Source organism: Amycolatopsis azurea DSM 43854 (genome assembly GCF_001995215.1).
GTDB lineage: Bacteria > Actinomycetota > Actinomycetes > Mycobacteriales > Pseudonocardiaceae > Amycolatopsis > Amycolatopsis azurea.
On sequence record NZ_MUXN01000012.1, the window covers coordinates 112,117 to 162,522 of the forward strand.

Here is a 50,406-nt window from a genome sequence, read left to right on the forward strand (position 1 = left end):
CGAGACTGGCCCGTTCGCTCGCCGCGCTGCCCGACGACACCGTCGTCCTCATCGACGGCCTGGTCGCCTGCGGGGTCCCGGAGATCGTGGTCCCGCACGCCCGGCGGCTGCGGCTGGCCGTCCTGGTCCACCGGCCGCTCGCCGACGACCCCGCGCTCGCCCCGGCGCAGGCCGCCGAACTCGACGCGTGCGAACGGGAGACGCTGCGGCTGGCGGGCATGATCGTCGCCACCGGCCCGTGGCTCGCGCGGCAGCTGATCGACCGGCACGACCTCGACCCCACTCGCGTCTACGTCGCGACACCCGGCACGGACGCGGCCCCGCTCGCCGCCGGCGCCGATGGAGTGTCCCGGCTGCTCTGCCTCGCCCCGATGACCGCGCGCCATGGGCAGGACGTGCTCATCCGGGCGCTCTCGACGGTCGACGAACTGGCGTTCAAATGCGTGTTCGCCGGGGCGACGCATCATGATCCCGCGTACGTCGACGAACTGCGCTGGACGGTCGAACGGCTCGGGCTCGGGTCCCGGATCAGCCTCATCCGGCCGCCGGACGACCTCGATCTGGTCTACGACGGCGCGGATCTGCTCGTCCTGCCCGCCCGCGGCGGCACGTCCGGACTGGTCGTCGCCGAGGCACTGGCGCGCGGGATCCCCGTGGTGGCCACCGACACCGCGGGCGCGCACGACGCGCTCGGCACGGCGCCCGGCGGCGGGGTGCCCGGAATGCTGGTGCCGCCGAACAACCCGTCGGCGCTCGCGACGGCGTTGCTGCGCTGGTCGCTCGACGCCGAGCTCCGTCATTCGCTGCGCACGGCGGCGCTCGCGCGGAGCAGCGTCCTCGAGGAATGGGACGTGGCCGCGGGCAGGCTCACCGACGTCCTCTCTCGGTTGCAGACCACGCCGCGTCAGCTGGCTTGATCATCGCCCGGAAGCAGCTATCGCCGGTGATCTCCGGCTCGGTTGACTGGGCGGCATGCGAATCGTCGATCTTGCGTCCCGTCCCGATCTCCTCGATCCCGCGCTGAATCTCGGTGACGTCGGCGGTGAGTTCATCTACGCCGGGTTCAGCGGGAAGATCATCACCCCGGAGCGGTTGCTGCGGCACTGGTCCCGGTATTTCCTGATCGCGCTGGACGACGACGGCGTGCCGATCGCGCGGGCGCTGTCGGTCCCGCTGACCTATCCCGCCGACGATCGCCACGAACTGCCGGCGCACGGCTGGGACGAGGCCATCCAGTGGGCGGCGCAGGATCTCATGGACGGCCGCGCGCCGGACACCCTGTGCGCGCTGGAAGTTGTTGTGGCGCCGAAGATGCGAGGGACCGGGCTGTCGACGCCGATGCTGAAGGCACTCAAGGCGCGGGCGGCCGAAACGGGGCTGAAGCGGCTGATCGTCTCGGTGCGCCCGATCGGCAAGGAGGACGAACCGGACGTCCCGATGGAGGAGTACGCCTTGCGGCGTCGCGAGGACGGGCTGTTCGCCGACCGCTGGCTGCGGACCCACGAACGGCTCGGCGCGCGGATGATCAAGATCTGCCCGTTCGCCGTGACCATCTCGGGCTCGATCGCGGACTGGAAGGAGTGGAGCGGGGTCAACCTCGTCGACGGCGACAACGTGATCCCCGGCGGGATCGCGCCGGTGCACGCGAACGTCGAGCGGGACTGCGGGGTCTACGTGGAGGCGAACGTGTGGATGGAGCACCCGTTCTGATCGGCTCGCGCGGCGGACCGCATTCAGAGGACTAATTGCGTTCGGTCGCAACGCGTTTAGTCCTCTGAATGCGGTTGGTCAGCCGCGTAGGGCGGCCGCGATCCGGCCCGCCGCCGCGAAGGACTCTTCCTCCGGCTCGCCGAGCAAGGGGAGCAGGACGACGGATTCGGTCCCGGCCGCGTACAGCGCGCGGATCCGCTCGACACAGCTGTCGAGCGGGCCGCTGACGCTCAGCCTGTCGATCCACTCCGGACGCAGGCGCCTGGCCAGCTCGGCCCGGTCGTCACCCGTGGCGGCGACCTCGGCCAGCAGTTCGGCGCCGAAGTCCAGCGGCTCCAGTGCCGGGCCGGAGTTCGGGCCGATCGCGGACGCGACGTCGGACCGCGCCCGCTCGCGGGCCCGTTCGGGATCGTCGTCGAGGGCCAGCCAGTTGTAGGCGGCGATCGTGTGGCTCTCGACGCCGATGAGCTCCCGCGTCGCGCGGACGTACTCCGGCGTCGCCGGTTCCGCCAGGAGCGTCCCGTCGGCCACCCGGCCCGCCGCCGCGAGGGACTTCGGGCCGCGGACACCGGCGATCAGCTTCGGCGGCACCGCGGGCGGGAACTCCAGTTCGACCTCGTCGAGCCGGACGTGCTTGCCCTCGAAGGAAACCCGCTCACCGGCCAGCAGCCGCCGCACGACCGTCAGCGTCTCCTCGAACGCGGCCAGCGCGGACTTCGGCCACGCGTCGATCTGCCGCATCCAGCTCGGCACCCCGTGCCCGAACCCGGCGATCAGCCGGCCCGGGTGCAGCTCCGCCAGCGCCGCGATCTCCATCGCGACAATGGCCGGGTTCCTCGCCACGGCGGGCATGATGCCGATGCCGAGGGTGATCTTCTCGGTCGCCGCCAGCACCGTCGCCGCCGTGGCGATGCCGCCCGCGTAGAAGCAGTCCTCGACGATCCAAACCTCGTCCAGGCCTTCCTGTTCCGCGCGACGGGCCAGACCGGCCAGCCGGGCGGCCGGTAGTTCGCGCGGGATCCTGACCCCGAGCCGTGAAACCATGACGTTCTCCACTCTTTCAGACGCGCCGCAGCACGCGCAGCAGGTATTCCTTGCGTTCCAACGGGTTGTTGTCGGTCCTCGACCGTGACGGCACCGCTCCCCGGACGGGCCGGTAGCCGTGGAAGGCGGTCTCCATCGCGCCCTCTCCCCGAGTAGCCGAAGGGAGAAGCTGGTGCACCTCATGGGTTTTCGCCGCCGGTATCTCGCCGTCGAGCTCCGCCGTCCCGCCTTTCGTGACCGTCGCGCGCGGGGTGGCGCGAGCCTGCGCCAGCAGTGCGTTGACCGGGCCGAGCGTGTCGGCCGGGGCCTGGAGGGTGAACCGGTGCATCGGTTCGTGCACGGTCGTCCCGGCCTCGCGCAACGCGGCCATCAGCACCAGCGGCGTCAGATTACGGAAGTCGCCCGCGGTGCTGGACATGCTCTTGTCGAAGGTGCCGTGGGCATGGCTTTGCCTGGCGTAGTACCCGGAATGCGTCATCGTCACCACGCAGTCGAGCACCTCCCAGCCGTGGACGCCCTCGCGCAGCGTCTCCTTCACCGTGTCCTCCACGGCTTTGACGAAGGAGTACGGCATGGAGCCGAGTTCGACCTCCAGCCGGAACACGACCCCGCTCCCCGGTGGACCGGGCTCGACGCGCAGTCCGACCGTCGCGAGGAAGGGATTGGGCGCCTTGCCGATGAGCTCGGCCGCCGATCCGGTACCGGAGACGTGTTCGACGCAGATCGTGGTCGTCTCGCTGAACGTGACGTCGATGCCGTACTCGTCCGCGAGCGTCGCCTGAATGACCTCCTTCTGTACTTCTCCGTACAGTGAAAGGGAAGTCTCCTGCCGGACCTCGTCGTGCCGCAGGCCGATCAGCGGGTCCTGTTCGGTGAGCCAGGTGAGCGCCTGATGCAGCGGACCGCGATCGGCCGGGTGCACCGGGGAGACGACGGTCTCCAGTGTCGGCGGCGAGAACAGGGCCCGTGTCGCGTGCTTTCGCGGGACCCCGAGCATGTCACCGATCCGGACGTCGAGCCCGGACAGCTTCGCGATCCGTCCGGCCTCGGCCGACCCCGACGGCACGGCCGAGCCGTTGTCGAAGACGCTGATCGCGGTGACCTTGCCTTCGCGATCACCGAGCGGGACCTTGTCGCGGACGGCGACACTGCCGGAGAACAGCCGCACGTAGGCGATCTTCTCGCCACCCGGCGCGCGTTCGACCTTGAACACCGTGCCGGACAGCGGTCCGTCGACGTCGTTCTCCTTGGCGGGCAACAGGTTCTCGATGCCGTCGCGGAGGGCGTCGACACCGGCGCCGGTGATCGCCGATCCGAAGTAGACCGGATGAACGAGCCCGTCGGCCACCTTCGCGGTGAGTTCGGCGCGGAGCCGTGACGGCGTGAACGCGTCCGGGTCGGTGAGGTATCCGGTCAGGATGTCCTCGTCGAGCGCCGCCAGCACGTCGATCACCCGGTCGGGTTCCATCGGGTCCATCGCGACGACCGACGGCGTGAGTTTCCCGGCTATCTCCCGGAATACTCGGTCCGGGTCGGCGCCGCGGCGGTCCAGTTTGTTCACGAACAGCAGGGCGGGGATGCCCAGCCGTCGCAGCGTCCGCATCAGGACACGGGTCTGCGCCTGGACGCCTTCGACCGCCGACAGCACCAGGACGGCGCCGTCGAGCACGCCGAGCGCGCGTTCGACCTCGGCGATGAAATCGGGGTGGCCGGGGGTGTCGATCAGGTTGACGGTGACGTCGCCGACGGCGAACGACACCACGGCCGCCTTGATGGTGATCCCGCGGGCGCGTTCCAGGGCCAGCGTGTCGGTCTGCGTGCTGCCGTCGTCGACGCTGCCCAGCTCGCCGATGATCCCGGCGGTGTGCAACAGCCGCTCGGTCAGGCTCGTCTTCCCGGCGTCAACATGCGCCAGAATCCCCAGGTTGAGGGTCTTCACGAGGTGTCTTGTCCTTGAGGTAGGCGGAAATTACCCATGGGAAGGACGTGGACACCGGCAAGACGATCATCTCCTAGGCAGGGAATCGATCTCCCCGACTACAGCACCCCCGCCTCGGTGCCGCAACCGAATTACCCCCGAACGCAATTCGTCCTCTGGCTGCGGTCGTTGCGTGTGCAAGTACCGCATCCAGAGGACGAAATGCGAGGGGGGTCAGGCCAGGTACTCGGCGGCGGCCCGGAGGCTGACGTAGGACCCGCTGAACGTGTCGATCCGCGGACCTTCGGTGGCGGGGCCGGGAGCGCCGGTCTCGACCCGGATGTAGTCCACGCCCGTCTCCCGCAGCCAGCTCAGGAACTCGCGGACCTCGGGGTGCCGGTGCGCCTCACGCGTCACGACGACGAGGTCACGCGCGCCGTGGACGGCTTCGATCGCGGTCGCGATCCCGTCCGCGCCGACCTTGACCGCGCGGGTGCCGGGCACGAGCCCGGTCAGATGCGAGCCGAGCCCCCACGGCATCGGACCGGCCGCGATGATCGGCTCGGTCTCGATGTCGATCACCAGCGGCGGGCCGTCCAGCTTCGGCGTGCCCTGGATCCGCAGCGCCTTGCGCGCCGCCTCCAGGCCGAGCCGGTGGTCCACCGGCGAGATCGGCGTCGACACCGGGGGAGCGCCCAGCGCGGCGACCCGTTCGGACGCCTCGACCAGCCGTTCCAGCGGCAGTTCACCGGATTCGACCGCGGCCGCGATGACCGTCGCGATCCGGTTCAGATCGTCGTCGTCGAACGACACCCCGCCCAGGCAGAGCGCGTCGGCGCCGGCGATCAGCGCCCGCACCGAAGCCCGGCCGACCCCGTCGGTCTTGCCGAGTTCGCCCGCGACGGCGCCCATGTCGAGCGCGTCGGTGATCACCGCGCCGGTGAAGCCGAGTTCACCGCGCAGGACGTCGGTGAGCGCCTTCGGGTTGAGCGTGGCGGGCAGGTCACCCCACGCGGGCACGACGAGGTGCCCGGTCATCACCGCGCGCACGCCCGCCGCGATCGCCGCCTTGAACGGGACGAGTTCGATCTCGTGCAGTTCCGCCTCGGTCCGCGGCAGCACCGGCAACGCGTGGTGCGAATCGTCGGTCGCCGCCCCGTGCCCGGGGAAGTGCTTGGCCGACGCGGCCACGCCGTACTTCTGCATCCCGGTGATGTACGCCGCGACATGCGGCGACGCCTTCACCGGATCCGAACCGAACGCCCGGACCCCGATGGAGGGATCCTCCGCCGCCAGGGTCAGATCCGCGCACGGGGCGAAGTTGATCGTCACCCCGCAGGCGGCCAGCCGTTCGCCGAGCGCCGCGGCGACCGACGCCGTCAGTTCGACGTCGTCCGCGGCGCCGAGTGCGAGTGGTCCCGGGATGAACGAGCCGGTGGCGACGTCGAGCCTGGTGACGTCACCGCCCTCTTCGTCGATGCCGATGAGCACGTCGGGCCGTTCCGCCCGCAGCCGCGTGCTGAGCGCGGCCACCTGCTCGTCGTCGACCACGTTGCGGCCGAACAGGATCACGCCACCGAGGCCGTCCGCCACCTTGCGGCGCAGCCAGTCCGGCGCGGTGGTGCCGTCGAAGCCCGAAACGAGAACGGATGCGGCGAGCTTTTCCGGTGAAGACAAGGATTACCCCTTCACTGCGCCTGCGGTCAGGTTGGACACGAGCTTGCGCTGAACGAGAATGAAGAACACCAGCGCGGGCACGGCGTAGATGACCGACGCCGCCATGATCCCGCCCCAGTCCACGGAGAACGCCGTGCGGAACGAGGAAAGCCACACCGGCAGCGTCTGCTTGTTCTGGTCGCGCATGAACACGAACGCGAACAGGAACTCGTTCCACGCGGTGATGAAGCTGAACACCGAGGTGGTCACCAGGCCCGGCGCGAGCAGCGGCAGCGTCACGCGGCGGAAGGCACCCGCCCGGCTGCAGCCGTCGATCATCGCGGCCTCTTCGAGGTCGTACGGGATGCCGTTGACGAAGCCGTAGAGCATCCAGCACGTGAAGGGCAGCGTCGCCGCGAAGTACACCAGCAGCAGCGAAGGCAGCTGGTTGAGCAGCCCGGCGTCGCGCATGAGCAGGTACATCGGGATCAGCAGCGCCTCGAACGGCGCGAGCTGGGCGACCAGCACCAGGAGCAGGAAGCCCTTGCGCCCGCGGAACCGCATACGGGACAGGGGAACCGCCGCCAGCACACCCGCGACGAGCGAGCACAGCACCGCGCCGATCGTGACGATCAGGCTGTTCATCAGGTACGTGGTGAACCCGGGCTTCGTCAGTGCCGACACGAAGTTGTCGAGGGTCGCCGCGGACGGGATCAGGTCGTAGTCCGGGGACAGGACCTGGCCCGGCGTCTTCAGCGAGGAGGTGATCATCCAGTACGTCGGGAAGACGAACAGGAGGGCCACGACCACGCCGAGCGCGCCGAGGCCGATCCGCTGGGTCAGGGTTTTCCTCATGACAGGTCGGCCTCCTTCGTGCGCACCAGCAGCTGGACGTACCGGGCGGTGAGCAGGATCAGCACGAGCATCATCAGCAGGGCGGCGGTGGCCGCCAGGCCGAAGTGGTTGCCCGCGAGGCCCTTGAGGTACATGTAGACCGGCAGCGTCGTGCTGGCGCCGTCCGGCCCGCCTTGACGGATCGCCCACACCTGGGCGAACAGCTTGAAGTCCCACAGGACCGACAGGAACGTGACCATGGTCAGGATCGGCCGGATCGCCGGCCAGCTGACCGCCCAGAACGCCTGCCAGCCGTTGGCGCCGTCGATGCCCGCGGCCTCGTACTGCTCCTTCGGGACGCCGAGCAGCCCGGCGTACAGCGTGAACGCCACGAACGGCACGGCCTGCCAGACCACCAGCAGCCCGATCACGGTCAGCGTGCTCGCGCCGGTGGAGAACCAGGAATGCCCGATGAAGCTCTCGAAACCGAGTTTCGCGAGCGTCTTGTTCAGGATCCCGTACTGCTGGTCGAAGATCCACTGGAAGACCGTGGTGGTCGCGACCACCGGGGTCGCCCACGCGAGGATCAGCGCGACCTGCAGGATCACCCGGACCACCGGGTTGAGATGCCGCATCAGCAGCGCCATGAACAGCGCGAGCAGCAGCGTGATGATGACGACCGACGCGGTGAACACCAGCGTGCGGACCGTGATCTCCCAGAATTCCGAATCGGAAAGGATCTCGGAGAAGTTTTCGAACCCGACCCAGACCATCTCCCCGGAGACCAGCTCACGCAGGTCGAGCTTCCGGAAACTGATCCCGATCAGCTGCATCGTCGGCCAGCCCAGCAGGACCAGGATCGCGACCAGCGCGGGAAGGATCAGCAGGTACGGCGCCGTCCGTTCGCCGAGACGGAGACGCCGGTTGGACTTCGGGGGTTTGATGCGCGGCGATGCCGGCGGGGTGGCCCCCGCCGGCATCGTCACATCTTTCGTCGTGGTCATCCGCCGATGAGCTTGTCGAGCGCTGCGTTGGCGTCGGCGGTCGCCTGGTCGAGCGTCTTCGTTCCGGTCAGGTAGGCGGTCAGCATGTCCTTGATCGGGTTCTGACCGGACTCGACGTCACCCCACTTGGGGCTGGTCGGGACGGCACGGCCGTTCTTGGAGGCCTCGGCCATGACCTTGCCGAACTCGCTGGCGGCGAGCGCGGACACGTCGGTCGAGGTGCCGGGGACGTAACCGCCCTTGGCCAGCTCGGTCTGGTACTTCGCGGTGGAGAGCAGCTTGACGTAGTCCTTGGCCGCGGCCGCGTTCTTGCTGTTGGCCGGGATGACCAGGTTCGAGCCACCGAGGAAGACCGGGGCGGCCTGGCCGGCGTTCTTGCTCGGGATCGGGAACGCGCCGGACTTCTCCTTGATCGACGGGTCGGCCTTCGCGGCGGTGTCGACGCCACCCGAGACGGCGATCATCATCGCGACCTTGCCCGCGCCGTAGATGCCCTCCTGCTGCGGCGTCGCCTCGTCGGCGTCCTTCGGCGCCTTGGTGCCGGAAGCCTCGACGACCTGCTTGTAGAACTCCAGGCCGGACTTCACCTGCGGGGTGTTCAGCGTGGCCTTGAAGGACTTGCCGTTGGCCTGGGCGATGTCGCCGCCCTCGTCCCAGAGGAACGAAAGCAGGGTGTACCAGTTCTGGCCGGGCATGTAGAGGGCCTGGAACTCGGGGTCGCTGCCGAACTTGGCCTTGAGCTTGGTCATCGCGTCGAGCCACTCCGTGCGGGACTTCGGCGTCGCGGTGATGCCGGCCTGCTCGAACATGTCCTTGCGGTAGATGACCTCACGGTTGGCCGCGTAGAACGGTACGCCGTAAGTCTTGCCGTCGAACTCACCGGAAGCCTTGAGGCCCTGCAGCCACTGCGCGCCGTTGAAGTCGTTCACGCTGGAGGTGAGGTCGGCGAGCACGCCCTGGTTCGCGAACGCGGGGGTCTGGGTGTTGCCCAGCTCGATCACGTCCGGCGGGTTGTCACTGGCCAGCGCGGTGGTCAGCTTCTGCTGGATGCCGTTCCACTGCTGGATCTCGTACTTGACCTTGACGCCGGGGTGTGCGTCTTCGAATTCCTTGTGGAGCGAGTTCGTCAGCGATTCCGGGGCGGACCCCGTCATGAGCCAGACCGTGACCGTGCCGTTCGAGGCCGCAGCGCTCGAATTCGTGCTGTCGCCACTACCGGAACCGGCGCAGCCCGCCGTCGCGAGGGTGATGGCGGCGGCGCCCGTAGCCATCTTGAGCCAGCGCTTCACTCGTGCCGTCCTTTCGATGCCCGGCCACTGTGCCGGGCTCCCACAAAATGGTGTAGACCAATGTGGGCAGCGTGGTACGTACCACTTCGACTGTCAAGCGGGTGGCCGGTTCGTTGTAAACGCGCCGCAATCTTTCACCTTGTGTGAGCGCATCATCACGCTGATGATCGGATTTCGCGCGTGCCGACAAGCGCTCGCGAGGCACGCTGACATGCGGTTTTTCGTTGACCGTCCCGGTGATCGGTGCATTCGGCGGGAGGGTGTTGCGCCGTTCGGCGGAAGGCGGTCTCGCGTTCGCCTAGCGGTAGTCCTCGTCGTCCTCGGGAGGCTCGATGCCGAGGAGCGCGCGGGTCTGATCCTGGAGGAACCACGCCAGCGTCGCGGTGATGATCAACAGGACCAGCGGGAGGACCGGGCCGCCCTTGGCGAGGATGAACAGCTCGGTGACGCTCGCGCCCACCATGATGCCCGCGAGCAGCAGCGCCGACGGCCCGCCGAAGCGGGGGACGAGCAGCCCGATCGCGCCGGCGGCCTCCAGGACGCCGGTGACGTACCGCAGCCACTGCCCGAGGCCGATCTCGGCGAAGGTCTGTTCGGTGTGGCCGCCCGCGAACAGCAGGTACGCGCTGTAGAGGAACTCGGCGGCGAGCGCGACGCGCACGATCCACAGCACGATCGAGCCGATGGGCGGGCTGGGGCGTCCGGGCATGCCGGAAATCTTTCTCCGGGCTGCGGTGGGTGGCAAGGGGGTGCGAAAGTCCGTGAAGGACTCCTTGAGGGACTCAGAGTCCCTCAAGGAGTCCTTCACGGACAGGTGGCTAGGCCGGGATCTGCCAGGACTGGCCCGCCGAACCGGTGCAGGTCGAGATCACCAGCCGCGTGCCCTCGCCGGTGCCACCGCCTTCGACGTCGAGGCATTTACCGGACTGCGGGTTGACCAGCGTCGAGCCGGATCGCTGCCAGGTCTGCGCCCCGGTCTTGTTGCAGTCCCACAGCTGCGTCTTCGTCCCGTCCGCCGTCCCGCTGTTGTCGACGTCCAGGCATTTCCCGAGCGAGCGCAGGGTCCCGTTCTGCACCGCCCACGTCTGCGCGCCGGTGCCGTTGCAGTTCCAGAGCCGCACCGCCGTGCCGTTCGCGATCTGCGAATGGTCGACGTCGACGCATTTGCCGGTCACCCCGGTGATCCGTCCCGCCGGATACGGCGAGCCGCCACGGATCAGGTAATCGCTGTTGGCCACGTTCCAGTGCGTGGCGAGGTAGCCGCCGGGGGCGGGGTTGGTGTGGAAGTAGTCGTCGCCGAGGCAGTCGATCTGGTTCTCCGGCGCGCCGGGGCAGACCTTCTTCAGTCCGCCGGGCGGGAGGCCGCCGTCGTCGTAACACATGATGTCTTCGTCGTCCCGGCAATGGCCGTAGGGCGTCGCGTTCGGCGCGCTGCCCTGGACGGCGCCGAGGTTGTGCAGGAGTTCGTGCCCGCTGGCCTGCCAGCTCCAGCATCCCGTGCCGACGGTCGCGTAGTGCGGGCCGCCGTTGTACGGATTGCTCGCGCCCGGACTGTCGTTGCCGCCGTTGCCGAACGCGAGCCCGCAGCCGCCCGCGTCGTACCAGACGAGGTACTTCCGGTCGGCGCGGTCGTAGCCCTGCGCCTTGATGGCGTTGGTGATCGTGTCCACGTCGGCCATCGCGGACTGGGCGATGACGACGTTCGCGATCGTCGCCTTGCAGCTCGCGTCGTGCACGTACCGGACGTGCCGAACGCCGCCGCCGAGCCGGGACGCGGCCTCGACGAAGATGTCGTCGATCTGGCTCGTGAAGGTCTGGAACTGGCCGACGAGCTGTCCGTACCGGTCCGCTTGCGTGTTCCCGCGGACGTAAAGCGCCTGGACGCGTTTTCCGCTGACGCCGTCACCGTCGCAGACCGCCGAGGCCGGAGCCGCGGTCGCGACGGGAGCCTGAGTCGCCGCCGCGACGGGAGCGGGCAAGGAGATGACGCCGAGCGCCAACGCGGCGCCTGCCACGAGTCCGAGGAATCTTCTGGTCATGCCGAACCGCCTTTTCCTCACGGGGGATGAGGCATCCGGATGCAGCAAAGAGGTCTAGACCGGCTGGAATCATAAGCAGCGGAACGTGGGCATGTCACTGACAGAACAGGACACACGTCACTTTTGTTCACCGAGGAGTATCTGTTCGAGCAGGAGGTCGACGTCGCGGGCGGACTCGGCTTCGCCTATCCGGTGGAACGTTTCGGCGGCGCGGAGCGCGCGGCGCGCGGCTTCCCGGACCCGGCCCGCGGCGCTGAGCACGTGCGCCGCGACGTGGTCCAGCTGCGCGGCGAGATGCTCCCGGGCCGGCGCGGTTTCGGTTTCGACGGCGTGCACCGCGGATTCCGCGGCGTCGAGCGCGGTCAGCGCCGCGTCGAGGTCGCCGGACCGCAGCCGGGAAAGCGTCGCGGCATTGCGGCAGGTGGCGGCCACGTAGCCGCCGCCGATCGCCACCGCCGCGTCGGCGGCCCGCGCGTAGAAGTCGGCGGCGTTCGCGCCGTAGCCGAGCAGGTCCAGTTGTTCGGCGGCGGCCATGCTCACCGAGATGTAGGAGTGCCCGGTGTCGCCCGACTCCTCCAGTATCTCGGCGAGGACGGCGTATTCGTTGAAGGCGCGCGAGGATTCGCCGAGCGCGCGGTAGGTGTCGGCGTACATCCAGCGGCAGCGGTGGCCCCAGTCCGGCAATCCGGCGAGCAGGTCGATGGCGCGGGGCGCGACGTCGAGCACCTCGTCGTAGCGGCCGGCCCCGTGCAGCGCGGTGACGAGGACGTACCAGTGTTCCGCGTTGTCCTTGCCTTTCGACGCGGCGACACCGAGGGACGCGTAGGCGTCGTCGACGGCTTCGGCGAACCGCCCGGTGCCGATCAAGGACAGCGCCCGGAGCTGACGGAGATGTCCGCGCAACCGTTCCGGACCGCCCACCGGCAGCGTCGCCAGCAGGTGTTCCACGAAGACGTCCAGTTCATCGAGCGACCCCGTGCGCTCGTAGGCGATCCGGACCTGTTCGACGGCTTCGACGGCCTTCTCGCCGACGTTCCCGACGATGAAGGCGTCCGTCGCGGCCTGCGCGAGTTCCAGCGTGGTCGACGGATCCTCGCCGTCGCCGTTCCGCAGTGACGCCTCCAGGCACAGAAGAGTGCCGTGCAGCAAGGGATCGCCCGCTTCTCGCGCCCGTTCCGCGCCGCGCCGCAGGGCCTCGTACGCCTCGGGAGTGCGGCCTTGTCCGGAAAGCACGTGCGCGAGCCAGTATTCGCCCCAGCAGGCGGCGCGATCGTCGGTCCCGGCGCGCAACCGCGCGGCGGCCACCGTCGTCAGCGCCACCCCGGTCTCGGCCTGATCGTCGAAAACGAGCCACAGACCGAGCCAGCATTGGTTGAGAAGAAACCGGGTTTCGTCGCCCTGGCGCCGGAATCCGGCCGCCGCGCGGCGCAGCCGTTCCTCGGTGTCACCGCCCTGGAAGAAGATCGCGCGCAATTCGGCCAGCCGCGGGGCGATGCCCTCCGGGACGGTTTCGATCGCGGCGAGGCAGGCGCGCGCCTCCTCCGGTTCGCACCGGTGATTGTGGATTTCGGCGCGGGTGACGAGCTCCTCCGCCGAAAGGCCCGGCGGCGGCAGGATCGGGACCCGCGGCAGCGCGGAAGGCAGGAGCGAGACGAATTCCGCGACCGGTTTCGCGGCCATCTTCCGCTCGGCGTGCGAGGTGAAATAGCCGGTGGGAACGCCCTCGTCGAGTTCCTCGGCTTCGACGAACGCCGCCGCCCGCATCCGCCGGTGCAACAGGCTCAGAGTGAGACCGTCGTACGGACCGTTGAGAACGAACTGGATCTCGCCGTATCCGGTTTCTGACAACCGCCGGGTGAGCAAGGCCGCCGACGCGAAGAACTCCAGCCTGTCGACGGCGTCCGCGTGGTCGCCGACACCGTCCAAAAGTGACAGAAGATCGAGACCGGTGTGCTCATTGCCGGTGAGCGCGCAGAATTCCAGCCGCAAGGCGTGGTCGCCGTACCGGCGCGGGTCCCCGGTGGAGGCCCTGGCCACCCATCGATAAGTCGACGCGGCCTCGGCGTACTTGCCCGCGGCCGCCAGTGGCACCAGGGTCCGGCAGAGCCGGGTGATCTCGGCCCCGTCCCCGTCGGAGCCTTCCGCGCCCGTGCGGCGTGGTTCCACTTCCATGGTCCTGCCCCCAGAACAATGACGTCGACGCCGGATCTTAACTCCCGGAGTCCCGTCATGGCCCCGCTTTCGGGCGGATCAGGGCACGCGGACCGCCGCTATCTGGGTGGCTTGCCCGATCAATCTGTTCTTTTCGTCCCAAAGCTCCGCGACCTCGTCCATCCGGTCGCCGCCGATCTCGCCCGCGCGCATCCGCACCCGCACCGGGCCCGGCGCCGGGATCCCGCGCAGATACGCGGTGAACTGGATGGTCGGCGCCCAGCCGGCGATGCCGAGGTCGTAGGAGATCGGCGGCACCGGGTCGAGCGCCACGAGCAGGCTCACCGGGTCCCAGTCGGTGCCGTCGGCGAGCCGCAGCCAGGACGAGATGACGCCTTTCCGGGACGGCTGTCCCACCGCGAAGCCCGCCGCGGCCGGGTCGATGCGCTGCTCGACGACGTCCATCAGGCCGATCCGGAAGCCGCCACCGCCGTCGGCGGGCACGGGCAGGCAGTCCTGCTCCGGCGGGATCCCGACCGGGTCCACACCGGACCACCACGCGTCGCCATCGGACAGGACGCCCTGGGTGATCAGGGCTTCGGTGCAGGGCGCGCCGTTCTGGCTCAGCCGGGCGCGCAGCTGCGTGAGGCCGCGGCCCTCGCGCAGCACCTCGACCTCGACGACCGCGGGACCGGGCTCCGGCGCCACCGAGAACGAACCGCTGATCGCGGTCAGGTGCGGATGCGAGGAGACCTCGGCGGCGGCCCTGGCGAGCACGGCGAGCAGATAGCCGCCGTGCAGTTTCGCCCCGATCGTCCACTGTGGATCGAGCTCGGTGTCGAACACCGGGTCGTCGCCCCGGCGGACCAGGGCGGTCGCGGTCTGGAAGTGCGCCATGACTCAAGCTGACATCGTCAAGTTGACGGTGTCAAGTCAATGCTGGCAGCATCACGGCATGGGCGCGAAGCGGACGAAAGCGCGGCCGGGCGAGGGGGAGAAGCTGCGGGGCGAGATCCTGAGCGCCGCCGACGCCCTGCTCGGCGAGGAGGGGACCGACGCCGCGCTGACGCTGCGCGCCGTCGCGCGGCGGACGGGTGTTTCCACGCCGTCGGTCTACGCGCACTTCCCGAGCCGTGACGCCGTGCTGGAGGCGGTCTGCCTGCGGGTGTGGGACGAGCTCGAGCGCCGGATGCGCGAGCACGCCGCCGAGGTCGCCGATCCCATGCGCGCGCTCAGCCGCTGCGCCCGGGTGTACGCGCGGTTCGCCCTGGACCATCCGGTGCAGTACCGGGTCCTGCTGATGCGTCCGTCCGGCGGCTCGTCGCCCGGCGCGGTCGCCTGCTTCCGGCATCTGGCCGACGCGACCGCCGCGTGCGTGCGCGCGGGCATCCTGCGCGGCGAACCGGAAGTCCTCGCGGTGGGCCTCTGGTCGGCGATGCACGGCTGCGTGAGCCTGCTGATCGCCCAGCCGGGGTTCGACTGGCCCGAGGAGCCGGAGGCGCTGATCGACACCGTCATCCGGATGGCCGGGCTCGGCACGGCGCTCGCCTGCCGGGTCCCGCGGGAGGCGAATCCGCCGAGCGCCGAACTCGCGGCGGACCTCGACGAAGTGGCGGCGGGCTGGGCACCGTTCAAGGACCGGACTGACTAGGCTTTCGCGCATGTCCGGGACATCGACGGCCGACGAACGGCTCCAGGTGCTCGAAGCCATCACCGACACCACGCTGGGGCACCTCGGCCAGGACCTGGTGATGGCGAAGATCCTCGCCAGGGTGCGCGAGGTGCTCGGGGTCGACACGGCCACCGTGCTGCGGCACGACCCGGACGCGCGGCAGTTGCAGGCCATCGCCGCCTCCGGGATCGAGGAGGAGGTCTACCAGGACGTCCGGATCGCCGTCGGCGCGGGCTTCGCCGGCCGGGTGGCCGCGGACCGGCGTCCGGTGATCCTCGACCACGTCGACGAGACCACCGTGGTCAACGCGCTGCTGCGGGAACGCGGGCTCCGCACCCTGCTGGGCGTGCCGATGGTGGCGGGCGACGAGCTGATCGGCGTGCTGCACGTCGGATCCGTGACCTCGCGCGAATTCCCCGAGGCCGACGTCGAACTGCTGCGGCTGGTCGCCGCGCGGCTCGCGCTGGCGCTGCAGATCGACAACTCCGCCACCGACCGCGCGGCCGCGTCGGCGTTGCAGCGGAGCCTGCTGCCGGGACGGTTGCCCGCCGTCGCCGGGATGGAGTTCTCCGCGCGTTACGTGCCGGGCACCGAACCGGGCGTCGGCGGTGACTGGTACGACCTGTTCCCCCTGCCGGGTGACCGGCTCGGCATCGTGATGGGCGACGTCGCCGGGCACGGCCTCAACGCCGCCGTGATCATGGGACGGCTGCGCAGCGCCCTTCGCGCCTACGCGCTCGAATCGGACGACCCGGCGGAAGTACTGTCCAAACTGGACCGGAAGGTTCAGCATTTCGAGCCGGGGACGCTGGCCACCGTCGTGTACGGCTTGGTGACGCCTTCGCGGGACACGGTGGCGATCTCACTGGCCGGACACCTGCCGCCGGTGCTCGCGGCGCCAGGGCTGCCCTCGGCGTTCGTCGACGTCCCGGTGGATCCGCCCATCGGGGTCACCGGGCCGCGGCGGCGAAGAACGGTCGTCGAACTGCCGCCCGGCGGCGTGCTCGCCTTCTACACCGACGGTCTCGTGGAGCGCCGGGACCACCTGATCGACGTCGGTTTGCGGCGCCTCACCGAGGTGGTCACCCCTGATCAGCCCGGCGTCGTGTGCGCGCGGGTGATGGCCGCGCTCGTCGGCGCGACCCCGGCGCAGGACGACATCGCCCTCCTCGTGGTGCGGCGGGAACCGGCCTGAGTCACCCGGCCGGGTCCCATCGCCCCTCCTCCTTGGCCAGGTCGATCGCCGCCTGACCGCGTTCGGTCATCAGCCCCTCGGCGGTCAGACGGAGAGCCCGCTCGCGGTTGAGCCTGCTCCACGAACTCCGGGGACGGCGCGGGGTGAACCGCAGGCGGGAGCTGGTGGCGTCGTTCTTGCGGTGCAGCCCGTCGATCCAGCCGAAGCAAAGAGCCTGTTCCATCGCCTCGTGGATGCGCACGCTGGGGATTCCGCTGTTCTTGTGCCGGATGACCAGCCAGACCTCCTTCGCGGAGCCTGCGTGCTCGGCCAGCCAGGCACGCCACTCGGCGGGAGTGGTGGCGGTGAAGGTGGGTTCGTCCATGACCGGGTTCCTTCCGTCGTAACGTCTGTGACCATCATCGGAAGCGAAGTGCTCACCGACTGAGCACTTTTCGAAGGAGGTGGCCACAGATGGAGATCTGGGTGAACCCGGCGTGCGCGAAATGCCGGTCCGCGGTGTCGATGCTGGACGAGGCGGGGGCCGAGTACACCGTGCGGAAGTACCTCGAAGAGCCGCCGACCGCGAAGGAACTGAAGGCCGTCCTCAAGCGGCTCGGGCTCGAACCGTGGGACATCACCCGCACCGCCGAGCCGATCGCGAAGGAACTCGAACTGAAGACCTGGGGGCGCACGCCTGCCGACCGCGACCGGTGGATCGAGGCCCTGGCGACGCATCCGAAGCTGATCCAGCGGCCGATCATCACCGCCGACGACGGCACGACCGTCGTGGCGCGGACCCCGGAAGCCGTGCAGTCGGTGCTGCCTGATTGAGGGCGGCGGAGAGCGTCGCGGGTCGTGAGTGGCGGAGTCCCGGAAGCGTTGCGAAAGCCACTTTCGCAACCTTCAACGTTGCGAAAGTGGCTTTCGCAACACCCGAGGTCGGCGTGCGGGCGAGCGACCGAACAGGCCACCTTTGCCTTGCCCCCAATAGAACCCGAATCGCCACTCACGACGCCCACTCGCGAGGCGTGAGCAGCACCAGCGCCAGGATCACCGCCGCGGCTCCCGCGAACACCGGCCGCAGCCCGACGACCTCCGCGAGGAGTCCTGCCGCCATCGCGCCCAATGGTCTGGTGCCCCAGGCGACGAGCCGGTGGCCGCTGGTGGCCCGGCCGAGCAGATGGTCCGGGATGATCCGCTGGCGCAGTGACACGACGATGACGTTCCACACCACGATCCCGGCGCCGCCGAGGAAGAACACGGCGCCGATCACGTACGGATCCGTGGTCACCGCGGGGATTCCGGCGAGCGCGGCGCCGGTGAACAGGCTGAGGACCAAGGCCCGGGTGCGGCCGAGCGCGAGTTCGATCCGTTCTGCCGCGAACGACGCCGCGAAACTGCCGAGGGCGATGGTGGACAGCAGGAAGCCGTAGGTCTGTTCCGTCAATCCCATGGCCGACGACGGGCCCACCGCGTAGAGCACGAAGATCGTGATCACGGCGCTCGTGGCGAAGTTGAACCCGCCGACCATGATCGCCAGAATCCGGAGAATCCTGTTCTCCCAGAGGAAACGCAGCCCTTCGACGAGATCTTCGCGCACACTCGTGGTGCGCGTTCGCCCGGCGCGGAACGAGCCTGGGACGAAGAAGAGCGAGATGACCGCGACGATCCAGAGTGCCGAGGGCGCCGCGAACGCCGCGAAGGCACCCGCGGCGACCAGGAAGCCGCCCAGTGGCGGTCCGGCGAATTCGTTGGCGGTGAGTTCGGCGGCGTAGAGGCGGCTGTTGGCCCGCGTCAGCCGATCGCGGCCGACGATCTGGGGAAGGATCGCCTGCGCGGCCGTGTCGTGGATAGTTTCGGCGATCCCGAGCCCCAGCGCGACCACGTAGAGCAGCCAGATCGATCCGAAGCCCAATGCGATCGACACCGCGAGAGCGCCGAGCAGGGCCGCGCGGAACACATTGGCCGTGAGCATCGCGCGACGGCGGTCGACGCGGTCGGCGAGCACCCCGGCGTGCAGGGCGAACAGCAGCCACGGCAGCGACGACACGAACGCCAGTCCCGCGATGAGCGCCGGTGACCGGGTGAACTGGATCGCCACCAGGCCGAGCGCGACCTTGACGATCCCGTCGGCCAGATTCGACAGGCTCGACGAGCTCCACAGCCGCCAGTAGGCGGTCCCCAGCGAGGTCACCAATCGAGAATCGCACATCGATTGAGAAAACTCCATCGATGTCGAGTTTCTCCATCAGTCGGCTACGCTGCGGTGATGGACGAACAGGTCGCCGCCAGGGTCGCGGACCGGCGGCGTGAGGCGACGGCGCGCGAGGCCAAGGCACTCGGGCACCCCTTGAGGCTGCGCATCCTCCGGCTCTGCGGGCAGCAGGAGCTGACCAACAAGGAACTGGCCGACAGGCTCGACAAGGATCCCGGCACCGTGCTCTACCACGTGCGACAGCTGGCCGAAGCCGGTCTTCTGGAGCCGGCGCCGGTGCGGACCGGGGCGAGCGGCGCGCTCGAGAAGCCCTACCGCAGCGTCGGCAAGTCCTGGTGGCTGAACGGACCGCTCAACGACGAGGACGAGGACACCCGGTTCGGCCCGATCGAGGCGTTCCAGGACGAACTCCGCGAAGCGGGCCCGGGTTCGGTGCGGGTGGTCGAGCGATTCGCGCTGCACCTCTCACCGGAGGAGCTCACCGAACTCGACAACCGCATCCTCGACATCCTCGACGAGTACGTGGCCACCGACCACCAACGGCTCGACCGGCCGCTGCTGAACGGGATCTTCCTGCTGCACCGCCTGGCCGAGTGAGCCTCACGCCCGGCGGCTCAGGGCCCGCGCCCGTTCTTCGGGCAGTCGCCGTCCCCGTTTCGACGCGAGCCGCACCGCCTGGTCGGCCAGTTCCCGCGCCGCCTCCGGCTCGCCGAGGTCCAGCCGGGCGTGGGCGATTTCGGTGAGGGCGTCCGCCTCCAGCAGGAGCTGACCGTTCTCGCGGAGCGTGGCCAACGCCTTTTCGGCGTACTCCAGCGCTTTCGCGGCGTCGCCGAGATGCCGGTGCGCGAACGCGAGGCCGATCCGGGCGGAGCCCTGGCCGTAGCCGAGACCGATCTCCGTGAACACCCGCAACGCCTCGTGCAGGCCCGCGACCGCCTCCGTGTGCTCGCCGCGCCGGTTCCGCACCGTCGCGATGATCTCCCCGGCCGCCGCCTCGCCGCGCCGGTCGCCGATCTGCACGGAGCGGGCGTGGCATTCGGTCGCCAGCGTCATCGCGAGGTCGAGGCGGCCCGCGTCGCAGTGGGTTTCGGCGAGGCAGTTCAGGGTCGCGGTCTCCCCGTAGCCGAGTCCGGCCTCGCGGGTGTAGGCGAGCACTTGCTCGTGGTCCGCGATCGCCTCGTCGAACCTGCCCAACGCCCACAGTGCGATCCCGCGTCCGTTGAGCGCGTGGAAGGCGGCCTCGCGCTGACCGGTTTCCCTGGCCAGCCGCAGTGACCGGTCGTGCCAGCCGACCGCCGTCCTCGGCCTGCCGGAGAAGGTGTGGATGACGCCGATGCAGTTCAGCGCGAGCGTTTCCGCCCCGGTGTTGCCCGCCCGGCGGCTGACCGCCAGCGCCTGGCCGTGGAAGTGCAGTGCCTGCCTGGCCTTGCCCTGCTGACTGGACGCGCGGCCGAGGTTGCGCAGCGCGTCGGTCTCCGCGTCGAGGTCCTTCAGCTCCCGCGCGGCGGCGAGCGCCTGCTGGAAGTGCTCGATCGCCGGGCCGTAGTCGCTGAGGTTGTGCGACATCTGCCCGAGGACGTCGAGCAGGGACAGCCGCGCCCGCAGGTTGCCCGTCTCGGTCGCCGAGCGCAGCGCGGCCGTGCAGGTCGCGACCGCCTCACGGGCGTGCCCGCTCGCCTGGAGGTAGCCGCGCAGGACGTCGATCAGCCGCCACGCGGCGGGCTGGAACGCGGGATCCGTGGTGGCGCAGGCGATCGTGTCGACCAGGTTGTCCCGTTCGGTGTCCAGCCAGCGCAGCGCGGTGTGTTCGTCGAAGACCGGCGACGCGGCACCGGCGTACAGCACGCGGGTGGCCGCGGCCGCGGTGTCCACATAGGACTCGATCAGCCGGGACAACGCCGTCAGCGCGGCGTCCTGCGGGTCTTCGGCGTGCCCGCGTTCGGCGGCGTACTCCCGGATGAGGTCGTGGAACTGGTAGCGGCCGGGCGCGGTCCGCTGCAACAGGTTCGCCGCGGCCAGCCGGTCGAGCGCGCGGCCGGTCTCCGTTCGCGAGGCCCCGGCGACCGCGGCCGCCGCGGGCGCGCCGAAGTCCGGACCCGGCGCGCGGCCGAGCATCCGGAACAACAGCCGGTCCGGTTCGGTCAGCCGGAGATAGGACTGGTCGAAGGCGACCCGCACGGCCGACGACGAGTCGCCGTCGATGGCCAGTTCCTCCAGCCGCCCCGACCGGGTCAGCTCGGCGGCGTACTCCGCGATGCCGCGGCCGGTGTCGGCGGCGAGGTTCGCCCCGGCGATCCGCAGCGCCAGCGGCAGATGCGCGCAGGCGGCGGCGAGGGCGCCGACCGCTTCGGGTTCGGCGGCCGTGCGCGCGGGCCCGAGCAGTTCGGTGAGCACCGCGCGCGATTCGTCCTCGGCGAGCACGCCGAGCGGCAGGTGCACGGCGCCCGGATTGACCGCGAGCCCGCGCAGGTCGTTGCGGCTGGTGATCAGCACGGCGCAGCCGGGCCGCCCCGGCAGCAGCGGCCGGACCTGGTCGACGTGCACGGCGTTGTCCAGCAGCAACAACATCTTCTTGTCCGCCAGCACACTGCGGAACAGGGCCGCCTGGTCGGCGGGTTCGGCCGGGATCCGGTCCCGGTGCACGCCGAGCGCGCCGAGGAACCGGGTCAGCGCGGCAGACGGGTCGAGTGGCGGACCGGCTGCGTAGCCCTGGAGGTTCACATACAGCTGGCCGTCCGGGAAGTACGGCCGGAACCGGTGCGCGGCGTGCACCGCGAACGCGGTCTTCCCGACCCCGGGCGGCCCCGAGATCACGACGTTGCGCCCGGTCGCGGTCAGCCGCAATCCGGCGAGTTCGGCGATCGGATCCGCGCGGCCGACGAACCGGTGGACGTCGGGCGGCAGCTGGTTGATCGTCTCCCTCGGGGGATCGGTGCCCTCGTCGAGGATCGCGGCGTGGACGCGCCGCAGCCGCGGGCCGGGTTCGATCCCCAGTTCGTCGGCGAACATCCGGCGCATCGAGCGGTAGGTCTCCAGCGCGTCGGCGCGGCGGCCGGACCGGTCGAGCGCGGTGATGAGCTGCGCCCAGAACGTCTCCTGCCACGGATGTTCCTTGGTGAGCGTGATCAGCTCGGCGACCAGTTCGCGGTGCCCGCCCGCTTCGAGCCCGGCCTCGATCCAGCGCTCCAGCGTGCGGAGGCGGTCCTCGTCGAGCTGCGCGGCTTCGTCCCGATGGAGGGATTCCGACGGGACGTCGCAGAGGGCCGGGCCTCGCCAGCACTCCAGCGCTTCGGCCAGCAGCGCGAGCTCCTTGGCGGAATCGCCCGCTTTGCCCGCCTCCCGGCCCGCGTCGGCCAGCCGCCGGTAGCGGAGCAGGTCCAGCTGCCCGGGCTCCAGGCTGATCCGGTAGCCGTCCGGACGGGTCTCGATCAGCCCGTCGCCCAGCATCTTGCGCAGCCGCAGCGCGTAGACCTGCGTGCTCTTGCGGGCCGTGGACGGCCGGTCCTCGCCCCAGAGCCGGTCCGCGAGCCGGTCCAGCGAGACCGTCGAGCCCGCCCGCACCAGCAACGCCGCGAGCAGGACCCGCAGTTTGGGCCCGGCGATCGCCACCGGCTTCCCGTCACGGGTCACCTCGAGCGGGCCCAGCACACCGAAACCGAAGCAGGAAATACGCCTTCACCTCCCGGAGCATCAGATTACTGCTGTTGCCCGGTTGAAACCGGCACCTGCCACGATCACCCCCGCGAGGCCTTCCCGGAGGCCTCCGTCAGGACGAGCCCGAGTATCTGGGGGTTACGCGGGCATCGTCGGCTCGTGAGTGGTGAGGACGGTGCCCCCCGTCCTCACCACTCACTGCCTTGTCAGGCCAGCTTGCGGAAGAAGTCCCGGAGATCACCCAGCAGCAGGTCCGGCGCGTCCTGCGTCGCCCAGTGGCTGCCGCGATCGAATTCCTGCCACGACACGATGTTCGTGTGGTCCCGCTCCGCGAACCGGCGCAGCGGACGGAAGTCGTAGGCGAAGCTCGCCAGCCCGGTCGGCGCCGTCGTCGGCTCGGCCGGGTGCTCGGTGTGCTTGTCCTCGTAGTAGAACCGCGCCGCCGACGCCGCCGTGTTCGTCAGCCAGTACAGCGTGGCGTTCGTGAGCACGTGGTCGTCGCTCGTGCCCGACAGCAGTTGCGCGCTCCACGCCAGCTGCCCGGTCGGCGAGTCGGCCAGTGCGTGCGCGAGGTTCTGCGGCGCGCTCTCCTGGAGCTTCGCGTAGCCGGACATGTCGTCGTTGAAGGTCTGGAGGAACTGCATGTACTCCAGCTCCTGCTCGGTCATGCCCTCGAACTCCGCCGGGTCGCCGCTGGGGAACGAGAACAGCTGCGTGACGTGCACGCCGATGACGTGCTCGGCGTCGGCGCGGCCCATTTCGGGAGCGACGAACGAGCCGGCGTCGTTCCCGTGCGTGCCGTAACGCTCGTAGCCCAGCCGCCGCATCAGCTCGGCCCACGCCTTCGCGGTGCGGTACCGGTTCCAGCCCTTCTCGCGGGTGGCGCCGGAGAAACCGAATCCGGGCAGCGACGGGATCACCACGTGGAACGCGTCGGCCGCGTCGCCTCCGTGGGAACGTGGGTCGGTCAGCTGGTCGATGAGGTCGAGGTACTCGAAGACCGAGTTCGGCCAGCCGTGCGTGAGGATCAACGGCGTCGCGTCCGGCTCCGGCGAGCGGACGTGCAGGAAGTGGACGTTCTGCCCGTCGATCTCGGTGGTGAACTGCGGGTACTGGTTGAGCTTCGCCTCCCACTCCCGCCAGTCGTAGCCGTCGCGCCAGTAGGCGACCAGGCGCTGCACGTAGTCCAAGGGCACGCCGTACTCCCAGCCCGGCGTGACCGGTCCACGCTGCACACCGTCGGTCACCTGGTCGGCGGGCAGTTCGTTCGCCCAGCGGACCTTGGCGAGCCGGTCGGCCAGATCGTCCAATTCGGACTGCGGGACGTCGGAGCGGAAGGGTCTGATCTCTGTGTTCTCGTTCATGAGACAAAGGTAAGCTTTCATTAGGAACATGTCGTTCCTAATGGGAAGGCACTCTCGAAAAATGTTGGAAACTTCGGCAAGACTGCTCCGGCTGCTCTCCCTTTTGCAGACTCCCCGTGACTGGACCGGCACTGAACTGGCAGAACGCCTCGAAGTGAGCTCCCGGACGATCCGCAACGACGTCGAGCGCCTGCGCGCGCTCGGGTACCCGGTGAACGCGACCCGCGGGTCCATCGGCGGCTACCGCCTCGGCGCGGGCGCCGATCTGCCACCGTTGCTTTTGGACGACGAGGAGGCCGTCGCCGTCGCGATAGGACTCCGCACCGCCGCCGGCGGCACCATCGCGGGTGTCGAGGAGACATCGCTGCGCGCGCTCGCGAAACTGGAGCAGGTGCTGCCGTCGCGGCTGAGGCGCCGCGTCAACGCGTTGCAGGCGTACACGGTTTCCGTGCCGAGGGACGAACCCGGTCCGCGCGTCGGCGCGAAGACGCTCACCGTGCTGACCGCCTGCTGCCGGGATCACGAGGTGCTGCGGTTCGGCTACCGGAGCCACGACGGTTCGGAGAGCGTCCGCAAGGTCGAGCCGTACCGCCTGGTCAACTGGGGACGCCGCTGGTACCTGGTCGCGTGGGACCTCGACCGCGCCGACTGGCGCACCTACCGCGTCGACAGGCTGAACCCGCGCGTCCCGATCGGCCCCCGGTTCACCCCGCGTGACCTGCCCGAGGACGTCACGGACCGGGTGCGGCGCGGGGTGTCGTCCGCGGCCTGGCGGTACCGGGCCGACGTCGTCGTGCACGCGCCCGCCGAGGAGGTGTCCGCGCGGATCAACCCCGCCGTCGGCACCGTGGAGGCCGTCGACGAGAGCACCTGCGTGCTGCACACCGGCGCCGACAGTATCGAGACACTGGCCGTCCACTTGGGACTCCTCAACCGTCCCTTCCGGGTCACCGAACCCCCGCAATTGGTCGACTACTTGCGGGAGCTGGCCGACCGGTACCGCGACGCGACCCGCATTTAGTCCTCTGAATGCGGGGGTCAGTGCGCGAAGGTGGTCAGGAACCGGTCCCGGAACGTGTCCATCCGCGACACGGGCGCGTTCCGGTCCGGATGCAGGCCGTCCTGCCAGTTCCAGCCGGCGATCTTGTCGAGCACCGCCTTGTCCCGCGTGACGACGCTGATCGGCACGTCGCGGTCCGCGCCCGCGCCCGCGACGATCGGGTTCGGCTGGTGGTCACCCAGGAACACGAGCACGAGGTCGTCGTCCCCGTACGTCTCCACGTACGAGATGAGCGAGTTCAGCGAATAGGCGATCGAGTCGCCGTACGCGGCGCGCACCTTGGCGGGATCGGTGAAGACCTCGTCGGGCGTCTTCCCTTGCGAGGGCATGGGGTTGTAGACCGAACCGTCGCCGACGGCGGTCCAGTCGACCATGCGGGGGAGCGGCGTCCACGGCCAGTGACTGGTGACGAGGTCGATCTCCGCCATCAGCGGCGGGCGGTCCGGCTTCCCGCGTTCGGCGCGCTGGAAGGCCGAAAGCGTGAACTGGTCCGGCATCGTGGCGTAGGAGAACGGCGGGCCGTGGTATCCGATGGTGCGTGAGTCGTAGTAGCGGTCGTAGCCGTAGACCTTCCCCTCCGGCCAGTCCTCGGTATGCGCGGGCACGACGCCGACGGTCTCCCAGCCCGCGCGTTTGAACGCGCCGCCGAGGGTGAACCGGTCGGTCTTCACGAAGTCGTCGTAGCGGTGCTGACTGTCGACCCAGACCCCGGACTGGAGCGTGGAATGCGCCAGCCAGCTTCCCGCGCTCGTCGTCGGCGACGTCAGGAACGCGCTGCGCGAGCCGTATCCGGCGCTCTTCAGTCGCGCGGTCCCGGCGTCGAGGACCGCGTCGACCTTGGGCGCGATGTCGGAGTCCTGGACGGCCACCCGTCCGTAGCTCTCGATGAAGGTGAACAGGACGTCCTTGCCGCGCAACGCGTTCAGCAGACCGGACGCCGGAGCGTCGCGGTAGGCGTCGGTGGCGACCTCCGCGGCGAAGGCGTCCCGGTCGCGGATCCCGGCCCGGACCTGACGAAGGTCCTCGTAGGCGAAGGCGGCCGCGCTGCGCGACGCGAACGGCTGCCCCGGGGCGAGCTGCGCGCCGGACACCGCGCACACGATCCAGACCACACTGAGCACGGCGGTCACCCTGGTCGACGCGGTGCGCCGCCCCGCCACCACCCGGCTCAGCCGCAGCGTCGCCAGCGCCATCGCCACGATCACGACGACGGCCAGCAGCGTCAGCCCGAGGAAGGACGCGATCGCCCCCGCCCGGCCGATCGACGTGCCGAGCAGGTCGACGCCGTTGCCGAGCACACCCCAGTCGAAAACCGGGTCGAACCGCCGGTTCAGCGCCAGCCCGAAGCCGATGTCGATGGCCTTGACGACGGTCAGGAGCCCGAGGACCGCGCCGGCGGACACCGCCACGATCCGCTGGGCCCCGTCGCGCAGCAGGAGCACGACAGCCACTCCGAGCAGCGCCTCCACCGGCAACCGCACGAACGCTTCGGCGGTGAGCTTGTCGAGGTCGTCCGGCGCGAGCAGGGCGAACAGCACGAGGACGGCGGACAGCGTGGTCACCGCGCTGGACGCGATTTCGCGGGCGGCCGTCTTCTCGCCCGGCAGGCCCACCAGGGCGGGACGCGTGAAAACCGACAACGCGGGAACCTTTCCGGGAGACTGCCTTCACCGGGTTACACGGATCGCGGGCCCAGGCGGTTCAACGGCCGGTAATCTGCGCCGGTGAGCGAAGAGATCTGGGCGGCCCTCGGCGCGACGACCCTCGACGAAGTGCGGCGACGCGCCGCGATCATCGACGCGGTCACCGAGATCGAGCCGGTCGAGGTGGACGGCGCGGTGCGGTACGCCTGGAACGACGGCGGCGGGCAGTCGGCCGTCTGGTACTTCACGCCGGACAAGCACGCACTGCTGCTGACCTTCGACCACGAGTCGGCCTTGAACCTGTTCGCCGAGGGGACCTACCCGGAGCAGGAGGCGCTCTACGGCGGCGTCCCCGAGCACCTCGTCCGGCTGGTGCGCGATCGCCCGGAGAATTACGAGTCCCTGAACATCGTCGACCAGGACACGGGAGCCACGATCCTCTACGCCGGCGGCGTGTTCTGGTTCGACGGCGAGCGGTGGGCGCAGGCCGAAGGTTTCGTCGACCACTGCCGCCGGGAGGGCTTCGACGCGTTCGGCGAGTCGGGGTTCACCTACTGCCTCGGTGACTACCGGTTCGGCGAGGAGTTCACCCCGGAGCTGATCGTCGAAGGCCGCGCCGAAGACGGGTACTACGAGGACGACGCCGAACGAGAGAAGGACCTGGCCGGGATCCGGGAGATCTTCGCGCGGCTGGGCTGAGCGGTCCCGCTCAGCGCACGATCTTGGCGCGGTTGTGGCACCGTTTCGGGTATGAGCCTGCGCCTGGGTCCCTTGCTGCGGCACGTCGACGAGACATCGGCGACGGTGTGGGTCGAGACGTGGGCCGCGAGTGAAGTCGAAGTCCTCGGTACGACCGTCTCCACGTTCGAGATCCGCGGCCACCACTACGCGTTGCTGGTGCTGACCGGCCTCGAACCCGGTTCGAGCGTCGAGTACGAAGTGCGTGTGGACGGCGAAAAGGTGTGGCCGCTGGAGGATTCCGCGTTCCCGCCGAGCCGCATCCGGACGCTGCCCGAGGAGGAGTCGCGGGTCCGGCTGGTGTTCGGCTCCTGCCGGAAACCCCAGAACGCCGACGCCCTCGGTCCGGACGCGCTGGCCGCGTACGCTCGCCGGATGGCCGCGGGCGAGGAAACCGAATGGCCGGAGGCGCTGCTGATGCTCGGCGACCAGGTCTACGCCGACGAAACCACGGACGCGACGCAGGAGTGGCTCGCCCGCCGTCGCGACACGTCGGAGCCGCCGGGGACCGAGGTCAAGGACTTCGAGGAGTACACCCACCTCTATTTCGAGGCCTGGGGCGAACCCGCGATCCGCTGGCTGCTGTCCACCGTGCCGACGTCGATGATCTTCGACGACCACGACGTCCGCGACGACTGGAACACCTCGTACACCTGGCAGCGGCAGATGCGCGCGCAGCCGTGGTGGAAGGAGCGCCTGCGCGGCGCGATCATGACGTACTGGGTGTATCAGCACCTCGGGAACCTCGGACCAGCCGAACTCGCCGAGGACGTCACCTTCCAGAAGGCCATCACCTCCGGAGGGGACAACGCGGACCTGCTCGTCGCGTACGCCGACGAGGCCGACAACGAACGCGACGGCACCAAGGGCGCGCGCTGGAGTTACCGCCGCGACTTCGGCGGGGTGCGGCTCCTGGTCATCGACAGCCGGGCGGGCCGGATCCTGGCGGGCGGCACCCGGTCGATGGTCGACGACGACGAGTTCGACTGGATCGAGGAGAACGCCGCCGCCCCGTGCGACCACCTGCTCATCGGGTCCTCGCTGCCGTGGCTGCTGCCGCCGGTCATCTCCCACCTGCAGTCGCTCAACGAACGGTCCTGCGAGCGCCCCGGGTGGCGCGGCCGGCTCGCGGAGAAGATCCGGCAGGCCGCGGACCTCGAACACTGGGCGGCGTTCCGCGCCTCGTTCGACCGGCTCGCCGCGATGATCGCCCGCGAGGGACGCCGGGAAGACCCGCCGGCGACCATCGCGGTGCTCTCCGGCGACGTCCACCACGCCTACATCGCCGAGGCGCGGTACCCGAGACCGGTGACGTCGGCGGTCTACCAGCTCACCTGCTCGCCGGTGCACAACGCGATGCCGCGGCCGCTCCAGCCGGTCTTCGCCGCCACCTGGTCGCCCAGGCTGGCCGCGCTCGCGCGCCGATGGGCGACGCGCGGCGGGGTCGGACCCGATCCGCTCACCTGGTCCAAACTGTCCGGGCCGCATTTCGGCAATGTCATCGCGACGGTCGAGGCGACCGGCCGGGAGTGCGTCACGACGATCGAACAGGCCTCCGGCGACGGGCTGGTCGAAGTGGCCAGGCAGAGGCTGGCTTGAGCGCGTTTCGCGCTCGGTAATATCGGCGCGTGACCACCTCTGCCGAAACACTCGAGTTCCAGTCGGAGGCACGTCAGCTGCTGCAGCTGATGATCCACTCGATCTACTCGAACAAGGACACCTTCCTGCGGGAACTGGTGTCCAACGCCTCCGACGCACTGGACAAACTCCGCCTCGAAGCGTTCCGCGACAAGGAACTCCAGGCGGACACCGACGATCTCCACATCGAGATCGACACCGACCCCGAAAAGCGCACTCTCACCGTGCGGGACAACGGAATCGGGATGAGCCGGGACGACGTCGTCGCGTTGATCGGCACGATCGCGAAATCCGGCACCGCCGAATTCCTGAAGAAGCTGAAGGAAACGAAGGATTCCGCGGCCTCGCAGGACCTGATCGGCCAATTCGGGATCGGTTTCTACGCCAGCTTCATGGTGGCCGACAAGGTCACGCTGCTGACGCGCCGCGCGGGGTCGGACGAGGGCGTCCGATGGGAGTCCGAAGGCGAAGGCACGTACACCATCGAGACGGTCCCGGACCTGCCGCAGGGCACGTCGGTCGTCCTGCACCTCAAGCCCGAGGACGCCGAGGACCAGCTCTTCGACTACACCTCGGCGACCAAGATCAAGCAGATCGTCAAGAAGTACTCGGACTTCATCACCTGGCCGATCCGGATGACCGAGGGCGAGGAGACCACCACGGTCAACTCGATGAAGGCGCTGTGGGCCCGTTCCTCCAGCGACGTCACCGAGGACGAGTACAACGAGTTCTACAAGCACGTCGCGCACGACTGGAACGACCCGCTGGAGACGATCCGGCTCCAGGCCGAGGGTACCTTCGAGTACCAGGCGCTGCTGTTCCTGCCGGGACACGCGCCGCTCGACCTGTTCATGCGGGAGCGCAAACGCGGTGTCCAGCTGTACGTGAAGCGCGTCTTCATCATGGACGACTGCGAAGCGCTGATGCCGGAGTACCTGCGCTTCGTGAAGGGCGTCGTCGACGCGCAGGACCTCTCGCTCAACGTCTCGCGCGAGATCCTCCAGCAGGACCGGCAGATCCAGCTGATCCGCCGTCGCCTGGTGAAGAAGGTCCTCTCGACCGTCAAGACCATGATGGCCGACGAGAACCCGTACAAATACGAGACGTTCTGGAAGGAGTTCGGCCGCGCCGTCAAGGAAGGCCTGCTGGACGACCACGAGAACCGCACCGCCATCCTCGACATCTGCTCGTTCGCTTCGACGAACGATCCGGAGAAGGCGACCTCGCTGCGCGAGTACGTCGAGCGGATGAAGGACGGCCAGGAGCACATCTACTACCTGACCGGCGAGTCGCGGCAGAGCATCGAGAACTCCCCGCATCTGGAAGCCTTCCAGGCCAAGGGTTACGAGGTCCTCGTGCTCACCGACCCGATCGACGAGATGTGGGTCGACGCCGTCGCCGGGTACGAGGAGAAGCAGTTCCAGTCGGTCGCGAAGGGCGAGGTCGAACTCGACTCCGACACCACCGACGAGCAGAAGGAAGAGTTCTCCGGGCTGCTGACCTGGCTGACGACGACGCTGTCGGAGCAGGTCAAGGAGGTCCGGCTCTCGTCGCGGCTGACGACGTCGCCCGCCTGCATCGTCGGCGACACGAACGACGTCACCCCGACGCTGGAGAAGATGTACCGCGCGATGGGCCAGGAGATGCCGCAGATCAAGCGGATCCTGGAACTCAACCCGGGCCACCCGCTGGTCTCCGGGCTGCGGTCGTCGTTCGCCGAGAAGGGGGAGTCCGAGGGCCTCGCGGAGACCGCGGAACTGCTCTACGGCATGGCTCTGCTGGCCGAGGGCGGGGAACTGGGCGACCCCTCGCGCTTCACCAAACTCCTCGCCACGCACCTCCAGAAGACCCTGTAGGGGCGGGGGCTGAAGGGGACTTTCCCCGCATAAGACGCCACGAAGGGGCCCTTCACCGCATCGCATGCGGTGAAGGGCCCCTTCAGCCCTCTACGGCCGGGTCCGCCAGAGGACCAGGATGAAGTAGGGCGTCCCGACCATGGCGATGACCAGGCCCGCCGGGATCTGGGCGGGCGCGATGACCGTCCGCCCCAGGGTGTCCGCGATGCTCACCAGCACCGCCCCGAGCGCCGCGGCCACCGGGATGACCCGGCCGTGCCGTCCGCCGACCAGCGACCGCGCCAGATGCGGCGCGACCAGCCCGACGAACGCGACGACGCCGATCGCGGACACCGCGGCGGCCGCCAGGATCCCGGAAGCCCCCAGCACCACCAGCCTCGACCGCTCGATGCGCATCCCGAGCACCCGCGGTGTGTCCTCGTCGAGGGCGTGCAGGTCCAGTTCGCGGTGCTTGAGCCACAGCACCGGCGTCAGCGCGACGAGCGCCAGCGCCACCGGCGCGACCTGTTCCAGCGTGCGCCCGTAGGTCGACCCGGAAAGCCAGGTCAGCGCCTTCGCCGAGTTCCACGGGTCGGAGACCACGATCAGCAGCGTGATCAGCGCCATCCCGGCCGACCAGACCGCGATGCCGATGATCACCAGCCGGTCCGAATCCAGCCCCGACCGCCACGCCAGCCCGTAGACCAGCAGGAACACGACGGCCGCGCCGAGACCGGCGGCACCCGCGATCGACCACGCGCCGACCGCCGGGACGATGGTGATCAGCGTGATCGCGCCGAGCCCGGCGCCCGCGGTGATGCCGAGCAGACCGGGTTCGGCGAGCGGGTTGCGGCTGACCGACTGGATCCCGCAGCCGGACACCGCCAGCGCGGCACCGGCGAGCAACGCGGCCAGCACGCGCGGAAGTCGTTGGTCCAGCACGAAAGTGAGCGCGGTCCCGGTGTTGCCGGTGACCCAGTTCGCGAGGTCGCCGAGCAGCACCATCCGGTCGCCCAGCATCAGCCCCACCACCGGGACGACCACGAGCAGGACGGCCAGGACGACGGAGATCGTCACGAGCCGCCGGGTCGATCCGGCGACCCCGACGCGTCCCGCCGGGGCCGGACGGCGCGAGCCACTGGCCCGGCCGCGTCGCGCCAGCCACACCATCACGACGGCGCCGACGATCGTCGTCACCACACCGGTCGGCACCCGCACGGCGGCGGCCGACCCCATGATCGCCCGCAGGACGACGTCGGCGCCGAGCACCGTCACGACGCCGACCAGCCCGGACACCGGCAGCAGCGCGCGGTGTTTGGCGATCGGCAGCAGCAGCCGCGTGATCACCGGTGCGCTCAGCCCGACGAAGCCGACCGGTCCGGCGACGGTCACCGCCGCCGCGGTCAGCGCGACGGTCAGCACGATCGCGGTGACCCGCGTCCGGCGGACCCGCAGGCCGAGCACGGTCGCGTTGTCGTCGCCGAGGGCGAGGACGTCGAGTTTGCGGCCCATCGCGATGAGCGCCACCACGGCGATCACCACGATCGGCGTCATCTGCCCGGTCGCGCGCAGATCGGACACGGTGAGCGAACCGCTGCCCCAGGCGAACAGCCCGGACGTCTCCTGCTCGAACATGAGCAGCAGCAGGATGGTCACCGACTGGACCGCCAGCAGCACCGCCGAACCGACGAGCACCAGCCGCGGGCTCGCCGACCCGCCGCCGGCCAGGCCCAGCACGATGACGGCCGCGGCGAGCCCGCCCACGAACGCCGCCCCGCCGACCGGGACGAGCGGCAGCGAGAGACCGAACGCGGAGATGGCCACCACGGCGAAATGCGCGCCCGCGTTGACCGCGAGCGTGTCCGGCGAGGCGAGCGGGTTCCGTGCCACGGACTGCATGCCCGCGCCCGCGACGCCGAGCGCGACCCCGAGCAGCAACGCGGCGAGCAGCCGGGGGACGCGCGAACCCTCCAGTACGGCGAGGGTTTGCGCGTCTCCGTGACCGAAGATCGCCTTCACGACGTCGAGCGGGCCGGACGTCGAAGTGCCCTGGGTCAGGTGGACGCCGGCTAGGACGGCGATCAGCACCACCAGTCCCGCCGACACCGCGATGGTGCGGGCACGCATCAGGTCGTGACTGCCTTCACGATCTGGTCGGCGGTCATGACGACCGACTTCGGGCCGCCGAAGGTCCACGTGCCGGACTCCAGCTTGTGGATCTTCTTCGACACCACGAACGGCAGCCGCTGGTAGACGGCGTTCTGCGCGAGCCCGGTGGTGAAGACGTCCTCTTCGGACGCGCTGTAGAACAGCACGGTCTTCGGGTCGGTGATCGCGGTCAGGCCCTCGACGTCGGTCTGGCCGAGACCCCACTGCGCGTCGACCTGGCCGGTCCAGACGTTCTTGAGGCCGACGGCCTCGGCGGTGTCGGAGACCAGCGAGCCCTTGCCGAACGGACGGATGCTGACGGTGCTGCCTTCGAGATAGCCGTCGGCCATCAGGAACGGGGTGCCCGTGGCGCCCTTGCCCTCGACGGCCTTCTTGCCCTCGGCGAGTTTGGCGTCCATTTCGGACAGTTGCTTGTCCGCCTCGGCCTCCTTGCCGACCGTCTTGGCGATCAGCTTGAAGTCCTCGCGCAGCCGGTCGAAGTTCCGGGCCGCGTCGCTGGACTTGGTGACCACGACCGGCACGTACTTCTCGATCTGCGGCACCAGGGTCGAGTCACGCTCGTCGGCGATGATGACGACGTCGGGGTTCAGCCCGACGATCGCGTCGACGCTGGGCTCGTTGCGCTTGCCGACGTCCTTGACCTCGGCGGTCAGCGGGACGGCCTTGTCCCAGACGTTGTAGCCCGCGACGTCCGCGGCGCCGACCGGCATGACACCGAGCGAAGCGACCATCTCGGCCTCGCCCCACTCGAGCGCGACGACCCGCTTGGCGGGGGCCTTGAGGGTGACGGCCTTGCCGCGCGCGTCGGTCACCGTGACCGGTCCGCTCGCGGCGGCGGACTCGCTCGGCGCGGCGGCGGTGTTCTCGGTGGTGCCGCAGGCGGACAGCAGCAGGGCCGTCGCCGCGACGACGGCGGCGGGGAGGAGCAAACGCATGGTTCTTCCTGGGGTTTTCTCAGGCGGGCCTGGGCGAATGCCGCCCGAGTGGCCTGCAGTGGATCGCGCCCGTCACCGGGTCGTTCGCGACGTGGACGGTGACGCCGTAGGCCTGGGAGAGGTGCTCGGTGGTGAGCACCTGCCCGATGTCACCCGTGGCCACGATGGTTCCCTCGCACAGCAGCACGACCTCGTCGGCGATGATCGCCGCGTGGTCGAGGTCGTGCAGCACCACGCCGACCGCGACGCCTTCGTTGGCCAGGTCGCGGACGACGTCGAGGATCTCGACCTGATAGCGCAGGTCGAGATGATTGGTGGGCTCGTCCAGCAGCAGCACGGAGGTCTGCTGGGCGAGACAGGACGCGAGCCAGACGCGCTGGAGTTCGCCGCCGGACAGTTCGTCGACCCCGCGTTCGGCCATCGGCGTCACGCCGGTCAGCTCCATCGCGCGGCGGATCGCGGCGGCGCCGTCGACGTCGACTCCGCGCCAGCCCGAGCGGTACGGGTACCGGCCGTAGGAGACGACGTCGCGCACGGACACCCCGCTCGGCGTGGGCCGGTGCTGGGTCAGCAGCGTGACCTGGCGGGCGAACTCCTTGCCGGACAACGCGTTCCCGCCCCAGACGGGGCGTTCGCCGAGTTGGACGTTGCCTTCGCGCGGCTTGTGCAGCCGGGCCAGCGACCGCAGCAGCGTCGACTTGCCGGAGCCGTTCGGCCCGACCAGCGCGGTGACCGTGCCGGCGCGCAGCGACAGGGACACGCCGTCCACCACGGCCCGCTCTTGGTGCGCGAGCACCAGGTCATGGCCGGTGAGCAGCGCGTCTTCCGTAGACATGAGGGGAGCCTAACCTAAGGGTGAGCCCAGACCCATGTCGCGAGAGACACAGCGCGCGGGGTGATTGTCCGGTCACCGCGGGCTCGCGATCCAGAAAACGTCCAGTCGCGATTCGTACTCTCATGCCGCGAGAATGCGGGGTACGCGATGGAAGGCCTTTACAAGCTGTTGTGGGATCGGGTGGATTTCAACGGGCGGCGGGCGGTCGACGTCTATCTCGGCGAAATACCCGATTTCCGGGCGGCGGCCAGGATGGCCGGGGTCCGTGCCGCGATGCTGGACTTCGCCGTCCTGCTCCGGCGCCGGGAGGTCGAACTCGCCGCCGAGGGCGCGCCCTTCACCGGTGCGGACCTGGCGATGCTGACCGCTTTCGGCGAACAACGCGGTGGTCAGGGCGTCGCGCCGGCCTCCGGGCGGCGCGTGCTCGACCTGCACGACGTGCTCACCCTGCGGGAGATCCACGAAGCGGCGGGCCTGCACGAGGTCGGCCACGTGACCGAGATGATCGGTTGGCTGCCCGCCAACGGTCTCGCCGGGCAGAACGCCTATCTCCAAGGCTTTTTGACCGGACACCAACGCGGTACGCCGTTCGTCAAACGGGCTCAGGAATTCGCCGCGACCCTGCTCGCCGACAAAGCCGTGATACCCGGACTCCCGGAAAGCCTCGCCCTGGGTTTCGCCGACCGGTACCTGATCACGGTCATCCGGCTTTCCGGCTCCCCCTTGCCCTCGGAGGAGCGGCGCGAGGAGATCATCGGCGCGCTGCTGAAGCGCGAGAGAGTGCCGATGATCTGGCGTGAGCCCGGCGAACTGGTCGTCCTGTTCCCCTGCGAAGACCCCGAGGGGGCACGGGACCGCGGGCTGGTCTTCGCTCGCGACTGCGCTGCGCTGACCGGACGGCCCTGCGCGGCGGGCGCGGCGTCCGGACGCGTCGGCGCGCTGCGGGACACCGCCACGCTGGCCCGGCGGATCAGCCGGGTCGCTCCCGTCGAGGCGAGGCCGAGCCGGTTACCGGTGATGACCGACCTCTTCGTCGAGCTCGGCGTCGCCCGGCTGCCACCCGTCGACGACTGGTTGCGCGGGATCGCGCGGCAGCTGGAGGCCGGCCCCGATCTGGTGGCGACGCTCGACGCCTACTACCGGCACGACATGAACCGGCTGAACACCGCCGGGGAACTGCACATCCACCCGAGGACGCTGGACTACCGGTTCCGCCGGGTCCGCGAACTCGTCGGGCTGGAGCCCGGCTCCTTCCACGGCGTGCGGGTGCTCGGCGCGGTGGTCGCCAGGGTCCTGGCCGGTCGCTGGGCCTAGGGCTACACGGCCCGCGCCATTTCCCGCCGCCGCTTGGCCAGCCGCTTCCCGATGATCCCGTGCCGCGGCCCGAACAGGTACACCATGGTGAACCCGGCGCCCTGCACCAGCACGATCATCCCGCCGGACGCGGTGTTGAAGTGGTAGCTCAGGTACAGCCCGATCACCGCCGCGAGCACCGAGAACGACGGCGCGATCACGAGCATGCGGCCGAACCGGTCGGTCAGCAGGTACGCCGTCGCGCCCGGGATGATCAGCATCGCCACCACCAGGATCACGCCGACCACCTGCAAGGCCACCACCGCGGTCAGCGCGAGCAGCCCGAGCAGCGCGGCGCCGAGCACGCGCGGGTTCAGCCCGATGGCGTGCGCGTGCGTGGGATCGAAGGCGTACAAGGTGAAATCGCGGCGTTTGAGCACCAGCACGGTGAGCGTGATCGCGCCGAGGACACCGATCTGGATCAGATCCGAGGTGTCGACGCCGAGCAGGTTGCCGAAGATGATGTGGTTCAGGTCGGTCTGGCTCGGCGTCACCGAGATCAGCACGAGCCCGAGCGCGAACAGCGTGGTGAACACGATGCCGATCGCGGCGTCCTCCTTGACCCGGCTGGTGTCGCGGACGACGCCGATCAAGGCCACCGCGAGGAAACCGAAGACGACGGCGCCGAGCGCGAAGGGCGCGCCGAGGACGTAAGCGAGCACGACGCCGGGCAGCACCGCGTGCGAGACCGCGTCGCCCATCAGCGACCAGCCGATCAGCACCAGCCAGCACGAGAGGACCGCGCAGACCGCGGACGCGATCACCGTCGAGGCCAGCGCCCGCACCATGAAGTCGTAGCCGAGCGGTTCGAGGAACAGGTCGTAGAGACTCACGCGGGTTCCTCTTCCCGTTGCAGGACATCGAGTCCGAAGGCCAGCGCGAGGTTCTCGGGCCGGAGCACCTCGCCGGGGGAGCCGTGCGCGAGCACCTTGCGCATCAGCAGGATCGCCTCGTCGGCCAGACCGGGCAGCGCGTGCAGGTCGTGCGTGGAGATCAGGACCGCGGCGCCGTCGGCCGCGAGTTCCTTGAGCAGCCGGGTGATCGTGGCCTCGGACCGCTTGTCGACGCCGGCGAACGGCTCGTCCAGCAGCAGGACGCGGGCGCCCTGGGCGATCCCGCGCGCGACGAACGCGCGTTTGCGCTGCCCGCCGGACAGCTGGCCGATCTGCCGTCCGGCCAGTTCGGTCAGCTCGACCCGCTCCAGCGCCTGCTCGACGGCCTCGTGGTCGGCGCGGCGCGGCCGCCGGGTGAAGCCGAGCCGCCCGTAGCGGCCGGTCATCACGACGTCCCGCACCGACAGCGGGAACGACCAGTCAACATCCTCACTCTGTGGCACGTAACCGATCGCGCCGGTCTTGCGGGCCAGTGCGGGCGGGCCGCCGTCGACCGAGACAGTGCCGGTGTCCGGGCGGACCATGCCCATGATCGTCTTGAACAGCGTCGACTTGCCGGAGCCGTTCATCCCGACCAGACCGCAGACGTGACCGTGTTCGAGGGTGACGTCGACGCCGTCGAGCGCGAGGACCTCGCCGTAGTGGACGGTGACGCCTTCGACGCGGATCGCGGCGGTCACGGCTTGGCTCCGGTGAGCGCGGCCACGATCGTCTTCGCGTCGTGGCGGATGAGATCGAGGTACGTCGGCACCGGACCTTCGGGACCGGACAGGGAATCGACGTAGAGGACACCGCCGAACGCGGCACCGGTCGCGGAGACGACCTGGCGCATCGGCGCGTCGGAGACGGTCGACTCGCAGAACACCGCGGGAACCTTGTTCTCCTTGACGAACCCGATCGCGCGGGTGATCTGCTGCGGAGTGGCCTGCTGTTCGGCGTTGACCGCCCAGATGTACCGCTCGGTGAGACCGGTGTCACGCGCGAGGTAGGAGAAAGCCCCTTCACAGGTGACCAGTGCGCGCTCGTTCTTCGGCAGCCCGTTCAGCGCGCCGGTCATCTCGTCCTGGACCGCTTGCAGTTTCGCCTTGTAGGCGTCACCGTTCGCCTTGAACGCGGCGGCGTCACCGGCAGAGAGCTCGCTGAACGCCTTGACCATGTTGTCCACGTAGATCCCGACGTTCTTCGGCGACATCCACGCGTGCGGGTTCGGCTTGCCCTGGTAGGAGTCCTCGCCGATGGCGATGGGCTGGACGCCTTCGCTGACCACCTTGTGCGGCGCGTCGCTCTCCTTGACGAACCGGGCGAACCACGCTTCCAGGTTCAGTCCGTTGTCGAGGATCAGGTCGGCCTTCGCGGCCTTCTTGATGTCGTCCGGAGTGGGCTCGTAACCGTGAATCTCGGCACCGGGCTTGGTGATCGACTCGACCCTGAGCTTGTCGCCCGCGACGTTCGCCGCGACGTCCGCCAAGACCGTGAACGTGGTCAGCACCACGGGCCGCTTGTCGTCCGCGCCGCCGGCGGGACCACCGCACGCGGAAAGGACGAGCGCCGACGCGGCCAGCCCGCAGACGGCCTTGAACAGATTCGCCATCCCGTGAGTCTAGAGTTCGGTGCGCCGAACTTCCAACTCCCGTGTGCCTTAAATCTCGGTCGCGGTCCGGTCTCGCTCCTTCACGGACTCCAGCAGGAGCTGGGAGACGTCGCGCACGGTGACGTTCTCGCCACGCTGCTCGCTCTGTCGCTGGACGAGGCCGTCGTTCAGCATCACGCGGCAGAACGGGCAGCCGGTGACGATGGTTTCGGCGTCCGTGCCGAGTGCCTCGTCGACGCGTTCGAGGTTGATGCGCTTGCCGATCTGCTCCTCCATCCACATGCGCGCGCCACCGGCGCCGCAGCAGAGCGAGCGGTCGGCGTGCCGGGGCATCTCGTTGAGCGTGGCGCCGGTCGCGCCGACGAGTTCGCGCGGCGGTTCGTAGACCTTGTTGTGGCGGCCGAGGTAGCACGGGTCGTGATAGGTCACCGGGCCCGCGTCGACCGGTTTGACCGGCGTCAGCTTCTTGGCCCGGACGAGCCGGTTCAGCAGTTGCGTGTGGTGCAGGACCTCGTAGTTCCCGTCCAGCTGCGGGTACTCGCGGCCGAGCGTGTTCAGGCAGTGCGGGCAGGTGGTGACGATCTTGCGCGTGCCCGGTTCGCGGCCCTCGAACACCGCGTTCAGCGTCTCGACGGTCTGCTGCGCGAGCATCTGGAAGAGGAACTCGTTGCCGGACCGGCGCGCCGGGTCGCCGGTGCAGGACTCGTCGGTGCCGAGGATCGTGTACTTGACCCCGGCGAGATGCAGGAGTTCCGCGGTGGCGCGGACGGTCTTGCGGGCGTTGTCGTCGAACGCGCCCGCGCAGCCGACCCAGTAGACGTACTCGACGTCGTCGGCGAGTTCGCCGTCGAAGATCGGCACCTCGAAGCCGAGGTCCTTCGTCCAGGCGAGCCGGTCGGAGTTGTTCTGGCCCCAAGGGTTCCCCTTGGTCTCCAGGTTCTTGAACAGCACGCCGAGTTCGCTCGGGAAGGCCGACTCGATCATCACCTGGTACCGGCGCATGTCCACGACGTGGTCGACGTGCTCGATGTCGACCGGGCACTGCTCGACGCACGCGCCGCAGGTGGTGCAGGACCAGAGGACGTCGGGATCGATCACGCCGCCCGCGTCCTTGGTGCCGACGAGCGGGCGCTCTTCGGGGGCTTCCTTGCCGTCCAGGATGTACGGGGCGCTGTCGAAGAGATGGTCGCGCAGATCCATGATCATGAGCTTGGGGGACAAGGGTTTCCCGGTGTTCCACGCCGGGCACTGCGACTGGCAGCGCCCGCATTCGGTGCACGTGGCGAAGTCGAGCATGCCCTTCCAGGTGAAGTCCTCGATCTTGCCGCGGCCGAAGGTGTCGTCCTCGCCCGGATCCTCGAAGTCGATCGGCTTGCCGCCGGACTCCATCGGCAGCAGCGGGCCGAGCGCGTCCGGGAGCCGTTTGGCGGTGACGTTGACCGGCGCCAGGAAGATGTGGAGGTGCTTGGAGTAGAGCACGATCGACAGGAACGCCAGCATCACGCCGATGTGCAGCAGCAGCCCGACGGTCTCCAGCGGTTCGGTGACCGGAAGTCCCAGCGGTTCCAGGAGTTCCCCGACGCCGAGGGAGACCCACGCGCCCGACTCGTACGGAAAGACGCCGACCGCCGCCGACGCGCCGCGGAAGAGGAACATCGTCCAGATCACGTTGAAGATCATGAACAGGATCAGCCAGGCGCCACCGGTGTGCGACCCGAAGAAGCGTGACGCGCGGTCCTTTCGTTCGGGTGCCTGGCGGATCCGGATGACCGCGAAGACCCCGAGCGAGACGAGCACCGCGACCGCGATGAAGTCCTGGAGGAAACCCAAAACCGCCCAGTGCCCGATGAGCGGGATGTGGAAGTCGTGGTCGAACAGGGCGCCGTACGCCTCGACGTAGACCGACCCGAGGATCACGAAACCCCAGAACGTGAACAGATGCGCGAGCCCGGGTACCGACCACTTGAGCAGTTTGCGCTGCCCGAAGACCTCGGCCAGATGCGTTTTCGCGCGGACGGTCATGACGTCGGAGCGTTTCTCGTCCGGCTGGCCGGACTTGATCAGTTTGTAGAGCCAAGCGGCGCGGCGGGCGGCGAAAGCGAGGCCGGCGACGGTGACGAGCAGACCGAGGATGAGACGAACGAGCACGAGTCCTCCGGGGGAGAATCGGCTCAGTGAGAGCCGGTGTAGTACCGGCACGCCTTGCAGGCGTACCGCATTTTGGCCACTCGCCACCGTTTTCGGTAGGCCTCGAGATGCCCCGGCCGTGGCGGATGCACGCCGAGTCTGTGGTGACGACGGATCCGTCGTCCCGCTTCGAAGAGTTCGGTCGCCAGGCCGAGATAGGCGCGCCTGAGCGCGATTCCCGCGTCCGTGCCGGTGTGGTCGCGGCAGAATCGGTGCAGGAGGGCGAGGTCGGGGAGCCCGGGCGTTGTCGAGCCAGGGAGGTGCTCGACAACGCCCAGCCCTGGATGTCCTGGGGGAACGGAGAATCGGGCGGGGAGTCCACAATGGACGCAGGTGAGGGTGCAGCTCAGGCATCGGGTGACATGGCGGATCCGCCGTTCGCGCTGATCCTCGTCGATCGTCTCGCGAACGTGCCAACCCAAGGGAGCCTCCAAGACCGTGGTGTGTCCTGTGTCACTCTCAATACTGGAGAGTAGGGCTCGCCCGTGCGGTGCGACAGGGCCAACCGGATGGCTTCCGGGCGGCCGGTCGGCGTAACCCTCCGCACCCGGTCGCGCCGCCCGCGCCGCCCGCGCCGATCTCGCCCACACCCCGAGGACTAACGCGTCGGACGCCCCCGGACCCACCAGTCGCATCCAGAGGACTAAGGGGTCCTAACAGAATGATCTCGAGTGTGGTTTGATGTCGTGTTTCGTTGGTCTTCTGGGGAGGGGTGTGCTGGGTGGGGCAGCGGCGTCCGTGGGAGGTCGATGACGGTTTGTGGGAGCGGATTGAGCCGTTGTTGCCGCGTGTGGAGCGTCGGTTCCGGCATCCTGGGCGTAAGCGGCTGGATGACCGTAAGGCGTTGTGCGGGATCATGTTCGTGCTCTATACGGCGATTCCGTGGGAGTTTCTGCCGCAGGAGCTGGGTTATGGGTCGGGCATGACGTGCTGGCGTCGGTTGCGGGACTGGACCGAGGCAGGGGTGTGGCAGCAGTTGCATGAGCTGCTGCTGGCGGAGCTGAATGGGGCGAATCTGCTGGACTGGTCGCGGGCGGCGGTCGACGGGTCGCATGTGCGGGCGTTAAAAGGGGGCCGGAAACCGGCCCCAGCCCGGTCGACCGAGCGCGTGTCGGGTCGAAACACCATGTGATCACCGACGGCACCGGGATCCCGCTCGCGGCCACGCTGACCGGCGGGAACCGGCACGACGTCACCCAGCTGATGCCGTTGATCCACGCGATCCCACCGGTGCGGGGCCGGCCCGGGCCTCCCCGGCGACGGCCACGCCGGATCTACGCCGACCGGGCCTACGACCACGACAAATACCGCCGCCTTGTCCGCGCCGAGGGGATCACACCGGTCATCGCCCGCCGCGGTGAACACCACGGCTCCGGCCTCGGTGTCCACCGCTGGGTCGTCGAAGGCGCCTTCGCCCTGCTGCACTGGTTCCGCCGCCTGCGCATCCGCTGGGAAGTCCGCGACGACCTCCACAAAGGCTTCCTCACCCTCGGCTGCGCCATCATCTGCTGGCGCCGCCTCAAAGCCCACTCATTGTGTTAGGAGCCCTAAATGCGGTGGGCGCGTGGCTGCCTGGGCGGCCGCGCCTCTCGTCCGGTACATGAAGGGCCCCCTTGCTTGCGTCTGGCGCAAGCAAGGGGGCCTTCATGTACTTCGCAAGGAGTGAAGGTCGAGTTTCCTCGGCTGAGCCGAGGGAAGGAGGCCTTCACGCGCAGCCGCTGTGACTGCTGGTGCACCTGGAGCGAACGTGGCGATCCTGAAGGTAGTGAAGGCCTCCTTCGCTACCTTCAGGGTAGGCAAGGAGGCCTTCACGGACACTCGCGATTCCTGCGCCGGCGCCACACACGCCGGGCCGCATTCAGAGGACTAAACGCAGAGGGTGGGCGACCACCGACGGCCACCCCGCACGCTTCCGCACACCGTGACCCACTCGTAGCCGAAAACGGCCCGCCCGGCGTCACGCGCTGGTTATAGTCCTGACCCGGGGTAATGGGGGAGGGAACGACGGGATGGGCGGGTTCGTCACCGCGGCTCTGGGGTTTCCGGCCGTGCTCTTCAGCTTCCTGCTGATCGTGGTGATCGGCTACTGGCTGCTGGCGCTGTTCGGCGGCGTCGACACCGACGGCTTCGACGGCGGCGACGGGCTCCTGGCGGGCTTCGGCGGGGTCCCACTGTCCATTTCGCTCTCTTTGCTGATCGCATTCACCTGGTTCGCCAGCCTGGCAGGAACGGTTCTACTCGATGATCTGGAGCTTTCGACACCATCGAGGATCGGGTTCGGGGCCGGCGTGCTCGCCGTCGCGCTCGTCCTCGGCACACTCGGGACGAGGGTGATCGTGGTGCCCTTGCGCCGGGTATTCGGCCCCGCGAAGGAGCCGAGCAGGCGGGACTTCGTCGGTCGCGCCGCCGTCATCCGTACCTCGTCGGTGACGCACGACTTCGGCCAGGCCGAGGTCGCCGCCGCCGACGGGTCGACGGCCATTGTGGACGTTCGGCAGGCGGGCCGAGGCAACCTGGCGGCGGGCAGCCGCGTAGTTCTCTATGACTACGACTCCGAAGGCGAGTTCTTCTGGGTCGAGTCCTTGGACATCTGAAGCAGAAAAGGAACACGTATGGGTGCCATCAGCGTGGGGGCCGGCGTTCTGATCGCCGTGGTAGTTGTCATCCTCCTGGTCTTGCTCTTCACGATCACCAGGTTGTTCAAAAAGGTGCCGCAGGGGAAGGCGCTGATCATCTCGAAGGTCCGCCGCGTCGACGTGACCTTCACCGGCGCGATCGTCCTGCCGGTGCTGCACAAGGCCGAGATCATGGACACCTCGGTCAAGGCGATGGAGATCACCCGCACCGGCCGTGAAGGCCTGATCTGCCGGGACAACATCCGCGCCGACATCCGGATCTCGTTCTTCGTCCGGGTCAACAAGACCGTCGAGGACGTCATCAAGGTCGCGCAGGCGATCGGCACCGAACGCGCGAGCCACGAGGCGACGCTGCAGGAACTGTTCAACGCCAAGTTCTCCGAGGCGTTGAAAACCGTCGGCAAGCAGCTGGACTTCGTGGACCTCTACACCAAGCGCCACGAATTCCGCGACCAGATCATCCGCGTCATCGGCACCGACCTCAACGGGTACAGCCTCGAAGACGCGGCCATCGACTACCTCGAGCAGACGCCGATGGCGCAGCTCGACTCCGCGAACATCCTCGACGCGCAGGGCATCCGCAAGATCACCGAGCTGACCGCGATCGAGCACGTGCGCACCAACGAGTTCCGCCGCGGCGAGGAAAAAGAGATCACCCGCCAGAACGTGGACGCCCGTGAAGCGATCCTCGAACTGGAGCGGCGGCAGGCCGACGCCGAGATCAAGCAGCGCCGCGAGGTCGAGACCATGCGGGCGCGCGAAGAGGCCGAGATCGCCAAGGTCCAGGCGGAGGAGCGGCTCAAGTCGCAGGCCGCCGATCTGCGCACGGACGAGCAGCTCGGCGTCCAGCACCAGAACCAGCAGCGCGAGATCGAGGTCGCGGGCAAGAACCGCGAGCGCGTCATCGCCATCGAGAGCGAGCGCATCGAGAAGGACAGGCTCCTGGAGGTCATCGGCCGCGAACGCGAGACCGAGCTGTCCCGGATCGCCAAGGACAAGGAAGTCGAGACCGAGAAGCGGTCCATCGCCGAGGTGATCCGCGAGCGGATCGCGGTCGAGAAGACCGTGGCGGAGCAGGAAGAGAACATCAAGAAGCTCCGCGTCGTCGAAGAAGCGGAGCGTCAGCGCTCGGCCACCATCATCCGGGCCGAGGCGGAGGCGCAGGAAAACCTCGTCAAGGACATCAAGGCCGCGGAAGCCGCCGAGGCGGCCGCCAAGCACAAGGCCCGCGAGGAACTGACGCTGGCCGAGGCGCGCCAGCAGGCCGCCGAGCTGGAGACCCGCGCGAAGATCCGCCTGGCGGAAGGTATCCAGGCCGAGGAGGCCGCCGCCGGCCTGGCCGCGGCGCAGGTCAAGGAACGCGATGCGGACGCGTTGGAGAAGGTCGGCCGCGCCGAGGCGATCGTCGCCCGGGAGAAGGCGATCGTGCTCGCCGACGGGATGCGCGACAAGCTCAAGGGCGAGGCAGAAGGTCTCACCGAGAAGGCCGCCGCGATGGCCGCGCTCGACAGCGCCAGCCGCGATCACGAGGAGTACCGCCTGCGCCTGGAGGCCGAGAAGGAGATCCGGCTCGCCGCGCTCAACGTGCAGCGCGAGGTCGCCGAGGCACAGGCCACGGTGCTGGGCATCGGGCTGGAGAAGGCCGACATCGACATCGTCGGCGGCGAGACGATGTTCTTCGAGAAGGTCATCGGCTCGATCGGGCTCGGCAAGAGCGTCGACGGGTTCGTCGAGCATTCGGACGTCGTCCAGACGCTCGGGAAGTCGTGGCTCGACGGCTCCGGCAGCTTCACCGACGACATCGGCAAGCTGCTCGGCTCGGTGAGCACCGAGGACGTCAAGAACCTGACGCTGTCGGCCTTCCTGGCCAAGCAGCTGCAGGCGGGCGGCCCGGACACCGGCAAGGTGCAGGAGCTGCTCGCCATGGCGCAGCGGCTCGGCCTCGCCGACAAGTCCGTCGCCGCCCTCGCCCCCGCGAAGCAGTGACGGCGACCGAACCGGCGGCGGGAACGGAGCAGCTGGACGCGGGCACCTACGAGGTGCTCCGCGCCCGGCTCGCCGCACAGGCCGCCGAACTGGCGAAACGCGCGGACGAACTCAACACCGCGCGGCTCGGGGTCTTCGGCAGCGCGCAGCTCGCGCTGATCGGCACGGAGCGGATCCGCACCGCGAACAACTGCGTACCGCGCGACGTCGTGTCGGTCGGCGGGCGGATGTTGTTCGGCTACAACGTCTTCATCGGGCTCAAACCCGAGACGACGGTCGACGACGTCTTCTCGCTGCACGGCTTCAGTCATGACGACGAAGCCTTCCGCTTCGACGACGTGCCGGCCGAAGAGCTGCCGGGATTGCTGCGTGACGAGCAGTTCGTCCGCGACTTCGCCGAGCTGTACCGGTACTACCGGCAGGCGAAGCTGCTGCAGCTGCGCCGGGTCGAGGGCAAACTGCTCGCGGTCTTCCAGATCGGCCCGCGGACCGAGGACATCCGCGTGCTGCGCTGGGGCATCGCCGCCGACGGCGCGGTGTCCTATGTGGACAGCCGGGGTGAACGCGACCACGTCTTCCCGCCGTCGCACGACTTCGAATGGATCGAGACCAGCCGCGAGCAGCACGTCCTCGGACGGCATCCGCACATCTCGATCGAGGACGAGGTGTTCGTCGAGACCGTCGGCGGAAACCTGACGATCAAGGTCGAGGACAACACCGAGACCGGCGAGGGCGTCTACTCCGAGCCGGTCGACGAGCCGCTGCAGAGCCTCGCCGACGCCGAGGTGTCCTACGCCAGGATCGGTCCGCTGATCCTGCTGCGGATGCTGCCGTACAAGGAGACCGACCACCGGTACCTGGTGTTCAACACCCGCACGCGGAACGTGGTGCGCCTCGACGGGATCGGGCAGGCGTGCCAGCGGCTCCCCGAGGACCACGGCATCATCTTCCCGGGCGGCTACTACCTCGACACGGGTGTCAGCAAGACGTTCGACACCACCGTGGACGAGCTCGAATTCGAGCGCGTGATCCGCTCGCCCAACGGGGAGGACGTGCTCTACGTCTTCCACGCGCGGGCCGAGGGCCGCTCGCTTCTCCTGCCGTACAACGTGATCCGCAAAGAGGTCTCGAACCCGATCCCGTGCCACGGGTACTCGCTGTTCGACGACGGCACGATGGTGCTGTTCCGCGCGCTGTCCGACGAGCCGAGCCGGGTGCACCCGATGCAGGTGTGGCGGACGCCGTTCCAATCGGACACGTACGCCGCGTCGCAGCCGGCCGGGACGGGTCCGCTGGAACGGGTCGGCAACGCCGACCTGGTCCGCGGGATCTCCGACTGCCTGTCGATCGGCCGGATGGTCGGCGAGATGGCGCCGTCGGCGGCGGTGTTCGAGGCGCTGATCGCCGCGTGCGCCAGGGTTTTCGATCACTACCACTGGCTCGGCGAGGCCGAACTCGGTGATCTGCGGTCGCCGCTTTCCGACGTCCGGGTCACCGCGGAGCAGGTGCTCGACGAGTTCGAGACGGTCACTTCGCTCACCGCGCAGGCGGCCGAGGCCGTCGAGGTGGCGGCCGCCGAAACCGCGTCGCTTGTGCGGAAAGTGCGCGGCGAGGCGCTGAACGCGGCCGACGCCTGGGTGCGCAGACTCGCCGAAATGCACCGCGCGCGAGGGCATCTCGTCACCGTGCGGGAACTGCGGTACGTCGACACCGACCGGGTCGACAAGGTCATCGCCGACCTCGACACGGAATTCGGCGAGGCCGCGCAGCGCGCCGTTCGTTTCCTCCAGGGCGAGGACGCGTTCACGAGCTATCACGCCGAGGTCGACAGGCTGATCGAGGTCGCGGGCGCGATCTCCACCGTCGCGGAGGCGGTCCCGGTCACCGAGCAGTTGGACGAACAGTCCGGCGGGCTCGAAGTGCTCACCGACGTCGTCGGCGGGCTGGAGATCGCGGACGCCGTGGTGCGGACGAAGATCCTCGAACGCGTCGGCGAGGTCATCGGCGCGGTCAACCGGGCTCGGGCCACCCTCGACGCGCGGCGCAAGGAGCTGCTGGAGACCGAGGGCCGGGCGGAGTTCGCCGCCGAGTTCGCGCTGCTCGCGCAGGCCATCACCGGCGGGCTCGCGGTCGCGGACACCCCGGACCGCTGCGACGAGCAGCTCGGCAGGTTGTTGCTGCAGCTGGAGAATCTCGAATCGCGGTTCGGCGAGTTCGACGACTTCCTGGTGTCGCTGGGCGAGAAGCGCACCGACGTCTACGAGGCGTTCTCCTCCCGCAAGCAGGCGCTGCTCGACGAGCGGGCACGTCGTGCAGACAGGCTGGTCGATTCGGCCGAGCGGATCCTCACGAGTGTCACCCGCCGGGTCGGCACGCTCGGGTCGGTCGACGAGATCAACACCTACTTCGCCTCCGATCCGATGGTCGCGAAGCTGCGCAGCGTCGTCACCGAACTGCGAGGCCTCGGCGACCAGGTGCGCGCCGAAGAGCTCGAAGGCCGGGTCAAGGCCGCTCGCCAGGAAGCCGGTCGCGCGCTGCGCGACAGGCTCGACCTCTACGGCGAGGGCGGGGAGACGATCCGCCTGGGCCGCAACACTTTCGCGGTCAACACCCAGGACATCGACCTCACCCTGGTGCCGCACGACGGCGGGATGAAGTTCGCGATCACCGGCACCGACTACCGCTCGCCCGTGCGCGACGAGTCGTTCGAGGCGACACGGCCGTACTGGGAACAACTGCTGGTCTCGGAGTCGACCGAGGTCTATCGCGCCGAGTACCTGGCGGCGTCGATCCTGGACGAACAGCCGGAGCTGCCGGAGGCCGACCTGCTGGAGGTCGTCCGGCGCGCCGCGGGTGATCGGTACGACGAGGGTTACGCGCGTGGCGTGCACGACCACGACGCGGCCGCGATCCTGGCCGCGCTGGTGCGCCTGCGGTCCGCCGCCGGATTGCTGCGTTATCCGCCCGCCGCGAGGGCGGCCGCTCAGCTGTTCTGGGCTTTCGGTGCCGAAGAAGCGGCGAAGTCCGCGTGGACGACGCGTGCCGCGTCGCTCGCGCGGGTGCGGGAAGCCTTCGGGCACACCACGGCGATCGACTCGCTGGCGGGAGAGTTCGTCGAGGCGATGGCCGCGTTCGCCGCGTCGTCCGGGCTGGCGCTGGACCTCGAATTCGCCGGTGAGTATCTGTTCGAGGAACTCGCCGACGCGTCGCCGGGATTCGTCACCAGCGGTGGCGCGCGCACGCTGCTCGACAAGTTCCGGCTCGACCGCCGGAGCTTCGCCGAAGACCTGCGCGCCCTCGAAGACCTCGCGGATCGTCACCAGCTCGCCGAAGCCTGGCTTTCGTCCTTTGTGGACTCCGCTGGGATCCCGGGCGACGAGCTGGCGGAAGCCGTCGCGATGGAACTCGCCGATCTGCCGCGCTACGACTCCTCGGCGGAGCTTTCGGCCACTGTGGACGGTCTGCTCGGTTCGCATCCGCGGATCGTCAACCGGTCCCTGACCCTGCGGCTCGACGAGACGCTGGCCAGGACGCGGCGGTTCCGGCGTGACCGCGTGCCGGGTTTCCGGGCGTACCAGCGGCAGCGCAACGAACTGGTGGCGGCCGAACGGGACAGGCTCCGGCTCGCCGAGTACAAGCCGAAGGTGATGAGCGCCTTCGTGCGCAACCGGCTGCTCGACGAGGTTTATTTGCCGTTGATCGGCGACAACCTCGCCAAGCAGCTCGGCGCGACCGGCGACGCGCGACGCACCGACCAGTCCGGTCTGCTGCTGTTGATCTCGCCGCCCGGGTACGGCAAGACGACGCTCATGGAGTACGTCGCGAGCCGCCTCGGGCTGGTGTTCGTCAAGGTGAACGGACCGGCACTTGGGCACGAAGTCACGTCGGTGGACCCGGCGGACGCGCCCAACGCGACCGCGCGGCAGGAGGTCGAGAAGATCTCGTTCGCGCTGGAGCAGGGCAACAACGTGCTGTTGTACCTGGACGACATCCAGCACACGTCGCCGGAACTGTTGCAGAAGTTCATTTCGCTGTGCGACGCGCAGCGGCGGATGGAAGGCGTGTGGGAAGGCCGCACGCGGACCTATGACCTGCGCGGCAAGCGGTTCGCGGTCTGCATGGCGGGCAACCCGTACACCGAGCAGGGGAAGCGGTTCCGGATCCCGGACATGCTCGCCAACCGCGCGGACGTGTGGAACCTCGGCGATGTGCTGTCCGGTAAGGAAGAGCTGTTCGCGCTGAGCTACATCGAGAACTCGCTCACCTCGAACACCGTGCTGGCGCCGCTGGTCTCGCGGGAACGGTCCGATGTGGACGTTCTCGTGCGCCTGGCCCGCGGCGACAGCGCCGTCCGGGCGGATCAGCTGAAACACGCGTACTCGGCGACCGAACTGGAGCAGATCCTCGCCGTGCTGCGAAAACTGATCCAGGTGCAGCGGATCGTCCTGAAGAACAACCAGGCGTACATCGCTTCGGCCGCGCAGGCGGACGCGTCGCGGGTCGAACCGCCGTTCCAGTTGCAGGGTTCGTACCGGAACATGAACAAGCTCGCCGGGCGGATCGTTCCCGCGATGAACGACGCAGAACTGGAAGCGCTGATCGACGACCACTACGCCGGTGAGGCGCAGACGCTCACCTCGGGCGCGGAGGCCAACCTGCTCAAACTGGCCGAACTGCGCGGACGCCTTGGCGCCTCGGAGGCGCAACGGTGGGCGGACGTGAAGGCGGCTTACCTGCGCGCGCAGGCGCTCGGCGGGGACGACGAAGACCCGATGAGCCGGGCGGTCGGCGCCATGGGGCTGCTGGCGGACCGGGTCGGTGCGGTGGAAGCGGCCATCGAGCGCGCTTCCGAACGGATGGTCGTTCGGGACGTCATGTAGGGCGGCCGCAGGGCGTTGCCGGAAATCGGCGACGCCCTGTGGTGCCTGCGTGATCGGGAACTGTCGGTGGTGACGTCGTGAAGGGCCCGTTGCCGGAAATCGGCAATTCCTTGTGCTGTCTGCAAGATCGAAAATTGTCGGTGGTCGGTCGTATGGTCGTCGGGTGGACACACACGAAGCCACCGTTGTGGCACTACTCAAAGAACTCACCGAACCCGCAACCCTGGAGTCGGTCAACGCTGCTGTCTTTTCCTTGGACGACAGCGATTGTGTCGCTGTCGCGAAGGCGGCGTCGGCGGG

38 protein-coding genes (1 of these 38 only partly in view) are annotated in these 50,406 nt (G+C 69.2%); 15 read left to right on the top strand and 23 right to left on the bottom strand.

Annotated elements, in window-relative coordinates; all coding sequences use genetic code 11:
* Both B0293_RS17145 and B0293_RS17150 read left to right on the top strand, forming a co-directional pair.
* Positions 1-917, top strand: the 3' portion of a protein-coding gene (locus B0293_RS17145; protein WP_005164057.1) for a glycosyltransferase family 4 protein. 178 nt of this gene lie to the left of the window's left edge; the window shows 917 of its 1,095 coding nt (coding positions 179-1,095); its start codon lies off the left edge, out of view; the stop codon is at positions 915-917.
* Positions 918-972: 55 nt separating this feature from the next.
* Positions 973-1,710, top strand: coding sequence for a GNAT family protein (locus B0293_RS17150; protein WP_005164051.1), 738 nt, complete (start codon positions 973-975; stop codon positions 1,708-1,710).
* Between the two features lie 78 nt (positions 1,711-1,788).
* Here B0293_RS17150 and B0293_RS17155 read toward each other — a convergent pair whose 3' ends face one another.
* The 10 genes from B0293_RS17155 to B0293_RS17200 all read right to left on the bottom strand — a co-directional run bounded on the left by B0293_RS17155 (position 1,789) and on the right by B0293_RS17200 (position 14,542).
* Positions 1,789-2,754, bottom strand: a complete 966-nt coding sequence (locus tag B0293_RS17155) for an LLM class flavin-dependent oxidoreductase (protein ID WP_039919236.1) — start codon at positions 2,752-2,754, stop codon at positions 1,789-1,791.
* 16 nt (positions 2,755-2,770) lie between these two features.
* Positions 2,771-4,693 (bottom strand): elongation factor G, encoded by a 1,923-nt coding sequence (locus B0293_RS17160; RefSeq protein ID WP_005164048.1) that lies wholly within the window; start codon positions 4,691-4,693, stop codon positions 2,771-2,773.
* 213 nt (positions 4,694-4,906) lie between these two features.
* Complete coding sequence (locus B0293_RS17165) at positions 4,907-6,349, bottom strand: glycoside hydrolase family 3 protein (protein ID WP_005164046.1); 1,443 nt, start codon at positions 6,347-6,349, stop codon at positions 4,907-4,909.
* Positions 6,350-6,352: 3 nt separating this feature from the next.
* Positions 6,353-7,183, bottom strand: a complete 831-nt coding sequence (locus B0293_RS17170) for a carbohydrate ABC transporter permease (RefSeq protein WP_005164045.1) — start codon at positions 7,181-7,183, stop codon at positions 6,353-6,355.
* A complete protein-coding gene (locus tag B0293_RS17175; RefSeq protein WP_039919225.1) occupies positions 7,180-8,166 on the bottom strand; it encodes a carbohydrate ABC transporter permease in 987 nt (328 codons plus the stop codon). Before B0293_RS17175 ends, B0293_RS17170 begins: the two co-directional genes overlap by 4 nt.
* Positions 8,163-9,455 (bottom strand): extracellular solute-binding protein, encoded by a 1,293-nt coding sequence (locus B0293_RS17180; RefSeq protein ID WP_005164043.1) that lies wholly within the window; start codon positions 9,453-9,455, stop codon positions 8,163-8,165. The genes B0293_RS17175 and B0293_RS17180 overlap by 4 nt, the downstream gene beginning before the upstream one ends.
* A gap of 298 nt (positions 9,456-9,753) precedes the next feature.
* Positions 9,754-10,164: a DoxX family protein gene (locus tag B0293_RS17185; protein WP_005164042.1), complete on the bottom strand. Its 411-nt coding sequence runs from the start codon at positions 10,162-10,164 to the stop codon at positions 9,754-9,756.
* Between the two features lie 109 nt (positions 10,165-10,273).
* Entirely contained in the window at positions 10,274-11,494 is a 1,221-nt protein-coding gene (locus tag B0293_RS17190) for a ricin-type beta-trefoil lectin domain protein (protein ID WP_005164041.1), read from the bottom strand.
* Positions 11,495-11,611: 117 nt separating this feature from the next.
* Positions 11,612-13,666: a hypothetical protein gene (locus B0293_RS17195; protein ID WP_005164035.1), complete on the bottom strand. Its 2,055-nt coding sequence runs from the start codon at positions 13,664-13,666 to the stop codon at positions 11,612-11,614.
* Positions 13,667-13,744: 78 nt separating this feature from the next.
* The gene (locus B0293_RS17200; RefSeq protein WP_005164031.1) at positions 13,745-14,542 is read right to left on the bottom strand and encodes a thioesterase family protein; all 798 of its coding nucleotides are present in this window, start codon (positions 14,540-14,542) and stop codon (positions 13,745-13,747) included.
* 58 nt (positions 14,543-14,600) lie between these two features.
* Between B0293_RS17200 and B0293_RS17205 the strand changes: the two genes are divergently transcribed.
* Positions 14,601-15,296 carry a TetR/AcrR family transcriptional regulator gene (locus B0293_RS17205; protein WP_005164030.1) on the top strand — a complete coding sequence of 232 codons (696 nt, stop codon included), beginning with the start codon at positions 14,601-14,603 and terminating at the stop codon, positions 15,294-15,296.
* A 10-nt stretch (positions 15,297-15,306) separates the two neighbouring features.
* On the top strand, positions 15,307-16,512 hold the full coding sequence (locus B0293_RS17210) for a PP2C family protein-serine/threonine phosphatase (RefSeq protein ID WP_005164028.1): 1,206 nt from the start codon (positions 15,307-15,309) through the stop codon (positions 16,510-16,512).
* Position 16,513: 1 nt separating this feature from the next.
* Here B0293_RS17210 and B0293_RS17215 read toward each other — a convergent pair whose 3' ends face one another.
* The gene (locus B0293_RS17215; protein ID WP_005164027.1) at positions 16,514-16,876 is read right to left on the bottom strand and encodes a YdeI/OmpD-associated family protein; all 363 of its coding nucleotides are present in this window, start codon (positions 16,874-16,876) and stop codon (positions 16,514-16,516) included.
* Between the two features lie 89 nt (positions 16,877-16,965).
* Between B0293_RS17215 and B0293_RS17220 the strand changes: the two genes are divergently transcribed.
* Entirely contained in the window at positions 16,966-17,325 is a 360-nt protein-coding gene (locus B0293_RS17220; protein WP_005164026.1) for an arsenate reductase family protein, read from the top strand.
* A gap of 175 nt (positions 17,326-17,500) precedes the next feature.
* Here B0293_RS17220 and B0293_RS17225 read toward each other — a convergent pair whose 3' ends face one another.
* Positions 17,501-18,688 (bottom strand): MFS transporter, encoded by a 1,188-nt coding sequence (locus B0293_RS17225; RefSeq protein ID WP_245192046.1) that lies wholly within the window; start codon positions 18,686-18,688, stop codon positions 17,501-17,503.
* 75 nt (positions 18,689-18,763) lie between these two features.
* On the opposite strand from B0293_RS17225, the gene B0293_RS17230 reads away from it, so the two are divergent.
* On the top strand, positions 18,764-19,306 hold the full coding sequence (locus tag B0293_RS17230) for an ArsR/SmtB family transcription factor (protein ID WP_039919224.1): 543 nt from the start codon (positions 18,764-18,766) through the stop codon (positions 19,304-19,306).
* 3 nt (positions 19,307-19,309) lie between these two features.
* Here B0293_RS17230 and B0293_RS17235 read toward each other — a convergent pair whose 3' ends face one another.
* Positions 19,310-22,357 carry an AfsR/SARP family transcriptional regulator gene (locus B0293_RS17235; protein WP_005164023.1) on the bottom strand — a complete coding sequence of 1,016 codons (3,048 nt, stop codon included), beginning with the start codon at positions 22,355-22,357 and terminating at the stop codon, positions 19,310-19,312.
* A gap of 212 nt (positions 22,358-22,569) precedes the next feature.
* Positions 22,570-23,727, bottom strand: coding sequence for an epoxide hydrolase family protein (locus B0293_RS17240; RefSeq protein ID WP_039919223.1), 1,158 nt, complete (start codon positions 23,725-23,727; stop codon positions 22,570-22,572).
* Between the two features lie 61 nt (positions 23,728-23,788).
* Here B0293_RS17240 and B0293_RS17245 point away from each other — a divergent pair, with 61 nt between their 5' ends.
* Entirely contained in the window at positions 23,789-24,748 is a 960-nt protein-coding gene (locus B0293_RS17245) for a helix-turn-helix transcriptional regulator (protein ID WP_005164021.1), read from the top strand.
* 17 nt (positions 24,749-24,765) lie between these two features.
* Here the strand turns inward: B0293_RS17245 and B0293_RS17250 are convergent, their stop codons facing one another.
* Positions 24,766-26,427 (bottom strand): sulfatase-like hydrolase/transferase, encoded by a 1,662-nt coding sequence (locus tag B0293_RS17250; RefSeq protein WP_005164020.1) that lies wholly within the window; start codon positions 26,425-26,427, stop codon positions 24,766-24,768.
* Positions 26,428-26,511: 84 nt separating this feature from the next.
* Between B0293_RS17250 and B0293_RS17255 the strand changes: the two genes are divergently transcribed.
* From B0293_RS17255 to htpG, 3 genes are read left to right on the top strand one after another with little or no spacing between them, the layout of a single operon-like run.
* Positions 26,512-27,129, top strand: coding sequence for a hypothetical protein (locus B0293_RS17255; protein ID WP_005164019.1), 618 nt, complete (start codon positions 26,512-26,514; stop codon positions 27,127-27,129).
* A 51-nt stretch (positions 27,130-27,180) separates the two neighbouring features.
* On the top strand, positions 27,181-28,767 hold the full coding sequence (locus B0293_RS17260) for an alkaline phosphatase D family protein (RefSeq protein ID WP_005164018.1): 1,587 nt from the start codon (positions 27,181-27,183) through the stop codon (positions 28,765-28,767).
* 29 nt (positions 28,768-28,796) lie between these two features.
* The gene (htpG, locus tag B0293_RS17265; RefSeq protein ID WP_005164017.1) at positions 28,797-30,662 is read left to right on the top strand and encodes a molecular chaperone HtpG; all 1,866 of its coding nucleotides are present in this window, start codon (positions 28,797-28,799) and stop codon (positions 30,660-30,662) included.
* 90 nt (positions 30,663-30,752) lie between these two features.
* Here the strand turns inward: htpG and B0293_RS17270 are convergent, their stop codons facing one another.
* Genes B0293_RS17270 through B0293_RS17280 form a run of 3 tightly spaced genes read right to left on the bottom strand, consistent with a single transcriptional unit; the run spans position 30,753 to position 34,580 of the window.
* Positions 30,753-32,768: an iron ABC transporter permease gene (locus B0293_RS17270; RefSeq protein WP_005164016.1), complete on the bottom strand. Its 2,016-nt coding sequence runs from the start codon at positions 32,766-32,768 to the stop codon at positions 30,753-30,755.
* Positions 32,768-33,745 (bottom strand): ABC transporter substrate-binding protein, encoded by a 978-nt coding sequence (locus tag B0293_RS17275; RefSeq protein ID WP_005164015.1) that lies wholly within the window; start codon positions 33,743-33,745, stop codon positions 32,768-32,770. The genes B0293_RS17270 and B0293_RS17275 overlap by 1 nt, the downstream gene beginning before the upstream one ends.
* Positions 33,746-33,764: 19 nt before the next feature.
* On the bottom strand, positions 33,765-34,580 hold the full coding sequence (locus B0293_RS17280; RefSeq protein ID WP_005164013.1) for an ABC transporter ATP-binding protein: 816 nt from the start codon (positions 34,578-34,580) through the stop codon (positions 33,765-33,767).
* 147 nt (positions 34,581-34,727) lie between these two features.
* Here B0293_RS17280 and B0293_RS17285 point away from each other — a divergent pair, with 147 nt between their 5' ends.
* Positions 34,728-35,894 carry a PucR family transcriptional regulator gene (locus B0293_RS17285; RefSeq protein ID WP_005164011.1) on the top strand — a complete coding sequence of 389 codons (1,167 nt, stop codon included), beginning with the start codon at positions 34,728-34,730 and terminating at the stop codon, positions 35,892-35,894.
* Positions 35,895-35,896: 2 nt separating this feature from the next.
* On the opposite strand, the gene B0293_RS17290 is transcribed toward B0293_RS17285, so the two are convergent.
* The 5 genes from B0293_RS17290 to B0293_RS17310 are packed head-to-tail and all read right to left on the bottom strand — an operon-like array spanning position 35,897 to position 41,026.
* Positions 35,897-36,766 (bottom strand): metal ABC transporter permease, encoded by an 870-nt coding sequence (locus B0293_RS17290; RefSeq protein ID WP_005164009.1) that lies wholly within the window; start codon positions 36,764-36,766, stop codon positions 35,897-35,899.
* A complete protein-coding gene (locus B0293_RS17295; RefSeq protein ID WP_005164007.1) occupies positions 36,763-37,506 on the bottom strand; it encodes a metal ABC transporter ATP-binding protein in 744 nt (247 codons plus the stop codon). Before B0293_RS17295 ends, B0293_RS17290 begins: the two co-directional genes overlap by 4 nt.
* Positions 37,503-38,417, bottom strand: a complete 915-nt coding sequence (locus B0293_RS17300; RefSeq protein ID WP_005164006.1) for a metal ABC transporter substrate-binding protein — start codon at positions 38,415-38,417, stop codon at positions 37,503-37,505. Before B0293_RS17300 ends, B0293_RS17295 begins: the two co-directional genes overlap by 4 nt.
* A gap of 48 nt (positions 38,418-38,465) precedes the next feature.
* The gene (locus tag B0293_RS17305) at positions 38,466-40,565 is read right to left on the bottom strand and encodes a (Fe-S)-binding protein (RefSeq protein WP_005164005.1); all 2,100 of its coding nucleotides are present in this window, start codon (positions 40,563-40,565) and stop codon (positions 38,466-38,468) included.
* Positions 40,566-40,588: 23 nt separating this feature from the next.
* A complete protein-coding gene (locus B0293_RS17310; RefSeq protein ID WP_077241324.1) occupies positions 40,589-41,026 on the bottom strand; it encodes a hypothetical protein in 438 nt (145 codons plus the stop codon).
* Between the two features lie 299 nt (positions 41,027-41,325).
* Between B0293_RS17310 and B0293_RS42825 the strand changes: the two genes are divergently transcribed.
* The 4 genes from B0293_RS42825 (at position 41,326) to B0293_RS17335 (ending at position 50,106) form a co-directional block, all read left to right on the top strand.
* Positions 41,326-42,146, top strand: a protein-coding gene (locus B0293_RS42825; protein WP_407640100.1) for an IS5 family transposase whose coding sequence is annotated in 2 segments (ribosomal slippage) — positions 41,326-41,683 and positions 41,683-42,146 — 822 coding nt in all. Because the reading frame shifts where the segments join, the coding sequence is not laid out codon by codon here.
* A gap of 467 nt (positions 42,147-42,613) precedes the next feature.
* A complete protein-coding gene (locus B0293_RS17325; RefSeq protein WP_005164003.1) occupies positions 42,614-43,198 on the top strand; it encodes a hypothetical protein in 585 nt (194 codons plus the stop codon).
* A gap of 18 nt (positions 43,199-43,216) precedes the next feature.
* Positions 43,217-45,226: a flotillin family protein gene (locus tag B0293_RS17330; protein ID WP_005164002.1), complete on the top strand. Its 2,010-nt coding sequence runs from the start codon at positions 43,217-43,219 to the stop codon at positions 45,224-45,226.
* Positions 45,223-50,106 (top strand): DNA repair ATPase, encoded by a 4,884-nt coding sequence (locus B0293_RS17335; RefSeq protein ID WP_005164001.1) that lies wholly within the window; start codon positions 45,223-45,225, stop codon positions 50,104-50,106. The genes B0293_RS17330 and B0293_RS17335 overlap by 4 nt, the downstream gene beginning before the upstream one ends.
* Positions 50,107-50,406 lie beyond the last annotated feature (300 nt).

Excerpts from the sequence above, each read along its gene's own strand:
- B0293_RS17330 (WP_005164002.1), top strand. The coding sequence starts at position 43,217 with ATGGGTGCCATCAGCGTGGGGGCCGGCGTTCTGATCGCCGTGGTAGTT.
- B0293_RS17210 (WP_005164028.1), top strand. The coding sequence starts at position 15,307 with ATGTCCGGGACATCGACGGCCGACGAACGGCTCCAGGTGCTCGAAGCC.
- B0293_RS17300 (WP_005164006.1), bottom strand. The coding sequence starts at position 38,417 with ATGGCGAATCTGTTCAAGGCCGTCTGCGGGCTGGCCGCGTCGGCGCTC.
- B0293_RS17170 (WP_005164045.1), bottom strand. The coding sequence starts at position 7,183 with ATGAGGAAAACCCTGACCCAGCGGATCGGCCTCGGCGCGCTCGGCGTG.
- B0293_RS17260 (WP_005164018.1), top strand. The coding sequence starts at position 27,181 with ATGAGCCTGCGCCTGGGTCCCTTGCTGCGGCACGTCGACGAGACATCG.
- B0293_RS17185 (WP_005164042.1), bottom strand. The coding sequence starts at position 10,164 with ATGCCCGGACGCCCCAGCCCGCCCATCGGCTCGATCGTGCTGTGGATC.
- B0293_RS17230 (WP_039919224.1), top strand. The coding sequence starts at position 18,764 with ATGGACGAACAGGTCGCCGCCAGGGTCGCGGACCGGCGGCGTGAGGCG.
- B0293_RS17190 (WP_005164041.1), bottom strand. The coding sequence starts at position 11,494 with ATGACCAGAAGATTCCTCGGACTCGTGGCAGGCGCCGCGTTGGCGCTC.
- B0293_RS17155 (WP_039919236.1), bottom strand. The coding sequence starts at position 2,754 with ATGGTTTCACGGCTCGGGGTCAGGATCCCGCGCGAACTACCGGCCGCC.
- B0293_RS17240 (WP_039919223.1), bottom strand. The coding sequence starts at position 23,727 with ATGAACGAGAACACAGAGATCAGACCCTTCCGCTCCGACGTCCCGCAG.
- B0293_RS17220 (WP_005164026.1), top strand. The coding sequence starts at position 16,966 with ATGGAGATCTGGGTGAACCCGGCGTGCGCGAAATGCCGGTCCGCGGTG.
- B0293_RS17175 (WP_039919225.1), bottom strand. The coding sequence starts at position 8,166 with ATGACCACGACGAAAGATGTGACGATGCCGGCGGGGGCCACCCCGCCG.
- B0293_RS17245 (WP_005164021.1), top strand. The coding sequence starts at position 23,789 with ATGTTGGAAACTTCGGCAAGACTGCTCCGGCTGCTCTCCCTTTTGCAG.
- B0293_RS17325 (WP_005164003.1), top strand. The coding sequence starts at position 42,614 with ATGGGCGGGTTCGTCACCGCGGCTCTGGGGTTTCCGGCCGTGCTCTTC.
- B0293_RS17150 (WP_005164051.1), top strand. The coding sequence starts at position 973 with ATGCGAATCGTCGATCTTGCGTCCCGTCCCGATCTCCTCGATCCCGCG.
- B0293_RS17280 (WP_005164013.1), bottom strand. The coding sequence starts at position 34,580 with ATGTCTACGGAAGACGCGCTGCTCACCGGCCATGACCTGGTGCTCGCG.
- B0293_RS17270 (WP_005164016.1), bottom strand. The coding sequence starts at position 32,768 with ATGCGTGCCCGCACCATCGCGGTGTCGGCGGGACTGGTGGTGCTGATC.
- B0293_RS17200 (WP_005164031.1), bottom strand. The coding sequence starts at position 14,542 with ATGGCGCACTTCCAGACCGCGACCGCCCTGGTCCGCCGGGGCGACGAC.
- B0293_RS17215 (WP_005164027.1), bottom strand. The coding sequence starts at position 16,876 with ATGGACGAACCCACCTTCACCGCCACCACTCCCGCCGAGTGGCGTGCC.
- B0293_RS17195 (WP_005164035.1), bottom strand. The coding sequence starts at position 13,666 with ATGGAAGTGGAACCACGCCGCACGGGCGCGGAAGGCTCCGACGGGGAC.
- B0293_RS17275 (WP_005164015.1), bottom strand. The coding sequence starts at position 33,745 with ATGCGTTTGCTCCTCCCCGCCGCCGTCGTCGCGGCGACGGCCCTGCTG.
- B0293_RS17285 (WP_005164011.1), top strand. The coding sequence starts at position 34,728 with ATGGAAGGCCTTTACAAGCTGTTGTGGGATCGGGTGGATTTCAACGGG.
- B0293_RS17205 (WP_005164030.1), top strand. The coding sequence starts at position 14,601 with ATGGGCGCGAAGCGGACGAAAGCGCGGCCGGGCGAGGGGGAGAAGCTG.